50 protein-coding genes (2 of these 50 running past the window's edge) are annotated in these 57,671 nt (G+C 42.9%); 18 read left to right on the plus strand and 32 right to left on the minus strand.

The window, feature by feature from the left end; genetic code table 11:
* The 7 genes from C8N29_RS07920 to C8N29_RS07950 all read right to left on the minus strand — a co-directional run.
* A protein-coding gene (locus tag C8N29_RS07920) for a M48 family metallopeptidase (protein ID WP_204509301.1) crosses the window boundary here: on the minus strand, positions 1–36 show its start. It extends 654 nt beyond the left edge of the window; the window shows 36 of its 690 coding nt (coding positions 1–36); the start codon lies at positions 34–36; its stop codon lies beyond the left edge, outside the window.
* A 110-nt stretch (positions 37–146) separates the two neighbouring features.
* Positions 147–1,025, minus strand: a complete 879-nt coding sequence (gene rluB / locus C8N29_RS07925; RefSeq protein WP_107865522.1) for a 23S rRNA pseudouridine(2605) synthase RluB — start codon at positions 1,023–1,025, stop codon at positions 147–149.
* Between the two features lie 338 nt (positions 1,026–1,363).
* Positions 1,364–1,957 carry an SMC-Scp complex subunit ScpB gene (gene scpB / locus C8N29_RS07930; RefSeq protein ID WP_107865523.1) on the minus strand — a complete coding sequence of 198 codons (594 nt, stop codon included), beginning with the start codon at positions 1,955–1,957 and terminating at the stop codon, positions 1,364–1,366.
* Positions 1,954–2,793: a segregation and condensation protein A gene (locus C8N29_RS07935; protein WP_107865524.1), complete on the minus strand. Its 840-nt coding sequence runs from the start codon at positions 2,791–2,793 to the stop codon at positions 1,954–1,956. Before C8N29_RS07935 ends, scpB begins: the two co-directional genes overlap by 4 nt.
* Before the next feature lie 20 nt (positions 2,794–2,813).
* Positions 2,814–4,034 carry a tryptophan--tRNA ligase gene (locus C8N29_RS07940; protein WP_107865525.1) on the minus strand — a complete coding sequence of 407 codons (1,221 nt, stop codon included), beginning with the start codon at positions 4,032–4,034 and terminating at the stop codon, positions 2,814–2,816.
* 456 nt (positions 4,035–4,490) lie between these two features.
* The gene (locus tag C8N29_RS07945; RefSeq protein ID WP_107865526.1) at positions 4,491–5,114 is read right to left on the minus strand and encodes an L-threonylcarbamoyladenylate synthase; all 624 of its coding nucleotides are present in this window, start codon (positions 5,112–5,114) and stop codon (positions 4,491–4,493) included.
* Positions 5,115–5,198: 84 nt separating this feature from the next.
* Positions 5,199–6,056 carry a PHP domain-containing protein gene (locus C8N29_RS07950; protein ID WP_107865527.1) on the minus strand — a complete coding sequence of 286 codons (858 nt, stop codon included), beginning with the start codon at positions 6,054–6,056 and terminating at the stop codon, positions 5,199–5,201.
* Positions 6,057–6,119: 63 nt separating this feature from the next.
* On the opposite strand from C8N29_RS07950, the gene ispZ reads away from it, so the two are divergent.
* The 5 genes from ispZ (at position 6,120) to C8N29_RS07975 (ending at position 10,071) form a co-directional block, all read left to right on the plus strand.
* On the plus strand, positions 6,120–6,662 hold the full coding sequence (ispZ, locus tag C8N29_RS07955; protein WP_107865528.1) for a septation protein IspZ: 543 nt from the start codon (positions 6,120–6,122) through the stop codon (positions 6,660–6,662).
* 94 nt (positions 6,663–6,756) lie between these two features.
* On the plus strand, positions 6,757–7,056 hold the full coding sequence (locus C8N29_RS07960) for a YciI family protein (protein ID WP_107865529.1): 300 nt from the start codon (positions 6,757–6,759) through the stop codon (positions 7,054–7,056).
* Complete coding sequence (locus tag C8N29_RS07965; RefSeq protein WP_107865530.1) at positions 7,053–7,442, plus strand: SH3 domain-containing protein; 390 nt, start codon at positions 7,053–7,055, stop codon at positions 7,440–7,442. The genes C8N29_RS07960 and C8N29_RS07965 overlap by 4 nt, the downstream gene beginning before the upstream one ends.
* A 9-nt stretch (positions 7,443–7,451) precedes the next feature.
* Positions 7,452–9,434: a bifunctional tRNA (5-methylaminomethyl-2-thiouridine)(34)-methyltransferase MnmC2/FAD-dependent 5-carboxymethylaminomethyl-2-thiouridine(34) oxidoreductase MnmC1 gene (gene mnmC / locus C8N29_RS07970; RefSeq protein WP_107865531.1), complete on the plus strand. Its 1,983-nt coding sequence runs from the start codon at positions 7,452–7,454 to the stop codon at positions 9,432–9,434.
* Entirely contained in the window at positions 9,406–10,071 is a 666-nt protein-coding gene (locus C8N29_RS07975) for a YoaK family protein (protein ID WP_107865532.1), read from the plus strand. The genes mnmC and C8N29_RS07975 overlap by 29 nt, the downstream gene beginning before the upstream one ends.
* Here C8N29_RS07975 and C8N29_RS07980 read toward each other — a convergent pair.
* The 6 genes from C8N29_RS07980 to C8N29_RS08005 all read right to left on the minus strand — a co-directional run bounded on the left by C8N29_RS07980 (position 10,068) and on the right by C8N29_RS08005 (position 21,754).
* Positions 10,068–10,604: a hypothetical protein gene (locus tag C8N29_RS07980; protein ID WP_146164438.1), complete on the minus strand. Its 537-nt coding sequence runs from the start codon at positions 10,602–10,604 to the stop codon at positions 10,068–10,070. The two genes, C8N29_RS07975 and C8N29_RS07980, sit on opposite strands and share 4 nt — an antisense overlap.
* 104 nt (positions 10,605–10,708) lie before the next feature.
* The gene (ligA, locus tag C8N29_RS07985) at positions 10,709–12,733 is read right to left on the minus strand and encodes an NAD-dependent DNA ligase LigA (RefSeq protein WP_107865534.1); all 2,025 of its coding nucleotides are present in this window, start codon (positions 12,731–12,733) and stop codon (positions 10,709–10,711) included.
* Positions 12,734–13,030: 297 nt separating this feature from the next.
* On the minus strand, positions 13,031–13,876 hold the full coding sequence (gene zipA, locus C8N29_RS07990; protein WP_170106932.1) for a cell division protein ZipA: 846 nt from the start codon (positions 13,874–13,876) through the stop codon (positions 13,031–13,033).
* A gap of 62 nt (positions 13,877–13,938) precedes the next feature.
* On the minus strand, positions 13,939–17,418 hold the full coding sequence (gene smc, locus C8N29_RS07995) for a chromosome segregation protein SMC (RefSeq protein WP_107865536.1): 3,480 nt from the start codon (positions 17,416–17,418) through the stop codon (positions 13,939–13,941).
* Between the two features lie 391 nt (positions 17,419–17,809).
* The gene (locus tag C8N29_RS08000) at positions 17,810–18,505 is read right to left on the minus strand and encodes a GntR family transcriptional regulator (RefSeq protein WP_107865604.1); all 696 of its coding nucleotides are present in this window, start codon (positions 18,503–18,505) and stop codon (positions 17,810–17,812) included.
* A 147-nt stretch (positions 18,506–18,652) separates the two neighbouring features.
* Positions 18,653–21,754: a DUF748 domain-containing protein gene (locus C8N29_RS08005; protein WP_107865537.1), complete on the minus strand. Its 3,102-nt coding sequence runs from the start codon at positions 21,752–21,754 to the stop codon at positions 18,653–18,655.
* A 290-nt stretch (positions 21,755–22,044) separates the two neighbouring features.
* Here C8N29_RS08005 and C8N29_RS08010 point away from each other — a divergent pair, with 290 nt between their 5' ends.
* Together C8N29_RS08010 and C8N29_RS17300 are read left to right on the plus strand one after the other, a co-directional pair.
* Positions 22,045–23,697: a nitrite/sulfite reductase gene (locus tag C8N29_RS08010; protein WP_107865538.1), complete on the plus strand. Its 1,653-nt coding sequence runs from the start codon at positions 22,045–22,047 to the stop codon at positions 23,695–23,697.
* A complete protein-coding gene (locus C8N29_RS17300; protein WP_107865539.1) occupies positions 23,690–24,178 on the plus strand; it encodes a DUF934 domain-containing protein in 489 nt (162 codons plus the stop codon). The genes C8N29_RS08010 and C8N29_RS17300 overlap by 8 nt, the downstream gene beginning before the upstream one ends.
* Before the next feature lie 112 nt (positions 24,179–24,290).
* Here the strand turns inward: C8N29_RS17300 and C8N29_RS08020 are convergent, their stop codons facing one another.
* The 7 genes from C8N29_RS08020 to filA all read right to left on the minus strand — a co-directional run bounded on the left by C8N29_RS08020 (position 24,291) and on the right by filA (position 33,064).
* On the minus strand, positions 24,291–26,195 hold the full coding sequence (locus C8N29_RS08020; RefSeq protein ID WP_107865540.1) for a hypothetical protein: 1,905 nt from the start codon (positions 26,193–26,195) through the stop codon (positions 24,291–24,293).
* Entirely contained in the window at positions 26,192–27,097 is a 906-nt protein-coding gene (gene filE / locus C8N29_RS08025) for a putative pilus assembly protein FilE (RefSeq protein WP_107865541.1), read from the minus strand. The genes C8N29_RS08020 and filE overlap by 4 nt, the downstream gene beginning before the upstream one ends.
* Positions 27,098–27,100: 3 nt before the next feature.
* Positions 27,101–28,774, minus strand: coding sequence for a putative pilus system OmpP1/FadL family transporter FilD (gene filD / locus C8N29_RS08030; RefSeq protein ID WP_420836654.1), 1,674 nt, complete (start codon positions 28,772–28,774; stop codon positions 27,101–27,103).
* A 22-nt stretch (positions 28,775–28,796) separates the two neighbouring features.
* Positions 28,797–29,900 (minus strand): transporter, encoded by a 1,104-nt coding sequence (locus C8N29_RS08035; RefSeq protein ID WP_107865542.1) that lies wholly within the window; start codon positions 29,898–29,900, stop codon positions 28,797–28,799.
* Positions 29,901–29,941: 41 nt separating this feature from the next.
* Positions 29,942–30,775, minus strand: a complete 834-nt coding sequence (locus tag C8N29_RS08040; RefSeq protein ID WP_107865606.1) for a C39 family peptidase — start codon at positions 30,773–30,775, stop codon at positions 29,942–29,944.
* 169 nt (positions 30,776–30,944) lie between these two features.
* On the minus strand, positions 30,945–31,823 hold the full coding sequence (locus tag C8N29_RS08045; RefSeq protein WP_107865543.1) for a hypothetical protein: 879 nt from the start codon (positions 31,821–31,823) through the stop codon (positions 30,945–30,947).
* A 224-nt stretch (positions 31,824–32,047) separates the two neighbouring features.
* Positions 32,048–33,064, minus strand: coding sequence for a putative pilus system protein FilA (filA, locus tag C8N29_RS08050; protein ID WP_107865544.1), 1,017 nt, complete (start codon positions 33,062–33,064; stop codon positions 32,048–32,050).
* 534 nt (positions 33,065–33,598) lie between these two features.
* Here filA and pabB point away from each other — a divergent pair.
* Positions 33,599–34,972, plus strand: coding sequence for an aminodeoxychorismate synthase component I (gene pabB, locus C8N29_RS08055; protein ID WP_107865545.1), 1,374 nt, complete (start codon positions 33,599–33,601; stop codon positions 34,970–34,972).
* 21 nt (positions 34,973–34,993) lie between these two features.
* Here pabB and thrH read toward each other — a convergent pair whose 3' ends face one another.
* Together thrH and cysB are read right to left on the minus strand one after the other, a co-directional pair.
* The gene (gene thrH / locus C8N29_RS08060) at positions 34,994–35,611 is read right to left on the minus strand and encodes a bifunctional phosphoserine phosphatase/homoserine phosphotransferase ThrH (protein WP_107865546.1); all 618 of its coding nucleotides are present in this window, start codon (positions 35,609–35,611) and stop codon (positions 34,994–34,996) included.
* 141 nt (positions 35,612–35,752) lie between these two features.
* Positions 35,753–36,727 (minus strand): HTH-type transcriptional regulator CysB, encoded by a 975-nt coding sequence (cysB, locus tag C8N29_RS08065; protein ID WP_107865547.1) that lies wholly within the window; start codon positions 36,725–36,727, stop codon positions 35,753–35,755.
* Between the two features lie 130 nt (positions 36,728–36,857).
* Between cysB and C8N29_RS08070 the strand changes: the two genes are divergently transcribed.
* A complete protein-coding gene (locus C8N29_RS08070; protein WP_107865548.1) occupies positions 36,858–37,739 on the plus strand; it encodes a sulfite exporter TauE/SafE family protein in 882 nt (293 codons plus the stop codon).
* 12 nt (positions 37,740–37,751) lie between these two features.
* Entirely contained in the window at positions 37,752–38,087 is a 336-nt protein-coding gene (locus tag C8N29_RS08075; RefSeq protein WP_146164439.1) for a hypothetical protein, read from the plus strand.
* 29 nt (positions 38,088–38,116) lie between these two features.
* Here the strand turns inward: C8N29_RS08075 and nfuA are convergent, their stop codons facing one another.
* A complete protein-coding gene (gene nfuA / locus C8N29_RS08080) occupies positions 38,117–38,722 on the minus strand; it encodes a Fe-S biogenesis protein NfuA (RefSeq protein WP_107865550.1) in 606 nt (201 codons plus the stop codon).
* 149 nt (positions 38,723–38,871) lie between these two features.
* On the opposite strand from nfuA, the gene metH reads away from it, so the two are divergent.
* The 3 genes from metH (at position 38,872) to C8N29_RS08095 (ending at position 45,091) form a co-directional block, all read left to right on the plus strand.
* Positions 38,872–42,588, plus strand: coding sequence for a methionine synthase (gene metH / locus C8N29_RS08085; protein ID WP_107865551.1), 3,717 nt, complete (start codon positions 38,872–38,874; stop codon positions 42,586–42,588).
* A 107-nt stretch (positions 42,589–42,695) separates the two neighbouring features.
* Positions 42,696–43,271, plus strand: coding sequence for a Uma2 family endonuclease (locus C8N29_RS08090; protein WP_107865552.1), 576 nt, complete (start codon positions 42,696–42,698; stop codon positions 43,269–43,271).
* Positions 43,272–43,534: 263 nt separating this feature from the next.
* Positions 43,535–45,091: an alkaline phosphatase D family protein gene (locus C8N29_RS08095; RefSeq protein WP_107865553.1), complete on the plus strand. Its 1,557-nt coding sequence runs from the start codon at positions 43,535–43,537 to the stop codon at positions 45,089–45,091.
* Positions 45,092–45,122: 31 nt separating this feature from the next.
* Here C8N29_RS08095 and C8N29_RS08100 read toward each other — a convergent pair whose 3' ends face one another.
* Positions 45,123–45,911 carry a class I SAM-dependent methyltransferase gene (locus tag C8N29_RS08100; protein ID WP_107865554.1) on the minus strand — a complete coding sequence of 263 codons (789 nt, stop codon included), beginning with the start codon at positions 45,909–45,911 and terminating at the stop codon, positions 45,123–45,125.
* A gap of 154 nt (positions 45,912–46,065) precedes the next feature.
* Between C8N29_RS08100 and C8N29_RS08105 the strand changes: the two genes are divergently transcribed.
* Positions 46,066–46,482 (plus strand): guanosine-3',5'-bis(diphosphate) 3'-pyrophosphohydrolase, encoded by a 417-nt coding sequence (locus C8N29_RS08105; protein ID WP_239987005.1) that lies wholly within the window; start codon positions 46,066–46,068, stop codon positions 46,480–46,482.
* Positions 46,483–46,512: 30 nt separating this feature from the next.
* Here the strand turns inward: C8N29_RS08105 and C8N29_RS08110 are convergent, their stop codons facing one another.
* Entirely contained in the window at positions 46,513–47,766 is a 1,254-nt protein-coding gene (locus tag C8N29_RS08110; RefSeq protein ID WP_239987007.1) for a putative solute-binding protein, read from the minus strand.
* Positions 47,767–47,852: 86 nt separating this feature from the next.
* Positions 47,853–48,788: an alpha/beta fold hydrolase gene (locus tag C8N29_RS08115; protein ID WP_107865556.1), complete on the minus strand. Its 936-nt coding sequence runs from the start codon at positions 48,786–48,788 to the stop codon at positions 47,853–47,855.
* 104 nt (positions 48,789–48,892) lie between these two features.
* Between C8N29_RS08115 and C8N29_RS08120 the strand changes: the two genes are divergently transcribed.
* Together C8N29_RS08120 and C8N29_RS08125 are read left to right on the plus strand one after the other, a co-directional pair.
* Positions 48,893–49,354, plus strand: coding sequence for a GFA family protein (locus C8N29_RS08120; protein ID WP_107865557.1), 462 nt, complete (start codon positions 48,893–48,895; stop codon positions 49,352–49,354).
* A gap of 191 nt (positions 49,355–49,545) precedes the next feature.
* The gene (locus tag C8N29_RS08125; protein WP_107865558.1) at positions 49,546–50,784 is read left to right on the plus strand and encodes a DUF1615 domain-containing protein; all 1,239 of its coding nucleotides are present in this window, start codon (positions 49,546–49,548) and stop codon (positions 50,782–50,784) included.
* Here the strand turns inward: C8N29_RS08125 and C8N29_RS08130 are convergent.
* The gene (locus C8N29_RS08130) at positions 50,781–52,682 is read right to left on the minus strand and encodes an ATP-binding protein (protein WP_107865559.1); all 1,902 of its coding nucleotides are present in this window, start codon (positions 52,680–52,682) and stop codon (positions 50,781–50,783) included. The genes C8N29_RS08125 and C8N29_RS08130 overlap by 4 nt on opposite strands.
* Positions 52,683–52,937: 255 nt before the next feature.
* Positions 52,938–53,279: an FKBP-type peptidyl-prolyl cis-trans isomerase gene (locus C8N29_RS08135; RefSeq protein ID WP_107865560.1), complete on the minus strand. Its 342-nt coding sequence runs from the start codon at positions 53,277–53,279 to the stop codon at positions 52,938–52,940.
* A gap of 275 nt (positions 53,280–53,554) precedes the next feature.
* On the opposite strand from C8N29_RS08135, the gene thpR reads away from it, so the two are divergent.
* Positions 53,555–54,073, plus strand: coding sequence for an RNA 2',3'-cyclic phosphodiesterase (gene thpR / locus C8N29_RS08140; RefSeq protein WP_107865561.1), 519 nt, complete (start codon positions 53,555–53,557; stop codon positions 54,071–54,073).
* A 15-nt stretch (positions 54,074–54,088) separates the two neighbouring features.
* Here the strand turns inward: thpR and C8N29_RS08145 are convergent, their stop codons facing one another.
* A complete protein-coding gene (locus tag C8N29_RS08145; protein ID WP_107865562.1) occupies positions 54,089–54,628 on the minus strand; it encodes a hypothetical protein in 540 nt (179 codons plus the stop codon).
* Positions 54,629–54,750: 122 nt separating this feature from the next.
* Here C8N29_RS08145 and C8N29_RS08150 point away from each other — a divergent pair, with 122 nt between their 5' ends.
* Positions 54,751–55,278 (plus strand): redoxin domain-containing protein, encoded by a 528-nt coding sequence (locus tag C8N29_RS08150; RefSeq protein WP_107865563.1) that lies wholly within the window; start codon positions 54,751–54,753, stop codon positions 55,276–55,278.
* A gap of 45 nt (positions 55,279–55,323) precedes the next feature.
* Here C8N29_RS08150 and C8N29_RS08155 read toward each other — a convergent pair whose 3' ends face one another.
* The 3 genes from C8N29_RS08155 to C8N29_RS08165 form a co-directional block, all read right to left on the minus strand.
* Entirely contained in the window at positions 55,324–56,031 is a 708-nt protein-coding gene (locus C8N29_RS08155) for a BamJ family beta-barrel-assembly machinery protein (protein ID WP_107865564.1), read from the minus strand.
* Between the two features lie 186 nt (positions 56,032–56,217).
* The gene (locus tag C8N29_RS08160; RefSeq protein ID WP_107865565.1) at positions 56,218–57,267 is read right to left on the minus strand and encodes an AI-2E family transporter; all 1,050 of its coding nucleotides are present in this window, start codon (positions 57,265–57,267) and stop codon (positions 56,218–56,220) included.
* 172 nt (positions 57,268–57,439) lie between these two features.
* Positions 57,440–57,671, minus strand: the 3' end of a protein-coding gene (locus C8N29_RS08165) for a flavin-containing monooxygenase (RefSeq protein WP_107865566.1). 803 nt of this gene lie beyond the right edge of the window; the window shows 232 of its 1,035 coding nt (coding positions 804–1,035); the start codon falls outside the window, past its right edge; its stop codon occupies positions 57,440–57,442.

Genomic DNA, 57,671 nt, shown 5'->3' on the forward strand with positions numbered 1-57,671 from the left:
TATTTCTAAACCTTGCATGACGATGTTTTGAGACAAAATCACACTCCACAACAAATATGAGAGCAATAAAAAAAGGCAGCCATGCTGCCTCGTTTCGTCTTGTCACTGCTGACTTTAATAGTCTACGCAGTGACTAGCACATCAATTTAATATTCCGCTTTGCCACGCTTTTCGGGCACATCACGTTTTTGTTGACGCAAAAAGCCACCCCGACGTGCAGGCAATGGATTCTCTTGCATTTTTTCGGCACGGCGTTTTGCTAGGCCATATAATCCCGTACCGACACGTGGTTTGAGTTTAACCAAGGCGGCTAAACCGTCAATTTCATCTTTATCTAATTCTAACCAACGTCCCATACGTAAGTGACGTGGCAACGAAACAATACCATAACGAATACGCAGTAAACGGCTCACTTTGAGGCCTTGCGATTCAAATAAACGACGTACTTCGCGGTTACGCCCTTCTTTAACGACTACCTGATACCAACGATTAAACCCTTCACCACCAACTTCAGCAAAGGACTCAAATTTAGCGGGTCCGTCGTCTAACATGACGCCTTCTAACAATGCTTGACGAGCGCCTGCACTCACCTCGCCCATGACCCGTACGGCATACTCACGTTCTACTTCATTAGATGGGTGCATCAAACGATTGGCTAACTCGCCGTCATTCGTAAACAATAACAAACCGCTACTGTTGATATCCAAACGACCGACCATCACCCAACGCTCGCCTTTGAGTGGTGGCAAGTTATCAAATACGGTTGGACGACCTTCTGGGTCTTGGCGGGAGCAAATTTCGCTTTCTGGTTTGTAATAAATGAGTACACGGCGACGTGTTTCTTCTTCTAAGGTAAATGACACTCGGCGACCATCGACACGCAACTCGTCTGTGGCTTCGATACGTTGTCCAATTTCGGCTATTTTACCGTTTACACTGACACGTCCTTGCGCAATCGCCTCTTCCATATGACGACGAGACCCTAAGCCAACACGGGCTAGGACTTTTTGCAATTTTTCGCTCATGGTTTCCGACTACTCATTTCATGACTGTGGATATCTATCGCCTTTATGCTGCCGTATACCCACAGTATCGTTACTATTAACCAACAGTTAAGCATGATGCGTAGCGATGATAAACGCTACGTCTCTGCCTATTTACCTCTGACCGTAGTGGATGTTTAACCTGATACAGGCAATCCGATGTTGTTGTTATCCTACGGGTATTTTTGTGCCAAAACAGATTCTAACATACTAATTTCTTTTCGCATCGTCTTTAGTCAGGTTTCACCTATTTAGTCTGCCTAGAATATACTCTTTATACTGACTGACTCGCATTAACGTGTGTTTACAGGCACAAATGATTACTCTTGCACTTGTGCAGGTGTAGACTGAGCGCGTAAGGCTAGCTCTTGCTCAATCAACCCTAAGTCACGTACTTGGGCTAAAGGTGGTAAATCAGCAAGGCTTTTTAGGCTAAAGGCATCTAAAAACTCTCGTGTTGTCGCCAGTAATGCGGGGCGACCAGGCACATCACGATGCCCAACCACGGCAATCCAATCGCGGTCAAATAAGGCTTTGATAATTTGCGTACTCACCACCACCCCACGAATGGCTTCAATTTCTGCACGCGTCACAGGCTGTCTATACGCAATAATCGCTAAAGTTTCTAACATCGCGCGCGACAAACGCGGCGGCTTATCTTGCCACAGTTTACTAATCCACGGGCTGAATTGGGCGCGTACCTGAAAACGATAACCTGAAGCTATTTCGACTAACTCCAATGGGCGTTGATGGTAGTCTTGTTGAATTTCTTTAATCAGTGCAGACAGTTGGCTACGTGTTGGTCGCTCCTCCTCCACAAACAACACTGCCAAATCATCTAACGATAAGGGGGTGGAATGTGCAAAAATGGCCCCTTCGATAATTTGTTTAATCAACGCCGTTTGTAAGGTCATGCCTCACCTTCCAATAGGCGTTGACGCACATAAATGGCAGAAAATACAGCATCTTGGACAATTTCAATCATTTTTTGTTTAAGCAACTCTAAAATTGCCATAAACGTGACCACCACCCCCAAACGGCCTTCGTGGGCAGGAAATAACCGATGAAAAACAATACTCTCACCCGATTTAACTTGGCTTAAGATGTCTTTGAGCCGTTGCTCCAAACTCAAGCCCTCACTGGCAATGACATGACTTTGTTGCAACTCTGCCCGTTTTAAGACGTCATGCATGGCATCTAACAACAGAGAAAAATCACCAACAAACGGTTCGGTTGGCAACAAATAACGAATAGGCGGTTCGGCATGCGCGCTATAAATATCTCGGCCTTCTTGCGGCAACTCGTTTAAGTCTTCAGCTGCCTTTTTGAAACGCTCATATTCTTGTAAACGCCGAATCAGCTCTGCACGCGGGTCCTCTTCGTCATCTTCCGCTTGGCTAGGTTTAGGTAATAATAAACGTGATTTAATCTCTGCCAGCAAGGCGGCCATCAGTAAATACTCCGCAGCCAAATCAATATTTAGCGCCTGCATTAACTCAATATAACTAATGTACTGGCGGGTAATTTCGGCAACAGGAATATCCAATATATCAATATTTTGTTTACGAATGAGATATAACAGTAAATCTAATGGCCCTTCAAAGGCCTCTAAAATGACGGCTAAAGCATCAGGCGGAATATACAAATCGTCGGGTAATTTGGTATAGCTTTCGCCGTAGACCCGTGCATAAAACGGGTCATTAACGGCAACTATTGGAGAAGTGTCTGCGGGCGATGCTAATTCAGACATGATTGTCTTCTATGCAAAGTTTAGAGGCCACGATAATTTAAGCCCATCGCTTGGCGTACGTCTTTTAAGGTATCTTCGGCGATGTCGCGCGCTTTTTCTGCCCCTTCCGCCAACAAACTATAAATCAATTCGGGTTGTTCTTCATATTCACGCGCACGTTGACGCATGGGCTCTAATTCGGCATTAATTGCTTCAATGACGGGCTTTTTACATTCCAAACAACCAATACCTGCCGAACGACAACCTTGCTGTACCCATTGTTGCGTGCTTTGTTCGGAGTAAATTTCATGTAACTGCCAAACAGGACAGACATCAGGATTACCCGCATCGGTACGACGGATACGCGCAGGGTCTGTGGGCATACGACGAATTTTCTGTTCTACGTCTTCGGGGGCTTCACGCAAGGCAATGGTATTACCATAGGATTTGGACATTTTTTGCCCATCTAAACCTGGCATTTTTGAAGCGGGCGTTAATAACGGTTGAGGCTCGGGTAATATAATTTTACCTCCGCCCTCCAAAGAGCCTAATAAACGCTCTTTGTCACCAATCGTGATATTTTGTTGTGTTTGTACCAGTGCTTGTGCCGTCGCTAAGGCCTCTACATCACCTGATTCTTGGTATTTTTTACGTAAATCTATATACACTTTGCTCGCTTTTTTACCCATTTTTTGGATAGCGGCGGCCACTAATTCTTCAAAACCCACTTCTTTACCAAAAAGATGATTAAATCGACGCGCCACCTCTCGTGTTAATTCGATATGCGCAACTTGGTCAGCCCCGACAGGGACTAAGCCTGCACGATATAATAAAATATCAGCGCTTTGTAATAAGGGATAGCCCAAAAAGCCATAGGTCGCTAGGTCTTTCTCTTTAAGTTTTTCTTGTTGGTCTTTATAGGTTGGCACCCGTTCTAACCAAGGCAGAGGCGTCATCATGGATAATAATAAATGCAGTTCTGCATGCTGAGGCATCTGCGACTGCACAAAAATCGTCGCTGTTTTGGGGTTAACACCCGCAGCCAACCAATCCACCACCATCGTAAATACACTTTGGCGAATGATACGCGGGTCATCATAGGTTGTGGTTAAGGCATGCCAATCTGCAACAAAAAAATAGCAATCATGCTCATACTGCAAGTTTGCCCAATTTTTTAACACCCCGTGATAATGCCCTAAATGTAATTGACCTGTCGGTCGCATACCCGACAATACCCGTTGCGAAGAAGCGACTGCACTCACCAAACTACTCCTGAAGCAGATTTACCAATGGGGATGATTATAACGAGGCCAGACGACAAAATGTTACGGCTTTTTGGCTTTTTGTTGTATTCCTAAGCAATTAGGCCACAAGTGATGCACTATTATTGCTGGATTACCGCCGTATCTGCATGGCAAGAAAAGAAAAAGGCAGACCTGACGGTCTGCCCAAAAAAACAAAAACTATCATAAACATGGAGGGTAACACCTCGAAAGGTACAAAGGCGAACCAAATCCCAGTAAGGTTACCTTAGCAGTTTGATGTTAATCGGCTAAATTCGTGATAGCAACTATAATTTTCAATATTTCGTCATAATTATCGAGTATTTGTTGAAGATTTCACACTAAACTTCTTTTTTATATATTTTCTATCAATATACAAGTGTCTATTTATGAACACTGTTGTTACGCTATTTATTGTGCTATTGCCTATTTTTATTAACTAAATGGACTAATATCACCTGCACCAACTCTTAATATTTCTGCACCACTCTCTTGGCTTAAATCAACGACGGTTGTTGGTATTAACGTACCAAATCCACCATTGATGACTAAATCCAACTGCTTACCCAACTTTTCGACAATATCTTCGGGGTCATATAATGGCTCTGAGTCTGCTGGTAATTGTAACGTCGCCGTTAATAAGGGCTCATTTAACTCTGTTAATAAGGCCTGACAGATGGCGTGGTCTGGCACACGCAGACCAATCGTTTTGCGCTTCGGATGCATCAGGCGACGTGGCACTTCGCTACTGGCTGTCAAAATAAAGGTATAGGCGCCTGGTGTATGTGCTTTTAATAAGCGATAGGTTGGATTATCTACTTTGGCATACGTGGCAATTTCGGATAAATCTCGACATAACAATGTAAAATGATGTTTATCATCTAATTGCCGAATACGGATAATACGTTCTAAAGCCGCTTTATCACCTAAATGACAACCTAAGGCATAGGCAGAGTCGGTTGGGTAGGCAATAACTGCCCCATTTTTAATCATTTGTACCGCTTGTTTTATCAGTCGCGGCTGGGGATTATCGGGGTGAATATGAAAATACTGGCTCATAATAGTAAAATCTCGTATGAATCGTTTTATTGTAGCCTAATTTTTTAAGCTATTTGCTTTGCGGATAAAATTAAAACGCGACTTTTAATGTACAGGGCTGATATCAGTATTAAACAAATGCCAAACAGGTCGGCATTGCTCAGGTAACTCACTAAAACGGCCTAGTCGTAACCATGTCATCGTGTTGCCATGAAAATCACTGCCTTGCGAGGCATGCAAATTGAATCGCTGTGCTAAAGCAGCCAAATTTTGAATAATATTGGTTTTTTCATTGGCTGTACTGACCTCCATTGCTTGACCACCTACTGCGACAAAATCAGCCAATAATGCCCTTAACTTGGTTTGGGACAATCCATAACGTGCGGGATGTGCTAATACGGGCACGCCTCCCGCTTCTCTTATCCATTGTACCGCCGTCGATAAATCTATCCACGGCATAGGTACTGCCGCAGGTTTACCCGTAGCTAAATATTTATCAAAGGCTTTTTGTAGCTGATTCACATGCCCTTGTGCGAGCAAATACTGAGCAAAATGGGCACGGCCAATTCTATTGGCGTCACCGTCTGCCATCGCTAATACACTCGGCCAACTCTCTCCCAAACCCAATAATTGAAGTTTATCGGCAATTAATCGCGCGCGTTTAGCGCGTGCTTGCGCTTGTTGAGCCAAGCCTGCAACGAGTGTGGGATGTTGGGGATTGATATTCAAACCAATAATATGTACCAGTTGTTGTTGCCAAATGGCCGATAACTCCACCCCATTCACAAGGCAAATACCCTGTTGTTTAGCCGCCGCTTGTGCTTCGGCTAAGCCTGCCACCGAATCATGGTCAGTTAAGGCAAGCATTTCGACACCTGCAGCCGCTGCTTGTGCGACTAAATCGGAGGGGCTTTCTGTACCATCGGAGTACAAACTATGACTATGTAAATCTATGACAGGCATGACAGACCAACGAAAGAAAGATACTATTAGACACCGCCTCCAGTATACACAAGTAATGTTCTTATGAAGCAACTGCTCGATTTTATTCCCCTGTTTGCCTTTTTTGCGACCTTCAAAACCTTAGGTATTTTTCCTGCAACAGGTGTACTGATTGCTAGCTCCATTTTGGTGTATGGCGGCTTGTGGTTAAAAGACAAACATTTAGAGAATGGTCAAAAACTTACCTTAGTGGCAACTATTTTGTTTGGTGGGATTACCCTACTCTTACACGACGATACCTACTTAAAATGGAAAGCGCCTGTCATTAATTGGATTTTCGCACTCGCATTTTTAGCCAGTTTATATATTGGTAAAGAGCCATTGATTCAACGCATGATGGGTAAAGCCTTTGAGATGCCTGCGAGTATCTGGCGTAAATTAAATTGGGCATGGATTTTCTTTTTTATTGTGGCGGGCGCGAGTAATGCCTATGTCGCATTTTACTTTGAAAAATATTGGGTAGATTTTAAGGTATTTGGTAGTCTTGCGATGACCTTTATTTTTATTGTTGCACAATTTATCGTGTTATCGCGTTATGTGAAAACAGACGATATGGTGAACAAATAATTTTTGCTGACGCAGTGTCGACCTAAGTACATTACCTCCTCGCAAAAAGAGCACAGTTTTTTGATTTTTATATTGACTTAAAGAGATAATGATTATGTGGTACGCCATTATTGCCGAAGATAAACCCAACTCACTCGCACAGCGTTTAGCGGCACGCCCCGCACATCTTGCACGTTTACAACAACTACAGGCCGAAGGTCGTTTATTAGTTGCTGGCCCACATCCTGCTATTGATAGTGAAAACCCTGCTGACGCGGGCTTTACAGGCAGCTTAATTATTGCTGAATTTGCCAGTTTAGCAGCAGCAAATACATGGGCAGCAGCCGACCCTTATATCGTCGCTGACGTGTATCAAACCGTGACCGTCAAGCCTTTTAAGAAAGTATTGCCATGAAACAATGGGTCGTGCTCGTACTGTGTTTAGTCTGCTCATCGGGTTATAGTGCCGAAAAATCGACGAATCCAGCGATTGCTGCAAATGGCACGCCCCCATCCCCCTCAACTCCAGTATCCGCCCCCCTTAATGCGGAGCAAAGTGCCGAACAACGACAACAACAAGTCCTCATTGCCAATGCCGAACGCCTTGATAACCTCAATCGTGAGTTATTAACACAAAATCAAAGCCTGCAACTATATAACGAAAAGTTGGCTCAACAGGTTGAATTACTGAAACATGACCGCAGTGCCGAAGGCATGCGTAACGGCGCACTTGCCGTCATTGTGGGTGTGTTATTGGGCTGGTTGCTGGCAAGTAATAAACGCCGTCATGATAAATGGTAGCACTTTCTTATGGTGATAGAACCTGCAGACATTTGTTGGCGTAATGGCTTGCCATTTTCACAACGCTTTAATGATATTTATTTTTCGCTCGATAATGGTTTAGCTGAAACGGAGTATGTCTTTTTAGAAGGCAATCAATTGGCTGAGCGTTTTGCCAGCTTAAGCGCAGGGGATAATTTTACCATTGCCGAAACTGGCTTTGGAACAGGTTTAAATATCTTAGCTGCTTGGCGCTTATGGGAAAAAACTGCCCCTAAAACGGCATGGCTCCATATTATTTCAGTCGAAAAACACCCTCTAACACACGAGGATTTAAGCCGCGCTTTAGCGTTGTGGCCAGAGTTAGCCGCCTATGCCCAAACGCTACTCGCACAATATCCGCCACTCACTGCTGGCTGGCACAGATTGGTATTTGATGAGGCACGTATCAGTCTGACTCTCATTTTGGGCGATGCCAATGAACTATTACCCGAAGCCGAAGCACAAGTCGATGCATGGTTTTTAGATGGCTTTGCGCCCGACCGCAATCCTGAGTTATGGCAATTATCCTTATTGACACACGTGGCACGCCTCAGCAAAGCGCAGGCTACCTTAGCCACGTTTAGTGCAGCAGGTGCAGTCAGACGCCATTTAGAAGCCTTAGGTTTTGCCGTTTACAAACAGAAAGGTTTTGGCCGTAAACGCGAAATGATACGTGCCTGTTATGTCAGCCCTAGTCAACCCGCACAGGACTCTTGGCAAAGTCTGCCCTCGATACCCCACCAACACCGTAAACACGTGGCGATTATTGGTGCTGGAATTGCAGGCGTGAGTTGTGCTTACGCGTTGGCGATTCGTGGCTGGCAAGTGACGATTATTGACCAAGCGGCGGGCGCGCACACAGCCGCTTCAGGCAATCCTGCGGCCATTATCTATCCCAAACTTGCACCACCCGCACTCTCTACATGGCATTTTCAACAACAAGCCTATTTATGGCTACTTAACCGTTTACAACAAACCCCACATTTAGCCACAGACGCATGGCAACAAACGGGCTTACTTTGGTTATTAGCGGGCAATCAACAACGCGAAGGCGAAAAACTGAAACAGCACCCTTGGCCAGCGAGCTTGGTACAGGCTGTCAATGCCCAACAAGCCAGCCACATCGCAGGGCTGGATATGGATACAGATTGTTTATATTTCCCGCAGGCGGGCTATCTCAATCCCCATGCCTTAAGTCAGGCATGGCTGAATCATCCCAATATTCGTACTATCTGGCACTGTAAGGTGACTGAGCTTAAACGTGAGGGAGAAGATTGGCAAATTTATGATGAGCAAGCGCATTGTCGAGCCACGAGTCCCGTTGTGATTGTGGCAAACGCCTTAGCCGCTGAACAGCTGTCTGTGTGTTCAGGCTTAACACTAACGCCTGTTCGTGGCCAAATTGCCACTTTCTCTCCAACGACACCCGCACTGTCCGCGCTCAAGACAGTCTTATGTTATGGCGGCTACCTCACACCTGCGGTTAAACAACAACATTGTATTGGTGCGTCTTTTTGGCCTAACAATGCTAACACTGAGGTCACTCAGGACGACCATCAACATAACTATGCGCTGTTAGCCAAGGTATTACCTAAGACTGCACACGCTTTACCCCCTATGACGATATGGCAAGGGCGAGCAGCATTAAGAGCGCAAACCAACGACTATTTACCCTTAGTCGGGGCACTGGCTGACTATGACGATTTTATGCATCGCTTTGCGGGCTTAAAAGATGGCAAAAAAATCCTTCAAGCGCCAAAGTATCATACAGGCTTATACGTATCGCTGGGGCATGGTTCTAAAGGATTTTGTTATGCCCCCTTAGCAGCAGAAATCATTGCTGCCCAACTCAATAACGAGCCACTGCCTGTCGCTAGACGCGTCTTACAGGCTTTATTCGCGCATCGTTTTTGGGTTAAACACATCAAACGGCAGCGTCATCATGACCAAAAAATTGCCCGCGTGGATTGAAATTGGCGCTTTTGTACTAGCGTTTGTAGCTGGCATTATTAATGTCGTTGGTTTATTGGGCTTTCATCATCAGTCCGTTTCGCATTTAACGGGCAGTGCCTCCTTATTAAGCCTTAAAGTGGTACAAGGTGAATGGGATATTACGCTGCATCTTTTAGGAGTGTTATTCAGCTTCTTTTTAGGAGCAATGCTGGCAGGCGTAATTATTCAAAATGCGACGCTCCGTTTAGGCAAGCGTTACGGTATCGCGTTAATGCTAGAAAGCCTGATGTTGTGGATAGCACTGCAATGCTTAATAGCAGGCTCGCATGGGGGAGATTTTTGGGCATCCGCAGCCTGTGGACTACAAAATGCGATGGTCAGCACGTATAGCGGTGCGATGATTCGTACCACACATATCACAGGCACAGTGACAGACTTGGGTAGTTACTTAGGACAACGCCTACGCGGTATTCCTGTCGAAGCTCGCCGATTTTGGCTGTATTTGTTATTGATTGCAGGATTTATGTGTGGTGGGCTGGTAGGCGCAGCCAGTTTTATGCGCTGGCATTACCACAGTTTATATATTCCAATTGCCACCACTGGTGTACTTTCTGCCTTATATTGGGGGTATTGGTATCACACAAAGCGCCTTTAATTCTCATCACGGTTGACACGATAACTCACTCGCTCTTGGCAGCGTGTCAAGGCCGCAGCACGCTCTGCTTGGTAAACGGGCGTTTCATCATATCCCTGATAACTCGTGTCATAGGCTAAATTTTTTAACATATCGTAAATAGCAGGTGACTGAGCCGCGATTTGCTCTAAATTACTGATACGCGACAAAATATAATTTTGTGCTGAATTACGCTTTCTGCGCGTATCGGAATAGCGGTCATAGCTATCGTAATACCCATTATTATAATAACGAGGCATGGGTTTATTAGCGGCAACTTCTTTGTCTTTGGCTTTTAGCACCAACTGACATAACTTGAGAATATCGTTGGCAGACATGGGTATCGTAATTTTGAATGAGGCATCACCGTGTTTGTCTTTAATGATAGTCGCGTTTTCGCCACAAGGTTGCTGACTAAACTCTTTTTTACCGTTACGTTCACAGGTATAAATATCGGCCGCCTGTGCTTGTGTACAAGCAAGCGTCAGCATCGTCAGACTCAATAGTGTTTTCATTATTCCTTGACCTGCTCTTTTCTAAAAAGATAACACAATTATTAAATACCGCATCTTGCTACCATCGTACTGTCAACTATTTATATAACGTAGTGCAACCACATTTAGGATAACTCATGTGTCGCTAATAATTCGACTAACTGTTGCTCATTCCAAACAACGACGCCTAATTTCTGAGCATCTGCCAATTTTGAACCTGCCTCTGCACCAGCCACCACAACACTCGTCTTTTTCGAGACACTGCCACTGACTTTCGCGCCGAGCTGCTGTAACTTCGCTTTGGCTTGGTCACGCCCCATCGTACTTAAGGTGCCTGTTAAGACCCATGTTTGGCCTTCGAGCGGTTGTTCTGCGCGTTGCTCCATTCTTGGCCAAGTCACGCCCGCAAGTCGCATTTGAGCAATCCTATCTTGATGTATCGATTCGGCAAAATACGCGACAATCCATTGTGCAGAGACTTCACCTATATCGGGTACGGCCATTAGGCTATCAAGCGTAGCTTGCTGAATAGCATCTAAGTCGCCAAAATGCTGTGCTAAGGCCAATGCAGTACTCTCACCTACGCCACGAATCCCTAAGGCATAAATAAAGCGGGGTAAGGTAGTCTGTTTACTTTGCTCAATCGCCGTTAATAGCTTATCAGCTAAGCGCTCTCCCATGCCTTCGATGACAGTATTGAGTAGTTTGTCTTTGCTAAGAGAATAAATGTCCGCCACATGGTTAATCAGACCTAATTCTAAAAATTGCTCTAACCAACGCTCACCAAGTCCTTCAATATTCATGGCCTTGCGCGAGACAAAATGTGCTAAACGCCGTTGGACTTGTGCTTCACAATAAAAATCACCCGAACAACGGGCAATCACACCTTTTTCATCTTGAATAATGGCAGACTGACAAATAGGACAGTGCGTAGGTAAGGCAATTAACTGACGATGCTCTGCCCTCTGTAAACGCTGTGTGACTTTAGGAATCACATCGCCTGCACGACATACTTGTACCGTGTCGCCAATCGCCAAGTCTAAACGTCGTACTTCGTCCATATTGTGTAAGGTGATATTACTAATCGTCACCCCACCCACAAATACAGGCTTGACGCGAGCCACAGGGGTTAATGCGCCTGTACGCCCCACTTGAAAATCAACTGCCTCCAAAATCGTACTTGCCAACTCTGCAGGAAATTTATAAGCCACTGCCCAACGTGGCTCACGACTGACCACACCCAGTCGTTGTTGTTTCGCAATTTCATTGACCTTAATGACAACACCGTCTATTTCATACGCAAGTTGTGGGCGTCGCTGTTGAATCATGTCAAAAAACTGTTGTGCGAAGCCAACACCTTGACCGACCCGAATCTCATCACTCACGGTAAATCCGAGGCGTGCTAACCATTGCAGTACCTCATATTGTTGAGTAGCTAGGGTTTGTCCTTCGATATGTGCAACCGCATAAGCATAAAAAGCCAGTGGCCGTTTAGCGGCAATTTGCGGGTCTAATTGACGGACACTACCCGCAGCCGCGTTACGTGGATTAGCAAAGACTTTTTCACCTGTAGCCAAGGCTTCTGCATTTAATTTGTCAAACCCCGCTTTAGGCATGAGCACTTCGCCCCTTACCTCTAAAAAGGCAGGTGGTTGATGGGTATTCAGACTTAATGGCAAATTACGAATGGTACGCAAATTATGACTAATATCCTCACCTGTCACACCGTCACCACGAGTAGCACCATACTTAAATTGGCCATATTCATAAATTAAACTCACCGCTAAACCGTCTAATTTTAATTCAGCACAATATTCCAGTTCGTGATTATCCTCCAAACGGTCTTTTAATTTACGGTCAAAATCTGTTAACTCGGCTTGATTAAAAACATTCCCCAAAGACAACATCGGAATCCGATGGTTAACGGGAGAAAAGACACTGATTGCTTCGCCACCCACACGCTGGGTGGGTGAATCTGCGGATATTAACTCAGGATACTGCTGCTCTATTTTTTTTAAGGTTTGATATAATTGGTCATATTCTGCATCGCTGATTTCAGGATTATCTAACACATAATAACAGTGATTATGATGACGTAACTGCTGTGTGATTTCTCGTATTTGTGTCATTAATTCTGCTGTTATGGTCATTATTAAACACTCTGCACAATAAGGGCTGATGATGGCTGCGAAAGACGCCTCACTTCAACAGTCACAAAAATAATAAACGTCTGCTAATAGGGTTATATGCGCATGAATTGACATATTAACCACCTGACAATAGGGTCGTATTTTACAAAATCGTGCCATAATATAAAGCCTTGAGATGCTTGAACAGCACAGGACGGGATAAAACGACAAGATAAGACGACTTTAGATGATGAGCGGGCTTAAACCTTATGGCATAAGCCCGTTGAGCGGGAGAATGATGAAACAGAAATCGTGATGTTAGACCGCTTTGCTCATGAGTTTGTGACGGGTAAACTCCACAACTTGCTCGCGATAATGCTCAATTAACTGACGATTTAATGGATTTTGATTTTGGTCTAACACTTGACCACAGAATTCGTGTGCTAAACGCTTTGCCGTGTCAATCATCATATCATAGGCTAAGTAAGGTTGTTGATTAGGCAAGGCCATAAATAAGGTCACTGCAGTGATGAATTCAGCACCCATGGCTTCTAAATCGAAAGCACCGACTTCATCAACACGTGCCATACTAAACAAGACTTGGCCGTGACCATTTGGATGCTCATGGCGATGAAACATGCCCATTTCACCAAAACGCAAGCCATAATTAGAGACCGACTTTAATAAACGCTCGCCATCAAACGGTACACGCCCCGATGTCACATAGACAATAATATAATCTTGTGCTTCAACGACTTTGCTTTGTGAAGCAGACATGGCAAGCGTATCAACGAAATCATCATCGACGCTGATTGTTTCATCGGCAACGATATCCACTTTGTCTTCTTTGCTGGCGCTAATGTTGACGACATTGCTTGTGGTAACAGGCTCTTCGATGGCTTGCGCAGTAAAACGCACAGTCTCCATTTCTTCGTTAGCCGCAAAATGCTCGGAAGCATCGTTAGCACTAAAACTAGGTTCTACAGCCACTTGTGGCAAATGACGACGTTGTGCACGTGGTACTACAGGCATACCGTTTACGCTTGCATAGTCATCTGCTGCCAGTTCGCTACTATCTTGTTGTTTGGCTTGATACATATCGCGTAGTACTTTTGCCAATACGATGAGGGCAACCGCAACTGCACCCCAAATCATTGTTTCCATAATCATCACTCTCAATTTAGTTAAGTATATGAACTCAAACTATGTCATTAGCTAAGTTCTGCTTATGCAGCGGCTAAGGCCGCTGCTTGTTCTACATCGACTGACACCAAGCGCGAGACACCGGGTTCGTGCATGGTGACACCCATCAATTGTTTTGCCATCGACATCGCAATTTTATTATGCGTGATATAAATAAATTGTACCTGTTGTGCCATTTCTTCTACTAAGCGACAAAAGCGACTGACATTCGCATCATCTAATGGTGCATCCACTTCGTCTAATAAACAAAATGGTGCAGGATTAAGTTGGAAAATAGCAAAAACTAGCGCTAATGCTGTGAGCGCCTTCTCACCACCAGATAATAAATGGATTGTCGCATTTTTTTTACCAGGTGGCCGTGCGGTAATACTCACTCCGCTCGTTAAAGTATCCTCTCCCACTAAATGTAAAGCGGCCATACCGCCACCAAACACTTTTGGAAATAAATGCTGTAGGCCATCATTTACTTGATTAAACGTATCCATAAATAAGGTACGTGTTTCTTTATCAATATGTTTAATCGCCGTTTCTAATTTCGTCAGTGCTTCTTCTAAATCTTGCGCTTGATTATCTAAATAGATTTTACGCTCTGCCTGCTGTTGATATTCTTCAATAGCCGCCAAGTTAATCGCACCCAATCGGCCAATTTTGGTGGCCACACTGTCTAAACGCTGTTGTAAATCCGCTTCATTCAATGCCTGAGTGAAGCCATCTATCATTTCTGGCGTCGTATTTAACGCTTGTAACTGCTCGACGAGATGCTCTTGACGAGCAGAAACGCCCTGCCACGTTAAACGGTCTTGTTCTAAGCCCTGACGCAACGGCTCAATACTGGCATTCAGTTGCGCCCGTTGCTGCTCTAAGTGACGATATTCGCTCGCCAAGGCTTGTAACTGTACCTGTGATGCTTGTAGTGCCTCTTCAGCAACCAATTTTTCGGCCAGATAGTCTTCTAACAACAGGGTTAATTCGGCATTCGGCTCAGTCAAGGCCAAGAGAGAACTTGCCAAATCTTGCTGTTGTGTTGCCAAACTAGCCAAGTAGTGTTGTTGACGTTGTTGACTCTGTGCCAACGCTGCTTGTCGGGTATGCAAACCTTGTACCGTTAACGCCAACTGATGGCTTTGCTGACTCAATTGTTGTTGTGTTTGTCGTAATTGGACAAGTGACAATCGACTTTGTTCGCGCTCAGTTTGCAAGTGTTCATAGGCTGTTTGATAGTGTTGCAGTGACTCTAAATAGTCTTCTAGTTGCAAACGAGCCTCTGCCAGTAACTCTGTATCAATTGTTGTTTGTTGGGCTAATTCATCTAACTCACGGGCAATACGCTGAGCCTGTAGTTGTGTCTGTGTCAACTGTGCTTGCAGTTTGCCTAACTTCGCCTGTTGGACACCGCGTTCTTGTAGATGCTGTGACAATTGACGCTGCAACTGTAAACGTTGCTGCTCCCATTGTTGTTGCTGTTGCACAAGGTGTTGTTGCTGTTGCTGACAGACCACAATCTCATTTGCAATTTGCGTCAAACTCTGTTGTAACTGCGTTAAGCGTTGTTGCCGTGCCAAAACACTGTCTTGTTGTGCTGCATTCAGTACTTTTAACCAATGACGCCCTACCCAATAACCATCGGCACAAATAAAAGACTGACCCACAGCTAATTGACTACGTGCAGCTAAGGCCTGTTGTACCGTACCTATATAACGAACATGGGTTAATAACTCATTCCCTATATGACTATCAACATAGGCTAATAAGGCATCTGGGGGATAATCGGCAGGTATCGATTGCCGCTCTAAGAGCATAACTGCAGGGCACGCGGTTAAATCAATGTGTGCTAAGTCATCAACCAAAATAGCACTAATTGCCTCGCCTAATACTTTTTCTACCCATGGCTCAAAACCCGTTTTCACTTGCAGCACTTCCGCTAAACGCGGTTGTTGAGCCAACTGTTGCTGTTCTAACCACTGTGCTTGTTGATGATTATCACGGCCTAAGGCGGCTTGTTGTAGCGCCAACAAAGCCGATTGTTCGCCCTGCGCTTGTTGCTGCTGACTTTGCAAATCATGTAAGTGTTGGTGTAAATGCTGTAATTGATTGGCCGTCGCGGTAAGTTGCTCGCTAATTTGTTCTTGCTGCACCTGTTCTTGATGCAAACAACTATCCAATTCTGCTAATAGAGTTTGCTGAATTGCCACCTCTTCCAGCAAATCATCGGTTGCAAACTGCCCCATTTCTTGCTGTAAGCGGTGTTGACGGTCTTTAGCACGCAACAGACCTTGCTCTAAGGTTTGTACTTTATTTTGCCACAACTGCACCTGTGTCGTGGTTTGCGCTGCCGACTGTTGCTTGGCCTCATAGTCTTGTTGTTGCGTCAGTAATTGCTGTTCAGCTTGTTCAACACGCCACAGTTGTTCGTCTAAGCGCGCTGCTAACTCGTCCTGCTGCGGCAATAGCTGAATTAACTGCTGAGCCAACTCAGCTAACTCGTATTCATCTTGTTCTGCCTCGGCTAAGGCTTGTTGCTGCCGTGCACTTAAAGAGGCTGCCTGCTGTTTCAACTGCTGACGACGCTGTTCATGGTGCTGTAACTGCTGTTCCGTTTGACTAATACTATTTTTAATACCAAATACACGGTTCTGGGCGGCGTGCACTGCCTGATGCGCGTTATCTTCTTGATGACGAGCTTGAGCAATAGCTGACTCAAAATGCTGTTGCGCATTTAAGGATTCTGCCAGTTGGCTGGCTTTAAGCTGAATTTGTTGTTGATAATGGGCAAGCTCTTGCTGCAACGATTGCCAGCGCCAGCCATATAACTGGATTTTGGTTTGGCGTTCTTCGTTTTTTAACGCCCGATACTTTTCGGCGGCATCGGCTTGTTTTTGTAAATGGGCTAACTGACGGGCTAACTCATCACGAATATCATTTAATCGGGCAAGATTATCTCGGGTATTGTTAAGTCGCGTTTCTGTTTCTTTACGGCGTTCTTTATAACGCGAAATACCCGCTGCTTCTTCAATATAAACGCGTAACTCTTCAGGTCTGGCTTCGATTAAACGCGAAATCATCCCCTGCTCAATAATAGCGTATGAGCGCGGGCCTAAACCTGTCCCTAAAAAAATATCGGTAATATCTTTACGACGGCATCGGCTACCATTTAGAAAATAATCGGATTTCCCATCCCGATTTACTTGGCGACGTACACCGATTTCTTGGTATTTGGCATATTCTCCGCCCAAAGTACCATCGGTATTATCAAAAATCAGCTCAATACTGGCTTGTCCAACGGGTTTGCGACCACTTGAGCCATTAAAAATGACATCAGCCATCGACTCACCACGCAAATAGCGGGCAGACGACTCCCCCATTACCCAACGAACGGCGTCAATAATATTGGACTTACCACAACCATTTGGCCCCACAATCGCAGAGAGATTCTGTGGAAAAGGCACCGTTGTCGCATCCACAAATGACTTAAAGCCCGCCAGCTTAATACTTTTAAGGCGCATAATCGTCTAGTGTATGGAGATTTTAAGAGATGAGTCCTTAGCCTAGTTTGTCATATTTTTTTGGGAATTATATTTGCAAAAAATAGATATTATGCTTATACAAATAATAGCGGCATTGAGATACGCTAAGTGATTGATAGCAAAAACAAGTTCTAATTTTGGCAAAAATTCCTATATATACAAACACCAAAGTCCATTAGGATTTTTTTGAAATTCTATCGGAAAAAATAGACAGACTAGCGGCAAATTGCAACAAAATATTAATAAAAACCGACAAAATGCAGCTTTTTTATACATTTGTTTTGTCGTAGGCATTTTATTTCACGCTTTGCGCTTAAACAAAATGCCTTTATCACCACAGAAAGGATATTTAATTGATATCCCTTCACTATTAACGACGAGAGCGTTGCGCCCACGCTAATTCAATTTGTTTCATTCGCGCTAAAGAGTCGAGAACCAAATTACGCAAATGACGACAAAAATCATCAACCAACAAGGCAGCCTGTTCTCCTTTACGCATTAAAATAGCTTCCAAAATTCCCTTAAAAAACCCATGCGCTTCTTGTAATTCACGCTTATTGGTATGTAAAGCTAAATAATAACTTCGTTGCAACGCTGGCTGTAAATCTTCGAGCATTTCTTCAATATAGGGATTCATGGCAAAACGGTAAGCCATTCTAAAAAAAGAAAATGAGCCTTCATAAAAGCCCTCAATATCCCCTTCACGCGCTAATGCCTGCATGTGTTCCACTAAAGAAGTAAAACTTTCTACATCACTTTGCCGCCAATTATCCGCAGCACGGCGGGCAATCAAGGTTAATAACAGGGTAATGACTTCAAATAGACTTTTGATTTGTTGTGCCGACATTTCGGCGACCACCGCACCACGACGCGGATAAATATTGATTAAGTGGCGACGCTCTAAAATCAGCAAGGCTTCGCGGACAGAACCTCGACTGACATTAAGCTCTTTGGCGATTCTAAGCTCTTGAATACGCTCTCCTTCTACCAAATCGCCTGTCACAATTTGCCTGCCAACATGACGAGCAATTTGCTCCGCTAGACTTTCTGCCGCTTTAAAGGTCATAGCACACCCGTTGATAAAACCCATATCCGTTTTTTGTTCTGCACGCATGCTAACATGGGCTACGAGCGCTGCATAGAATAAATTGTCAAACAATCAGACCTTTTATTGCCCTACGAGGCAAGGAAACAGACCAAGTAGTCCCCATACTTAATGGGCACTGACATTAACTTTAGTAATCACATATTCTGAGATAGCGGCACTACTTTCAGGTTCTAACACAAAAACTTGTTGTTCGGGAATTTGGTGTTTTTCGATTAAACTGGCTCTAATACTTCGCGCTCTATCTAAAGCCAATTGGCGTAAATCGCCTTCGCTGACCGCATAATGCTGTTTAATTTGTGTGGATAATGCCAATAAATAGCTTTCCATCGCTAAACTTAGCTCTTGGCTCGTATTGGGTTTAAGATTTAAGACTTTTTGTTGCGTCAATGCCTCCACACCATAGAGTTCTTTATACCAATTTTCTAATACCATTTGTTTATTTGGATTATTCTGTAGTTTCGTCGTCAATATCTGTTGAAACTTACTTTGTTGTATGGCTTGACTATCCAGTAGCGGGTCAAATGTCCCGCGAACTTCCACACTTAACTGGGGTCGTTTTAGCAAGGCTTGGCCAATTTGTTGAATTTTTTGTTGACTCTCTGTGGTTAACTGACTGCTATTGGCGGCAAAGGCTAGACTATCCATATCCTCTCCGCCACCAACCAAATTGGCGATAAAACGAAAAGGTGCTGTTGCCACTTTGGTTAATACATTAACAATGGCTTGCCAAACAATAGGACCAACCCTAAATTTGGGGTCATCTAAACTGCCTGTAATAGGAATATCTAAATCAATCACACCGTCACTGTCTTTAAGCAAGGCAATCGCTAAGCGTAGCGGTAGACTCACCGCATCAGGACTATCTACCTTTTCACCTAAGGTCAATTGATTTAAGACAATCTTATTGGTGGCATTTAACTGCCGCTCGTGAATTTTATAATTCAAATCTAAAGACAATTTGCCTTTATCAATACGATAACCTGCAAATTTAGCTGAATACGGCGTTAAAGTGGTTAGCTCTACATTTTGGAAAGAAACCAACATTGCTGTATTTTCATCGGGATTAAAGGGATTTAACGCGCCTTTAATAAACGCTTTACCATATTGGTCAACGCGCCCTTGTAAATTAACACGGGCATGGCTACTGGCTTGGGTTGATATATCGCGAATATCTCCCGTTAATTGTTGAATACCTGTGGCAAATTGAGGCGTTAAAGATAAATCCGCAAATAACATCGCCCCATTACGGACATTCACTTGGGCAATCGTCATCGCTAAGGGCGCGGCGGTTGAGGATTTTTGAGTTGTATCGGGTGTATCGGCAATGACTTGCTGCAAATTGATGGTTTTATCAGGCGCAATAATCAAACGGGTAAAGGGCTGCTCAACATCAATACGTTTAATCGCCAAACGTTGGGGGCTTAATTGCCAATCTAAACCTGCGATATTCAGACCTCGCCATGCCAAAAAACGCTGGTTGAGTTTCATATCATTAGCAGCAAACTGATTTAACCCCACACTGCCCTTAAAACTTGCCTGTAAACTCTTGTCTTGCTGCACAGACAATTGCCCTTTCACACTTAATTGACCACTCTCCAACTTTAAGCGTGCCATATCCTGAACATACGGAGCAAAGGGGACTAAGGCCAGTTGTTTAATCTCCAGTTCGGTTTGAACCTTGAGTGGACTCTCCTGAAAGAGTCCTGACAAACGAATATCTCCCCCAGACTTTAGGGTTAAACTACCTTCCCATTCATGGGGTCTAGCTAAGTCTAATTCGGGCTTAATGACTACCTGATGTATATGGACTTGGTTAGCAATGGCAGGCTGTTGCGTATCGTCTTTAATATTGAGTAATAGTTTATTGAGAGACAATTCCCCTAACGCATAACGCCATGTAGGGCTTGGCTGGGATGTAGATGTAGATGTAGATGTAGATGTAGATGTAGATGTAGATGCTATACGTTTTTCTAAGTCTGTGACAAAACGCTGCCAATTGAGCGTGCCATCTTGCCGACGCTCACATGCTATCTCTCCTCCCTCGATAACAATTGCACCCGTGTCAATATATTGTTTTTTGGGGTTAATTTTTAGACGTTGAATATAAAGTTGTGGTAAAGCTAATAAGGGTTTATCTTGACCAATCAACAGCTTATTGAGACTAATCGTTGCCAAACTGGCATTATCTTGTTCAGGCTGCCACTGTCCATCGGTCAATACAAGTTGTTCATAGGCCAAAGGTTGTGTTTGGTTTGAAGTATCTTGCACGTTAAAATCCGTCACCGATAAACGCGCAAAACGGCTATTGAGATGTGGCCAATCACTTGCCAAGTTTTCAATCCTAAACGCATCAAAGGCAAGTGCAAAAGGACGTTTGCTATCTGTCAGATACCCCGCTTTTATCTCTACATTGGCATTAGACACACGAAGCAAGGGTTGCTCATTTTTTTCTTCTAACTGATAAGAGAAATCTATACCTAACTCGCCTTTCTGTAAGACAAATGGCATCTCATCTAACAAATTATTGACGGTTTTAGCTTGAATATGCTGCATGCTGACTTGCCCAGAAGACATCAATGGACTTAGGCCTATCACACCTTGCCACTTCAACTTTTCACCTAGGCTAGTTTCTGCTTGTAATTGATAACTGCCTTTATCCCCTTTGAGCGAGCTTAAATTATAGAGGTCGAGGTTAATATCTTCTAGGGTTGCAACAAAGGGCTTAGAACGGCTATCGTCTTTAATATCCACGTGTGCTTGATGTAAATTAAACACCGCCAATTGCCACGGCAGAGGCTCAGTTTTGGGGTTGTCATCAGCAGGTATCAGTTGTAATAAATTTAATTTCCCTTGAGCGTTAATGTGAGCATTTACCACGGGTTTAATAATATCCAGCTCTTCAACATAAATACGACGTTGCCATAGAGAGAGTAATAAACTTTGGTTTAGATAAATACTGTTAGCCGCTATTAACGGTTTATTTTGCGTGTCATAAATAGCGAGTCCATTGAGTTTAATCGCCAGCTTAAGCGGATTCACTTCAATTGTTTGAATCGCTAACACTAAACCTAACTCTTTGGACACATAATCTTGCGCTGCCTGTTTGATGAGCGTTGGTAAGACGGTAAACCCTAATACCGTATAAAATGCTACGGCAGTGCCTATGCCAAACAAGGGCTTTTTATGTGTTTTGACTAAATTCATCATTATGTGTGCCCAATCAATATTACAACGTATGTCGCGCAAATCGTTAAAACTATAGCCGATGTCTTTATCACTAAAACCTAAGATTCATATAGAGAAAAAGCATTTTAGTTATATAGCAAGTCTTGGTATCCTTAGCAGTAAGAGTTTATCTGTAGCCATTTGGCCGTCACAACTCATTTTTGAGCTAAATACGCCGTTATTTACAGAGACAAAAACAAAGTCTTTAGAATAACGGCGTGTTTTAAAATCCACAGCCCCTATATTTTCTGTTATAACAAAGTGCAAGGCTTATGTATCAATACGACGCATACGATCAAAAAATCGTCGATCAACGCGTAGCGCAGTACCGTGATCAAACCCAGCGCTATTTAGCAGGCGAACTGAGCGAAGATGAATTTCGCCCATTCCGCTTACAAAATGGCTTATATATTCAACGCTATGCTCCGATGCTACGCGTTGCTATTCCGTATGGCATGTTATCTAGCCAGCAAGTACGCACCCTCGCTACGATTGCTCGCCAGTATGACCGTGGCTATGCGCACATCAGTACCCGTCAAAACATTCAGTATAACTGGCCACCCTTGGCACAAGTTCCTGATATTTTAGCCGATTTAGCTAAAGTACAAATGCACGCCATTCAAACCAGTGGTAACTGTATCCGCAATACCACGACTGACCAATTTGCAGGGGTGGTTGCTGGCGAAGTGATTGACCCTCGCCCCACTTGCGAATTAATTCGCCAATGGTCAACCTTTCACCCTGAATTTGCCTTTTTACCACGTAAATTCAAAATTGCCGTTAATGCTCATCCCGATATAGACCGTGCCGCAACTGCTGTGCATGACATTGGTGTTTATATCGTGAAAAACGATGCAGGCGACATTGGCTATAAAATTTTAGTCGGCGGTGGCTTAGGCCGTACCCCGATTATTGGCGTTGTGATTCGTGAGTTTTTGCCTCAAAATGAATTGATTGCTTATTTAGAAGCGATTTTGCGCGTCTATAACTTATATGGTCGTCGTGATAATAAATACAAAGCACGCATCAAAATTTTGGTAAAAGCACTGACACCTCAAGTGTTTGCGGAAAAAGTAGAGGCTGAATTTGCACACACCAAAACCGAAAATCTTTTAGTACCTGAGGCCGAATTTACCCGTTTAGCCAGCTTTTTTACCGAGCCTGCTTATCAGGATTTAAGCGATAATCCAGCCGAACTCAGCCAAGCCTTGACCGATGATAAAGCCTTTGCGCTTTGGTTTAACCATAACACCCATGCTCATAAAAAGGCGGGTTATCGGATTGTAACTTTGTCGCTGAAACGCACAGGCGTTGCACCGGGTGATATTACCACCGAGCAACTTTTTGCGGTGGCCGACCTTGCAGACCAGTATAGTTTTGGCGAAGTACGTACCACACACGAACAAAACATCGTCTTAGCCGATGTACGTCAAGACCAGCTTTTTGCACTCTGGCAGCGTTTAAGTGCGCTAGGTTTTGCTACCGCCAATATTGGTTTCTTAACCAATATTATTTGCTGTCCTGGCGGTGATTTTTGTTCATTGGCGAATGCCAAGTCCATTCCCATTGCCGAACAGATTCAACGTCGCTTCAGTGACCTCGATGAAGTCTATGATATTGGTGCCTTAGATATCAATATTTCGGGCTGCATGAACGCCTGTGGGCATCATCACGTTGGCCATATTGGTATTTTAGGCGTAGACAAAAAAGGTGAAGAATACTATCAAGTGTCTTTAGGTGGTAATGCTGGCCATGACGCTAGCTTAGGTGACATTTTAGGCCCTTCTTTTTATGCCGAAGACATGGCGCATGTGATTGAAGAAGTATTAAATGTGTATCTCGACCATCGCCATGACAACGAGCGTTTCTTAGAGACTTATCGCCGTATTGGTATTGAAAAATTTAAGGAGCGCGTCTATGCCTAATATTATTAAAGACGGCGTGATTATTGCCGACTCCTTTGTCTGGTTAAGCGAGATTAACGAACTGCCCGCACAAGCGATTGTGGTGACACTGGCACTCTGGCAAGCGCACCGCGAGTTAATTAGCGCACATCCTTATGCTAAGGCGATCGTTTTGAAACCTGACCAACATCCAGAACAAATCCGTGACGACTTGGCACATTTTGCCATGATAGCTTTAGACTTCCCTGCTTTTGCAGACGGTCGGGGTTATTCTTATGCAGTGTTATTGCGCCAACGCTACGGCTTTACAGGTGAATTACGCGCCACAGGTGACGTGTTTAAGGATAATTTGTTTTACTTAAAACGCTGTGGCTTTAATAGCTTTGCTGTACGTGCCGATAAAAATATAGATGTTGCTCTGGCAGGACTTCATGACTTTACCGAAAGTTATCAAGCCAGTGTTGACCAAGATATGCCGTTGTATAGACGTCGTCTCGCCTAGAAGGCTTAACTGACACCTACTTGTTTGGGTTTACCCCCAAACAAGCACAGTCTGTATATAAGCACCATAAAAAAGCCGACTCATGGGTCGGCTTTTTTATAATTATGTCTAATTATGATTTAGGTTGTGGGTTATAACAGCTCTGTGTACTAATTGCCGTTACTTTGCCCTGAGTAGAGCCTACCTGTATCGTTCTAGGCTCGTCTGCTTTTTTATGAATAAACTGTAAGGTTTTGACATAACTAAACCAACGGGCAACGTCTACAGAATTCTCAGACTCATTATCACCAATCAGTACCGCTTTAGTATTGGCTGTACTTGTGACATCAATACGCACCTTACGACCACCCACAAAACTGATAACGCCTATTTGCACACCATAGAAGTTCTGCCAAACATCATCTGTCGGCAAGTTTTTTACCCAATCCCCAACCAAAATAATTGGGCTGATATAATAACGATTATTTAGGGCTAGAGTTGCTGAGACTGTCCCAATACGATATTCCTGTGTTCCTAATTGGTCTTTTAAGTCAGCATCTAAGGTCGTGTTACAATTATTATCTCTATCGCTGATAATGTTACCATTCGCTAAAATACTAATCCCCATATCACCAACCAAACAACCATCACTTTCACCCTGACAGCTATTACCATCTTTGAGACGTAGTTTTAAATGTAATGGGAATGTGGGCTTTTCACCAACTTCTATATTATCTACTGTTCGCCAAATGTCTTCGTTCAGATAGGTGGATACATCGCGAGTACGGTTCATATTCACCGTACCACTAAAAGTCATATTACCGTTTTGGTCACGTCTTTCCCATTTTCCCAGAACATTATCATCTACAGGCTCTGATACAGCCAAACCATAAACATTACGAAAAAAAGGTACACTGCCAGACATATTACTTTTTGACATTACACCTTGTGTAATATGCACAAAACCGCCACTTTGATTGTCAACAAACTTAAAATTTGCTTTAACTTTACCATCAAACTCAAAACCTAAATTTTGACTGATTGGACTTAAAAATTTAGGTTCTTGGTCGATGATAAAACTTTGCACAAATTGACTAGGTACATCGTTCAGTTCTGAGCCATTGGATAAGTCTGAATCTGCGGCATTCCCCTTCCACTCGGCGGCAATACCAATACTTTTACCTTCGCGGTCGAGTAAAAAAACCATGCTTTCTAAGAGCTTTTCATTTGAGGTACTCGATGGGGGCAAACCTAACATACCTGTATAAGCCTTCTCTCCTGTGGTAAAAGTTTGAGCTATCGCAAAAGGAATCACTTCATAAAAGCCTGCTTGTAGAACTTCAAACGATTTTTCAAAACGACTAATGGCAATGTTATTTGCAGGTAAGGTTTTATTTAATGCTGTTAAATACGGTGCTAGTGACTCCTCTAAGGTTTCAGTTTGTGCAAACTGAGTAACAGAGATGTCAGCTTTCAATGCACTGAGTTTTTCTTTAACGGCTTCCGTTAAAACAATGCGATTTAATACTCTATTATTTTCTGAATAGCCATCTGTATCCAAGGTCTGTAGTAAACGTAGTACATTGATGGTTTGCGTACCTGTAGATGTCTCTGTGGTCAAGGTATCACTGGTATAGCCAAACAAATCACGGGGGGTAATTTTTTGTACCACATTTAATTTACTACCACTAAGCAAACCTATCGGTGCTAAACGGTATTTACCTAAATCAATACGGCGCTCACCATTTTTAGCTTTTATATAAAAGCTAACAAATGAATTATCAGGGCAGTAAAAGAAACCTTCGGCATCTGTCACGTCCTTGACTGTATCGCAGTCATAATTTAATCCAGCGACAGGTTCATCAATAAACTGGCCTGTTGAGCACCGATTAGTCGTATCAGCAATACAGGTCGTTAAGGCGTCAGTTGATGTTTGTGTTGGATCTTTTAAGCTATTACTTCCTTCGCCGCACCCGCCTAATTGAGTTAGCAAAGCAACTAAAGCTGGCAAGAGCAATAAACGAGCAGAACTTTTCATGGTAACCTCTTGGAATAAACATCCATCGTAAATGCCCCTGTTTTGTACATCACGGGTAGCGTTGTTTTTAGCTCATTGACAGGGCGATAAAATAAAACATAAGTGGTATTTTCTGGGAGCTGGACTAAGCCATCAACACTTGCATATTGACTGTTTGTTGCTGGACTGGCTTGACTCCAATAATTCCATACACCAGACAACACACATCCCTGCTTGTCGGCAAACATAATAAAAGGCACATAAAACTTTGGACGCTTATGAGTTGTAGCGAACGAAGCAAAACGTGTGTCTATTGTCATTTTAGACAGTTGTTCAGAAACTAATAGTACTTTTTCTGGTGTTGAAATATGCTCACCTACTAGAGGTGGTTTAATCCAAATACTGTTTTTTTCTAAAAATGGTTTCTGCCGTTGATTAAGATATGTTAAATCAAAGCATTCGCTGGGTAACTGATACCAAGACTGTATTATTTGTTTATCCACAATCTGATACGTAGGTGCACGGAAAGTTTCTTTCAGAGGCGTACTTATCACTGGTGGTGCAACAATAGATGTCACACCATTATCACTTTCAATCACTCGCGAACCAACACTTCCATCAGGCAAATAATAAAATCGCTTTTTGCCTTCCGGAGCAAATTGTCGTTTCTCCAGAACTTCACTTTCAATGTAGATTTCGTTATCAAGCTCTAATACAGGCTTAGATGAATTGGTTAGGGACGTGTTTTCTGAGTTTACACCAGACTTAGCTGCATCGGATGGAGAATCCTCTAATTTTTTACTTGTAGAAGACTGGTTATTTTTGATAATTTGTACGCGTCCCTGCGCATCTACTGTTGGGTAAAAACGGTCCTCTGCCTGAATGGTAACTGGCAAAAATAACAGAATCAAAATGAAGCGCATATCTTACCAACGTGTGCGATAGACTAAACCCATAATATTGACCGTCGCACTCGTTTTAGCATCCAAACCCGCATAAGGGTTATATACCAAATTGGTTATCCCTGTTTGGTTTAATAAACTACTGGTATTTGCGGGCACAGTATCACGACTACGCAAGTGCATCAGTGTCAGGTCAATATCAGTATCACGGTCAAATCGGTAGCCAATCCCTGCACCATACATTTTAGCCGTGTTAATGGGTGCTAGAATGTTACGCTTGTTATCAGGAACAGCACTATCACGCGGCTCATAACCCAAACGAAATTTTAAACGACTTGTATGTGAATATTCTAAGCCTACACCCCAGTTCCAACGTGTATTAAACTCAAGAGGGAAACTCAATGAGCGATTTGTGGTTCCAGGTACTAATATTTTTGCAATCCTGAGCACTTGCACATCGCGGTCAAATTCAAAATTAAACGCGTTCCATACCCCAAAATCTGTCCAACCTACGTCAAAATTAATTTGTAACTGCGGTAATAATTTATACTTAATGCCTGTTTGGAAGTGAGCTGGAAACTCAATATCCATTGATAGCAAGCCCTCTTCTTTGGCTGGCATATAACTGGGTAGACCTAAAATAGCACCTAAGATTTGACCTGTAATCGAACTTTGTAGCCCTTGGTTAATTAAAGAACGCGCACCTTTTTCGTACTGGATTTTATACTTACCCTTCAGACGCATATTACTACCGCTTTGGTAAACAGCTCCCCATGCAAAACGGTCGTTTGGCTCCCATAAAATACCAAGGTTATAGGTCGGTGACAGCGTTTGCTGTAACGAAACATCTAAGTTTGCCATTTTTTTGAAGGGGCCTAGGCTTTCTTCGGCATTACAAAGTCCTAGCAACAGCAAGTCAGTCACAATGTTTGCACTCTCCTTAAAAGGACCACAAACATCTTCGTCAAACATACGAAATACACCAATTAATTCATTGGGAGCACGAAAGTCGGTATTTAAGGCAACTGCTTGATATGACATCCCTACGGACAAACCCACAGACAGCTCATCATTAACTTGATATGCTACTGAAGGAGATAAATAAGTAATCCGTTCTAAAGCAACCATTTTACCCATATATACGCCAGGGTCTTCGTCTTTACGGTAATAGCCCGCAATCATGGGCGCATAAAATGCAGTGGCGTAGGTATATTTAGAACCAGGTGGTTTATAGGCGATCCCTGCGGTTGGCGCTGCAATAGGACCTGGTGGTAGTTTAACCATTTTGTCCAAGACTGGAAGATATAAAGCTACCCCTTCTACACCAGAACTTGCCGTTTTGAATTGAGAGCATAAAGCTTGAGTATCTAATGGGTCATCCTCACAGACAAGCGGGTCATCAGAATAACCAAATACTCGATAGTTTGCAGGCGCAGATAATTCCGCTTCAATAGAGAAATCGGCCATCATTAACTGAATATCTAATTGCAAGCCTTGAATTTTAGTTAAACCCGCTGGATTGAAGTGAATGGCATTGATACCTGGCGGGTCGGCTGTCACTGCATTTCCTAAAGATAAGGAGCGCAAATCTACAGACATGTTTTGAGCCAACATAGCCTGTGCGCCTGAGCCATACATCGCCAACATTGCAATCGCTAATCGCGTTAGTTTATTAGGCTTGTTTGGAATAATAGTCATAAACGATACGCCTTAAATGCGATTATTCTGTCGCTAAACCTAAAAACTCTAGAGGCATTGAGAAGCCTAAATTGATGTCTGGAGAGTCCTCTGTCAAACCATAGCCTAAGCTCACATTAACAATACGTTTAGGACTGGTACGCAAGGACAAAGAAAAACTTAACGAACCTGATACTTGAGTTGCTGGCTCTACAACCTCTATTTCGGTACCCGTATCAAATGTAAAACGGCTATTTGTAGAAATACTATGCTGATAAGAGGCACTCATGGAAACGTCATAGTTGAGGGAATAAGCAAACCCTAGTGATGCCCCCAAACTCGTACCAGGGTCCATACTAGTCAAATTACGGGTACCACGTGACTGGTTTAAGTCACTGAGTTTATTACCTATCGAAAAACTAGCTGAACCAAATAAAACAATTGGGTCTGTGACTTTACTCATACTCAGACCCGCTGACAGACCATAATACCCCTTACCTGTCGACAAATCAGTCACCGAGTTGATTTCATAGGGACTATCGCCCGTTGCCAAGGACAGCGACGAGAACAATGTTGTTGTTGGCAGTCCTCTTTTTAAGGGCACAGGCTGCCAGCGCAAACCCACAGAAATATCCCCTAATCCTGTTGTTTCTTTACCTGCAAGGGTATCCATTTTATAAACTAAGGGTAAAGAGCCTGTTAGAGTCAAATTATCAAGCAAGCCATAAGAGACATCGATATTATTAGTAAAAGAATGCTGCGCATCTTCTTGAATACGCAAACGAGTGATTGTAGAGGTATCATCAGATATTGCAATATCTAAACGGGAGTCACGATAAAAGCTATAGTTCACATCATAGTTCATGGCAAATTTACCACGTTTAGATAATGAATAACTTTTTTCTGCTGCCTTGAAAACTTGCTCTAAATTCTTGTCCGAAGAAGCATCTGTCGATTTTTGTTTTAGTGCATCTCGTGCAACATCTGCACTGCTAGGTGCAGGTGTCGGTGCTGGCGTAGCCGCTGCTGTGGTATCAGTAGATGCCGCTGTATTTGCAGGCTGGGTTGTTTCATCGGCATGAGCGATAGAAAAACACAAGCAATTGAGTGCTACCAAAACATACGGAGTTTGACCCCAATTTCTCATTGTTATGATTCCTTATTTAATCTTGTCGATAAAAACAACGACTATTTACGTCGATAATATGACCGAAGTGGAACATCAATTATACTTTCAGCTTGACTTGCTTTTTCGTCTGCATTAAATACACGCTGTAAAGTGCCCGCACGGTCGGCATTTAATTCCATTTGTCTGTGATTTTCACTGACTTCCATAAAAGCCAAATAATTGATAGTTTTATCATCAATAAACCGCATATCAGCTTCGGTTAATTCTAAAGTTGGCTGCGGCTTAAAACCATTAGGGAAGACAACAAACATGACGTTACCATCCCAAATTTCCTCAAGTCTTGCTTCAGGAAAACTGATATTTCCAAGCGCAGGGTCAGCAATAAAAAAACGCCCTTCCTTATATTTTCTGACAATCACAAAATGTTTGAAATTAGCATAATGGATTGGAATAATGGCTGGGTGGTCAAGTTTTTTCAAATCATTAATACTGCCCTTATAACCTCCACTGGGATGCCCTAGCGCAGTGACCAAACGTTTCATATCCAACATGGAAAAACCACGACGCTGAACAATTTTTTCGTATTCTCCGAACTTTAACAAACCATCCATAATTTGTTTTTCGGTAAATTGGCGACCTAAGTAACCATTCAACAGCGTAGTTAAAGCGGCAGAACCGCAGCTATAGTCATAGGCTTGGCGAGAGATATTTCGGAATTGTTGTTCAGATAAAGGCGCAACCGTTTCTACAGGCTCATCCATGACAGCATAGGAATTGACGCGTACGTCAGTCGCATGACTATAATAGATTGAAGCAGGCTTTTTATCTGCCACTTCAAAAGCATCATTCGCAAACATAAAGATGATTGCAGAACCAATAGTCGTTAGAAACATAAGCGTTTTTCTAATTTTAGGTTTTAATAACCAGTTAATGATTTTTATTACACGCAAAATACTATTTTTTACCATAGTTTTCACGCGTTTTTCTGTAATTTGTTACAGGTTATTGCCTTAAAGGCTATTTTTCATACCAAACAATACCATTACGCATCGCGGGTGATGATTATTTTCCTGTAAGAATCAGCGAGTGCTGAGATAAGTTAAGGTCTCTCACCCCTATACTTCCCATTGTCACTCCAGACGTATTTGTCGTGATATTACTCATGGTAATATCTAGTCCTGTTAAACTAGGCGTTGAAAACGCAAGCCCTTCAGGCGTCATATCCAAGCCTGCGTTACTTAAATTGACGTCTGTCAATGTTAAACCAAAACGTAAGTTACGACCATTACCACCAAAACCTGTATCTACTTTATCAACCAAACGAATTTCACCCAAGTTAATGGTATTAAAACTGGTTGCACCAAAACTAATCATACGTCCCGACAACTCACCCCCCAACTGCAAGGTAAACAAGGTCGAGGTTGTTGGCAAAAAATCGATATAATCCCTATTGAGATAGGCGCTGGCCACTGTGGTATCACGGTTATTAAAATCTATCAATGTTGCTTCGTTTAAGCCCAAGCTATTTCTAATCGCAATTTTATCCATATAAACACGGACTTTTTGAGTAGCACCCGACAGGGTGGTTTGGATATTTAACATAGGCGAGCCATCGCCAATATTACCCACCGAATCGAGTATCAAGCGAAAACCGTGTGTACCAGCACTGGTACAATCACCACCAATCGAGTTTTGTACACAACCCCTGACTGCAATATCCTTAAACAATATATTCCCCGCATTAAACTCGTAACCTGGTTTAATGGTGGCTGGAATACCCGACTGGTCTGTCAACTGCATGGTATTAATAGTCCAACCATTGGTAGGCAATATAAAAGAAATATCCAAACCATCTTGGGCGACAGTTTGAGCAAGGTCTGCTTCTTCCAGCAACTCTAAAGCGTGACCCGAGGCCGATAACAACAGAGACACGATTAACATGCTAGGAGTTATTATTGTTTTCATTGTGGTAAGCCACCTAAGTCAACACGATTTATTGTTATGGGTATTGTTAGGGTCTATTTTAAGGTATTTATTTGCTTTGCGCTGTAATTTTTTGTTTTTTATTAGATTTGATAGGATTTATGCACCCAGTAAGGCATAAATAATTACGGCAGCCTAAGCTGCCGTAATTGCTTTAAGCGAGAACAGCGTCTCTCTTAAAATTAGTGACCACGGATAACCATGGTTGTACCAGAAACGTTCAAACCAAGGATTTGAACATCACCGATAATGTTGGTTGTACCAGTAGCACCAATTGCTACGTTATTTAAGGCTAAGTCAGCACCGTTAACTGCATCACCAAATTGGGAGATAGTTACATACAAACCTTCACCCAATGGGGCAGCAGCACCAAATGCATCAACACGGGCATTGACAGTTAAGTTAGCACCACCTGCGTTAGTCATAGACAAGCTGCTAGCTTGGATAGAACCACCACTGTTTGCATCAAACAGTTCGAAGTTATTGATTGTTAAACCACCGACTAATGTGGAGTTAGCAACAATCATTGCACCTTGAGCTTCGTTACCCAATTGGATGGTTGTTGTGCTGCCACCCATTTTGATTTCTAAGCCATTTAAGATACGAACGCGGTTATTGTGAGTAGAACCGTTGACTTCTGCATCTGTTGCATCGCCGTCACTGTTAGTATCACGACCTACTGCAACTTCGTCAGCCACTGCGTTAGAGTTAGCCACATAGATGTCGCCAGTTTTGATTAACAAATCTGGTGTTGTGATAGCGACGTTTAACATTGGGTCATCGGCAGTGGCATCACCGTTGGCGTTACCGACCATGTCGATAAGAACTTGGATAGCGGATGTGTCGTCAGCTAAAACAGCAGTAGAGTCAGCGGCTGTACCATCACCAATAACTAAGGCACCAGAATCGCCACGAGTGGCGATACCGTCATCGTCATGAACAACGATTTGGCTAATGGTTAAACCTTTTAATGTACCAGCGATACCACCAGCATCAAGCGCAGATACTTGACCAGCAGATACACCGTAAGTACCAGTTGCAGCAGCAGTCGTAATAGTGCCTGGAGAGATTAAAATGGTGATACCGTCTTGACCAGTTGCAGCAGCCATAGACTCATCGTCCATCGCTTCCATTGCAAATGCGCCAGCAGAAATCATAGAAACAGCAGAAACAAGGGCGAGCTTTTTCAAAGCTTTCATGGGATTTTCTCCTCGGGTTTATTTATAGTTTTTGTTACCGTTTTTTTATATTGGGTAACGTGCTATTCGGCAGACAAAAGTTACCACTGTTCAACTGCCTGAGCAAGTGATTTTCTCTAAAAAATTGTGAACTGTCCGACAAACGGCACGTTTTAGCGTGTGTACGTTAGGTAAGTGGCAAGCTGCTATTTTTAGGACTTTTGTAACGTTGCTCTTTATTCAGTATAGCTGAGTTTTTGATACTTTTGAAAGCAGGACATTTGTCTTTTTTATTTTTATCTAACATTTTAATTTTATGCAAATATATCATATCTGCACTCAGGCTAAGGGACATTTTTACGTTTTAGCTTGGTGGTTTGTTTTTTAGCTTGCTTCAGTCTTCAACATCGTGCTTATTAGGGTAGTGTCTAAATTCACGCTAAGGACAGACCGTTGGTTTGTTCATGGCATGTATGAATAGAGAGCAATTTTCTTTTTGTGTTTTCGTGTCATAATGCAGGGACTTAGATTGATTGTTTACTACAGGTTATTTCTTTGTTTGCTTTTTCTCTGCCAGCACATGTCTCTACTCACCTGCCCTTTTTAGCGTTTAGTCCTCTGCTGCAACAAGCCGCTTGGTGGCCTATGTGGTTAAAAGATGCAGACGCTTGGTGTTTGGCTGTGCTGCCTAAATGGTTGGTTGTTGAGCATGACGATGGCTGTTATCAATGGCTACGTCAGGCTGACTTGAGTTATCGCAAAGTAAAACTGGATACTGAGCTGGCTAGCCATGTCATTCGTTTATCTTCGCAAGAGGTACTTCCCACCATAACCCCCACCTGTACTGAGGGGTTTAGTGGCGGATTGATGGGTTGGCTAGGGTATGACTACCAACAACAACCAGCGGCACATCAGGAGTTGGTTTCGTTTCCTGTATTATGTTTTGGGTTTTACGATACGTTTATACGGCCTAATCATCACAATCAACCCACACTGTATAGTGCTGAGGCAAGGATAGGCCAAACCGTGTTAGCGATACTTTCGACACCCCCGCCTTCTGCCCATACCGACTTTAGACTCGACAGTGCTTTTGTGCCGTTAATGAGCCGAGCACAATATGAACACGCATTTGACAAGGTAGAAGGTTATTTACGCAGTGGTGATTGTTATCAGGTAAATTTGGCACAAGGCTTTAAGGCATCGTGTCAAGGGGTGGCTATTTCTGCGTTTGATGCGCTGTTAAAACTGAGCCAAGCGCCCTTTGCTTGTTACAGTCATAGCCCTTATGGGGAAATATTGAGTGTATCGCCTGAGTTGTTTTTGGCGTTTCAGGCTGATGGTACGGTATTGACTCGCCCCATTAAGGGAACACGGCCACGCCATGACACGCCCGAACTTGACGAGGCGCAACGTCACGATTTAGCCACGCACCCTAAGGATAAAGCCGAAAACTTAATGATTGTCGATTTGTTGCGTAATGATTTAGCAAAACATGCGCGCATTGGTTCGGTACAAGTGCCTACCTTATTTAAGGTGGAGTCTTTTCCACAAGTACACCATTTAATTAGTACGATTCGTTGTCAATTAGCGGAAGATACACACCCTTTAACGTTATTGTTTGATGCTTTTCCCGGTGGGTCGATTACGGGTGCACCCAAAAAACGAGCAATGGAGATTATTCAGGAATTAGAAAATTGTCAGCGTAGCATTTATTGCGGTTCGATAGGCTATTTAAGCACTGGGGGTCGCGGGCGGTGGAATATTGCTATTCGGACTTTATTAAGGGTAAATCATACGATATATGCGTGGGCTGGCGGTGGCATTGTCGCTGACTCGGTGTGTGAGTCTGAATACCAAGAGTGCTTTAATAAAATTGGCGCGATATTACGGTGCTTAGAAGATACGTTTTGGGTTAAGGACAAGCACTAGGCTTGTCCTTAATACACGCTTTTAGGCAGGAATATTACGTAAAGAGCCACTGATAATCTGGGCTTTTAATTCGGCATAAGTTTTGGTGACGGGGAATTGTGGAAATTCACGAATGACATTGTCTGGCGCATCAAACAAAATACCTTTATCGGCTTCTGCCAACATATTAGTGTCATTATATGAATCGCCAGCAGCAATAACACGGTAATTCAAACCATGTAAGGCCTTCACGGCTGCACGTTTTTGGTCAGGCTGACGTAGCTTGTAATCGACAATCATGCCTTTGTCGTCGGTCACTAATTTATGACAAAAAATCGTTGGGCGATTTAATTGTTTCATTAACGGGTCGGCAAACTCATAAAACGTATCAGATAAAATAATTAACTGAAAATGCTCACGAATCCAAGCGACAAAGTCATAAGCGCCTTCTAAAGGCCCCATCTCGGCAATGACCGCTTGAATATCAGGCAAGCCTAATTTGTGTTCTTGTAAAATAGCAAGGCGTTGCTTCATCAATACATCATAGTCTGGAATATCGCGTGTGGTCGCTTCTAAGGCTTTAATACCTGTTTTTTTGGCAAAGTTAATCCAAATCTCGGGCACTAATACGCCTTCTAAATCTAAACATACGATTTCCATCACAGACTCCAAACAACATAGAAAAATGGGGGCTAAACTAGGCGCGAACTCTACCGTTTAACACGCTGGCCTGCAATATTTTTACTGGCCTCCTGATGCTTTTTTAAGGTTGAATCCGTATTGCAACAAGGATACTGAACATTACAACACTGGCAAATTCACATCGGCAAAAATTTGTTCTACCTCGTCAGCCGTATCCGCCAAAATAGCACTCTCTACACGGGCACGAGTTAAATGCGGCGCAAAGGTTTGCATAAAATCAAACATAAAACTTCTCAACCACATGCCTCGTCTAAAGGCAATTTTGGTCGTGCTTGATGGAAATAAATGACTCACATCTAAGGCGACTAAATCATTGTCTATTGCAGGCTCGTAGGCCATATGTGCCACAATCCCAATCCCTAAACCTAATTTAACATAGGTTTTAATGACATCTGCATCGGTCGCTGTAAATACGACTTTAGGGCTTAATCCTTGTTGAGCAAAGGCTTGGTCTAATTGTGAACGTCCAGTAAAACCAAAGACATAGGTAACAATTGGGTAATCGGCGATATTTTCTAGGCTCAACGTTTTAATACGTGTTAGTGGGTGATTTTTAGGGACAACCACAGAACGGTTCCATTTATAGCAAGGGAGCAGAATCAAGTTAGTAAAATGCTCCATGGCTTCGGTGGCAATGGCAAAATCAACAACGCCAGTAGAGGCCATCTGTGCGATTTGTTGTGGCGTGCCTTGTTGCAAATGCAGACTGACATCGGGATAGAACTGTCTAAATTTTTCAATCACGGGTGGGAGTCTATAACGTGCTTGTGTATGCGTAGTCGCAATAGATAATTTGCCCAAACGCGGATTACTGTATTCTTCGCCTACCTGCTTAATATTCTCAACTTGTCTAAGCACTTCACGTGCAATCTGCAAAATTTCGTGCCCTGCGTTAGTGATTTGTGTTAAATGTTTACCATTACGGGTAAAAATTTCTATCCCTAACTCATCTTCAAATAATCGGATTTGTTTACTGACTCCAGGCTGAGAGGTGTATAAATTTTGGGCAGCGGTGGAAACATTTAGATTATTAGCAGCTACCTCACAAATATAACGCAGTTGTTGCAACTTCATTATTGTTACTCCCGTGTTTTTATCTCAATAATTATAACTATTAGTTATAATCATATAACAAAATCTTTATATAAAAACATAAAAAAACAGCTAAAGTAGCCCTCTTTTTTTGAACAATGATTGCTTTAGCATGTTGACAGATTTTTATTTCATTTTAGCTGGCTTAGTCGTTGGCTTTTGTGTTGGGGTGACTGGGGTGGGTGGTGGCTCATTGATGACGCCCATTTTAATCAGTTTTTTGAAAGTAGAACCGCATATTGCGATTGGTACAGATTTATTGTATGCCGCTATTTCTAAATTTTGTGGTTCTCTAGTACATGCCAAAAAACTAAATATTGTTTGGCCGATTGTATTTTGGCTGGCTGTAGGCTCAATTCCCGCGTCGCTTGCAACAACATGGGCACTCGAACATTTTATGGGAGGCGCTAAAGAATATAAAAAAGCACTCACCATTATTTTAGGTGGCATGTTGATATTAACAGGGGTATCGATTGTTTTTAGAAGTAAAATTGAGGGTTTTTTCAATCGTATAAAACATGACTCAGCAGGCGTACCGACACACCCGAATATTGACGCAAACGTCATTATTAAGCACAAGGCATGGGTGGTTTTTATGGGCGTGGTTTTAGGTTTTTTTGTCACTTTATCGTCAGTTGGTGCGGGCGCTTTTGGCATTATGGCCTTAGTGATTTTGTTTCCTAATTTACCGATGATTCGGATTATTGGCTCGGATGTGGCGCATGCGGTATTGTTAACCTTAGTGGCTGGTTTGGGTCACTTAAAAGCAGGTAATGTTGATACCCATTTACTCATGTTGTTATTAATGGGGTCTATTCCTGCAATTATTGTAGGGACGCTCTTAAGTTCTCATCTTCCAGATAGAGCGATTCGCCGCGTGTTAGGCGTAACATTAATGCTGTTAGGGACAAATTTTATTATAAACCCTGTTAAAGCCAAAGCTGCACCCGTGACACCACCGCCTGCTACCGTGGTTGTACCTAGTAGGCAATAAGTTAAGCGACTCATGATTGAGTACCCAAAGAAGCCATTATATGATGGCTTTTTTTTATGTTTCATTGCTAAGATTAGAGATGAAATTATCCTGCATAGAGCAAAACAGATGGCTATTTTTAGAATGATTTTAGGTATCTTTTTAGTCTTAATGGCTCCTGCCCTGATTTATATAGGTTTAGATGCACAGGAAAGTGGGATTGATTTAGGTGAGCCCAATGGGACTCGTGGTGCTGCTCTATTTGATTTAGTGGGTATGTGGGGAATGGCGCTAATTTCATTTGGCGTAGGTATTTCGGAAATTTTAACAGGCAAAAAATTGTTGCAAGAAGGAAATGACGACAAATGAAGGGCAACCACAAGGGTTGCCCCAACAGCTTATTTAAAATAAGCGTTATCACGTTGACTGTGGTCGGTACTATCAGTCACACGTTGCAATTCTGGAATATTCGCTTTTAAGGTCGTTTCTACACCTTGTTTTAAGGTCATATCAACGGCTGAACACCCCTGACAACCACCACCAAATTTTAATACAGCGGTTAAACCATGCTCGGTGTCTTCATACACTTCTAATAAGCTAACATTACCATTGTGTGCGGCTAAGCTAGGATTGATTTCGCTAAACAACACATGGTTAATACGCTCTTCGAGTGAACTATTTTCACCCAATAAAGGTACTTTAGATTTGGGTGCTTTAAAGGTTAATTGACCACCAAAACGGTCTTTGTTGTAGTCAATCACGGCATCTTCTAAATAAGGCGAGCTTTTGAATTCAATAAACGCCGAAAACCCCTCCATTGGCAAACGAATATCATCAATTTGCTCTTCGCCTTGGGTGCAATAAGCCATACAGCACTCCGCTTTGGGAGTGCCTGCATGCTCAACAAAAATACGCACCCCAATACCTTCACTATTTTGCTTCGCTAATAACTCGCGTAAATAGGCTTGGGCGGATTCGGTAATGGTAATGTTTAGATTGCTCATAAGGTTCTCTTTGACAGAAAATTTTGCCCGATTATACCTGATTTTTAATAACCTAGTAATTAGCTCAGGTTTAATAATTGTTTTATACCTAATGATGACATTTTTGCTAAAATGCCCGCCCTTGCTTTACAGACTGATAGATATACACCATGACAGCTTCTCGTTCTGACTTATTAAAAAACGCTTTACAACAACGCATTTTGATTATTGATGGTGCGATGGGAACAATGATTCAGCGTTATAAATTGCAAGAAGCGGATTATCGTGGCACCCGTTTTGCCGATTGGCCACATGATGTCAAAGGTAATAACGATTTATTAGTCTTAACCAAGCCGAATGTCATTGCCGAAATTCATGATGCTTATTGTGCGGCAGGTGCAGACATTTTAGAAACCAACTCGTTTAACTCTACTCAAGTTTCACAAGCTGACTACCATATGGAAGCGTTGGTTTATGAGTTAAATGTGGAAGCGGCACGTTTGGCCAAACAAGTCGCCTTAGCGTGGAGTGCAAAAACGCCCGAAAAACCACGTTTTGTAGCGGGTGTACTTGGCCCAACGTCACGTACCTGCTCTATTTCGCCTGATGTCAATAATCCTGCTTATCGTAATGTCACCTTTGATGAGTTAGTCGAAAACTATGTTGAAGCAACTAAAGGCTTAGTCGATGGTGGCGCAGATATTTTGTTAATTGAAACCGTTTTTGACACCCTAAACTGTAAAGCGGCCTTGTTTGCCGTACAAAAATATTTTGATGACACAGGCACTATTTTACCTGTGATGATTTCTGGCACGATTACCGATGCGTCTGGCCGTACTTTATCTGGTCAAACGGCTGAAGCTTTTTGGAACTCCGTGCGTCATGGGGATTTATTAAGTATTGGTTTTAACTGTGCGTTGGGTGCAGATGCAATGCGCCCTTACATTAAAGAATTAAGCGAAAAAGCCGATATTTTCGTTTCTGCGCACCCTAATGCGGGCTTGCCTAATGCCTTTGGTGAATATGACGAAACCCCTGCTGAAACTGCGGCAATGGTTGGTGAGTTTGCCCAAAGTGGTTTAGTCAACATTGTTGGGGGGTGTTGTGGTACTACACCCGACCATATTTCGGCTATTTATAATGCGGTTAAAGACCTTGCCCCTCGCGTTATTCCAGAGATTGAACCCGCTTGTCGTTTATCAGGTTTAGAAGCCTATAACATCACCAAAGACTCGTTATTTGTTAACGTCGGTGAACGTACCAACGTGACAGGCTCAAAAAAGTTTGCGCGTTTAATTCGTGAACAAAACTATGCCGAAGCCTTAGATGTGGCACGACAACAAGTGGAAAGTGGCGCGCAAATTATCGACATCAACATGGACGAAGGCATGTTGGATTCACAAGCGGCAATGGTTACGTTTTTGAATTTGATTGCCTCTGAGCCTGATATTTCGCGTGTGCCGATTATGATTGACTCGTCAAAGTGGGAAATCATTGAGGCAGGTTTAAAGTGCGTACAAGGCAAACCGATTGTTAACTCCATTTCGTTGAAAGAAGGCCACGAAGAGTTTGTGCAAAAAGCCAAATTGTGCCGCCGTTATGGTGCAGCCATTATTGTCATGGCCTTTGATGAAGTTGGTCAGGCAGATACCGCTGCACGTAAACGTGAAATTTGCGAGCGTTCTTATCGTGTCTTGGTTGATGAAGTTGGCTTTCCAGCAGAAGATATTATTTTTGACCCGAACATTTTTGCCGTTGCCACAGGTATTGAAGAACACAACAACTATGCGGTGGACTTTATTGAAGCGACTGGTTGGATTAAACAAAACCTACCCCATGCAATGATTTCGGGTGGTGTTTCTAACGTATCGTTCTCTTTCCGTGGTAACGAGCCAGTCCGCGAAGCGATTCATGCGGTGTTTTTATATCACTGTATTAAGCAAGGCATGACCATGGGTATTGTTAACGCGGGACAACTCGCGATTTATGACGATATTCCTGCTGAGTTAAAAGATGCCGTTGAAGACGTGATTCTTAACCGTAATCAAGGTGAAAGCGGTAATGAAGCCACCGAAAAACTGTTAGCCATTGCTGATAAATACCGTGAACATGGCAAAACCAACGACAATGCTGCCCCTGAAACCCTTGAGTGGCGCAATCAATCGGTTGAAAAACGCTTGGAATATGCACTGGTAAAAGGTATTACCACGTTTATTAACGAAGACACCGAAGAAGCTCGTTTACAAAGCAAACGCCCCTTAGACGTGATTGAAGGGCCTTTAATGGCTGGCATGAATGTGGTGGGTGATTTGTTTGGCGCAGGTAAAATGTTTTTGCCACAAGTGGTGAAATCGGCACGGGTGATGAAACAAGCGGTGGCATGGCTCAACCCCTACATTGAAGCCGAAAAAGTCGTTGGCCAATCCAAAGGTAAAATCTTAATGGCCACGGTTAAAGGCGATGTTCACGATATTGGCAAAAATATTGTTGGTGTGGTCTTGGGGTGTAATGGTTATGACATTGTTGATTTAGGGGTGATGGTGCCTTGCGAAAAAATCCTTGATGTCGCCATTAAAGAAAAAGTCGATATTATTGGCTTGTCGGGTTTGATTACTCCTAGCTTAGACGAGATGGTGTATGTTGCGCGTGAAATGCAGCGTCAAGGCTTTAACATTCCACTGATGATCGGTGGTGCAACCACCTCGAAAGCCCATACTGCAGTAAAAATTGACCCGCAATATCATAATGATGGCGTGATTTATGTCACCGATGCGTCACGCGCTGTGGGTGTGGCGACTTCCCTACTCTCGCCAGAAATGAAACCAGTTTTTGTCGCTGAACGTCGTGCTGAATATGCTGAAGTGCGTGAGCGCCATGCCAACCGTCAACCTAAAGCTGCCAAACTCAGTTACGCACAATCTATTGCCGAAAAATATCAACACGATTGGGCTAACTACACACCACCCAAACCCCAAAAATTAGGTGTGACTGTGTTAAAAGATGTGCCTTTAGCCGATGTTCGTCCTTATATTGACTGGACACCGTTTTTTATTACATGGAGTTTAGCGGGCAAATTCCCAGCGATTTTAAAAGATGACGTAGTCGGTGTTGAAGCAACGCGTTTATACAACGATGCCCAAGCCTTGTTAGATAAATTAATTGGTGAAAAACTATTAACCGCCAATGGTGTGATTGGTTTTTGGCCTGCCGCACAGGTCAATGATGATGATATTGAAGTGTATGCTGATGAATCACGCCAAACAGTGATTCACACCTTGCATCATTTACGTCAACAAAGTGACAAAGTCAGTGGCAAACCCAATTATTCTTTAGCCGATTTTATTGCGCCTAAAGCGAGCCAAACACCTGATTATATTGGTGCATTTGCTGTGACTGCTGGTTTAGGTGCTGAAGAACAAGCAAGAGCCTACCGAGATGCGGGTGATGACTATAATGCCATTATGGTACAAGCCCTTGCTGACCGTTTAGCCGAAGCCTTTGCGGAATATTTACATGAGCGAGTGCGTAAGCAATATTGGGGTTATCAAGCCGATGAAAGCCTCAGCAATGAAGAGTTAATTAAAGAAAAATATGTCGGTATTCGTCCTGCACCTGGTTATCCTGCCTGTCCAGAACATACCGAAAAAGCTACGTTATTTAAGTTATTAGATGCTGAAGTCAATGCGGGCATGAGTTTAACCGAACACTTTGCTATGTGGCCTGCCGCGTCGGTGAGTGGTTTTTATTATTCTTTACCACAAAGTACCTATTTTAATGTCGGTAAATTGGATAAAGACCAAGTAGAAAGTTATGCTGCGCGTAAAGGTTGGGATTTGCGTATGGCCGAAAAATGGTTAAGCCCGAATTTGGGGTATGAGCCTGAGTAAGTCGTATCCCAAAAGGCTTGCAGTGTATGACCCCTTTAGAGCAATATCAAACACTCCATGATAATGCTCAATTTATCTTGCGCATGAATTAGCTGTAGAGGTGTACAATGCCTATTGCCAAAAAAGTAAATTTTGTTAGCGAACAAGATTATCTGGAAGGCGAAAAAAATTCCGATATAAAACATGAATATATGGATGGTGATGTTTATGCAATGTCGGGAGCTCATGCCAATCATAATCGACTTGCAGGTAACTTCCATACTGCGCTAAATGTTCATCTCAAAGGCAAACCTTGCCAACCTTATATGTCGGATATGAAGGTTAAAATTGGCCGTAACTTTTTTTATCCTGATGTCTTGGTGGACTGTTCGGATGTGGACGGTTATTTTACCGAAACACCGACTTTAATTATCGAAGTGTTATCTAAATCAACTCGAAAAATGGATGAAACCACTAAACGGCTGTTGTATTTGCAAATTCCTACGTTGCTTGAGTATATTTTGGTTGAGCAAGATATTGTGCGGATTGAAGTCGCGCGGCGTAGTGAGGGTTGGCAGCCCATGCGCTATTTTTTAGGTGATGAGATTGTGCTTGAGTCGGTAGGTTTGACGCTGCAAGTTGAAGATATTTATGAGCGTGTAAATAATGAAGATATGAGGGAGTGGTTAGCCGCTAAATTGTAGGGTGGGTTGACATAGTAAACCCACCTTTTGGGGATAATGGGTTTTGTGCCTTTAGCCATCTTACGCTCGATGGGCTAGTCATCCTCTGTCATTGTTAGCCACAAACATAGATTAAGACTCACACATCTTCGCAGCCTTTGCTATGCTATTTATGTCTATCTATTTCTTCACATCAATGCCATTTTTAGATGATTACACCTCAACTATGACATTAGGCTGTTGTAAGACTTTTATTTACACATGTATGCAGAAGGATCTATACCATGCACTTTAAATCTGATGACTTACTTATTGGCCCTATTTTGGGTTATGAAGGCAGTGATAATTCAGGTACATTACACTACACAGTGTGTGTATTAGTCAAAACAGAACCGTTATCCATCAAACTTACCGCTAAATGGCGTTCACAAGGTCAACCACCTGAGCCTCTGTTGCGAGCTAAAGAAAAAACCATAAGCGGTACATTCTATCGTTTTGAACTCTCTGTAAAACAACCGATAGGGACACAAGGCGAAGTCATTGACTATGTACTCCATATTGATAATTTAGACATTACGCCTTCACTATATGCCAACATGGGTGGCAATAGCTTTTGCTTTTATGTGCCGGCTAAGCAAGAAAATCCGAAAATTGCCTATGGTTCATGTAATGGTTTTGAACCAAAGAGTAAAGACACCAGTACCCCCATTTGGAATAAACTTTATCAACATCAAATCACCGCTTTATACAGTGATACGACACCTTTCTCTTTGTTACTAATGGGAGGGGATCAAGTATATGCCGACAGTTTATTTAATCCATACCTAAAAGATACTGACCCTTTATTCGCATTACAAACATGGCTAAACAAAGAGCCTACCCTCAAACCTAAGCCTCAATTAGCACCCGCCTTAGATAAAGCCTATATTGATATTTATCAGCGTGCATGGGGGAATACTGCCGTTAGACGTGTACTCGCATGTATTCCTTCATTAATGATGTGGGACGACCATGATATTTTTGACGGATGGGGCTCTTATGAAGAGGGTTGGTGCGACTCGGAGATTGGCCAATTAATTTTTACTGCTGCTAGTAAAGCCTTTTGTTGCTTTCAATTACGCCTAGGTCAACATAATCGCACTTTGTTGAATTCTCAACCACCAAACAGAGAACAAGATTTTTCTTGGCGAGTGAATCTGAATAATATTGATATTGTTGCCCTAGATAATCGCAGCCAACGTACCCTGCGGCAAATCATGTCCAAAGAACAATGGCAGCGTGCGATTCAAGCATTCCAACCAAGTCCAGAAGCAAAACTGATGTATGTGATGGTCGGAGTCCCACCCGTCTATCAGCGCTTTGAACATAGTCTAGAAAAGGTTTTGCTTTTAGAGGCCAATAATCCTAAAAATGGCAACCTAGATGATCTAAGAGACCATTGGAATGCAAGCCATCATGAAGCTGAACGTGATCGCTTATTTTATAGTCTGGATGCGATTAATGCACAAATCGAAAAAGTCGTGATTCTTTCAGGCGATGTGCATGTTGGCGGATTTGGACAAGTAAAAGGCAAACGCACTGTCTATCAGTTGATTTCGTCGGCACTCCAATACACTGCACCTTCGCTGCCTTTCTGGTTAGGATTACGAGCGATTAGTAGTACCCAACCACTGAGTATCCATGAAGATCGATTGCAAATACACATTGTGCCAGTGCCTGTTGCAAATGCCAATGAATACCTCAGAATGCGCAATTTTGCATGGCTACAATTAGGCACAGATAATTATTTGTGGTTTAACTGGGTTGCTGAAGATGGCATTCAACGTTATTTGGCTCGTTAAAATCTTGGTAGATAGGCTGCTTTAGGCTGACCTATCTATCCCAAAAAAAACCTTTGATGGCATTTGCCCTCCCCTTACAAACGACTTCGCCATTATCATTAATATGTAAACGCTTGCGAACTGCTTCCTTAAAAGTCAATAAATCATCCGTAGGCATTGCCGCTAATGTTGCGCCTAAACTGGGGGCAACCATGACAATTGACCAATATTCGTCAAAGCTGCTAAAGGTACGCTCGACAATAATTTCTTTTTGTTCAATGTGTTGTAAGCCTGCTTGTGTCCATAGTTGATACAAACTTTCTTGGCTACTGGCATCAGGGCTTGGCGGTAAAGGTGCGCTAATGTTGCGGATTTTTAGCTCTTGGCGTAACACCTCATAAGGAAAACCGCCACCCATTAAATCCCAACCATAGGCGGTGACTGTGCCACCCGACTTAACCACTCTCACCATTTCTGCCACGCCTTGTGCTGGGTTGGGCACAAAAAAGAGGACTAATGGCATAACGGCAATATCAAAGTTGTTGTTTTGATAGGGTAAGTTCATGGCATCGCCTTGTTGAAAGGTGGCGTTGCTTAGTTTGGGTACGCTACGGGCATAAGCAAGTTGTGCTTCGGCAGGGTCTATACCGTCTATGCTGTTAGGGGCGCAACGGTCAACTATCATTTGGGTAAATGCGCCATTGCCACAACCCACATCAAGCCATTGTTGATTAGGCTTTGGGGCTAACCAATCTAAAAAGGCATTACCTGCCAGTTGACTCCATACGCCCATATAACGCTCGTAGGCAGTACCGTCTGTGAATTGGATTTGGTTGGTCATTTATTTTCCTTTATTTGAGTGTTTGGCTTTCCTTCCTCAATGCAAATTACCATAATTTTTATCTACTATCATTATCGATATTCTACACTTTGTCACGTTGCTAAACGCATCACGCCTTATCGCGTACCTCCATCAAGTCTTCAGAGTCGATATCATGTTAATTAGTACTGCACTTCAAATTGCACTGCATGCTTATGCCAATAAAGTAGATAAAGCAGGCGTGGAATATATCAAACACCCTTTACGGGTGATGGCCAAAATGCATAGCGATGAAGCGATGGCCGTTGCCTTGTTACATGACGTCATTGAAGATTCTGATATTAATGCTCAAGACTTATTAGCCGCAGGCTTACCGAAGGACATTGTGGATGCAGTCTGTTGTTTGACTAAACAGCAAGACGAGGATTATTTTGCTTTTATAAGACGAGTAAAAACTAATCGGCTGGCCACACAAGTGAAAATCGCGGACATAGAAGACAATATCAACGTATTACGTTTAAGTACCTTAAGCGATGCAGATTTAATGCGGGTTCAGAAATATCATCGGGCGTGGCAACTGTTACAAACATAGAGCGTTTACCCATCCTTGGGTCGTCGTTATTTATTCATCATTCAAAGCACATTCATAATTACTCGGCTCAAGTTTACAACGCACATTTTTTAACAACCGCATCATTTGTTTATCGTAATGACCTTCTTTGGTCATTTGAATCCGCGCGGTGCGCATCATCGCGACGTAACCTGGTTTATCGGCTTCGGGCACATCCATCCAATATTTGACGGGAATTTCGTTTTCTGTTTCTAAAACAAATTGATAGGCAGGTGCTAATTGCGTTGACACAAACTCCCGAATTAACGAGCCTAAACCATCAGGAAATCTGTTTTGATGCATCATCAAGACACCCGTCACTTGTAATAACGGGAATTTGATAATGGCTCCACGGGCATTACCTTGAGCATCGGTCATACCGCGATACAACTCTAAGGGCTCAAAAGCCAACGCAGGAGCAGCCATAATTTCTACTTGGCCATTATTGAACTTGCCACCGACATTCGAAAAGTCAACCGATACAGGTTGTGCGCCTATATTTTGTACCATTTTGGCTTGTGATTTATCAAAGTCAAACACCGCAACTTTTTTGCCTGCGGCCTTAGAAATGGTATTAATTTTACGGTCATTGACCATAATATAAGCAGCACCCATTGGGATAATACCGACAATCTCAAAGTTTTGACTGACCATGTATTTGTTCATTTCGGGTTTAGCCAAAATTCCAATCACTTCGTTGAGTTGCTTATAAGATAAAATCGCACCAATCGCATCTAAACTGCCAACAAAAGAATTATATTGACGTGCGCGCAAGTTGCTCATGGCAATGCCATCACACTGACCTACCTTAAAGTCTTCAGACGCCACTCGCTCATCATTATAAATATTAAATTTAACTTCTGTACTGGCTTTACGTTTGAGTTTGTGTGAGGCGATGTCGATACGCATGCTGGTTGGGGAAATCATGGCGACATTAAAGTCGATACCAATATCTTTTGCTAAATTCGAATATTTGGTGAGTTCCGAAATATTATTACGCACATATTGAAAGGTTTTACCCTGTATGCCGCCCGGTGCAAACATACATAAGGTGACATTTTTAGGAATTTTGTCCCATGTCGCAGGCTTATCTAAGAAGGCTTTAGCACGCGCAATAATCGAGCCTTTAGGTGGTTCAAAGGTGGCTGGTGCTGCGACGGCCACACTAGATACCATGAGTGCGGCACCTGCTAAGGCATATTTGATTTTGTTGTACATATTATTGTCCCCCATTAAGACGTTACAGGATTGAATTGCATTAGACATCAATCCAACATAAGTCCACTGTAATCGGAGACATGGCGGTTTGATAGTGACAATCATCACATGATATTTGTCACTATTTGGCTGTTTTATAAGGCTAAAAAGTCGATGACCGCTTTTACAGTTTGTTGAGGGTCTTCTTCGTGTGGCACATGGCCTAAACCGTCTAACACCAACAACTGACTACCTTGTATATCTTGATGAAATTTATTTGCTAACTCTACAGGAATCAATTGGTCCTGTTTCCCCCAAAGGATTAAGGTAGGTTGACTGATGGTTTTAATAGCATCGCTATTATCGGCACTGACTTGCTTAAACCGTTCCACTAATGCGCGTCTATTGCCTTCACGCAGGGTCAAATCGTAATAACGGTCAACCAAATCTGTACTAACTTTGTTGGGGTCGGCATACACATTACGGACACTGGCATCTACCATATGACGCGGTAAGGTATACTCCATGACTTTATTCAATACGGGGATTTGCGCAATTCTAAAGCCTATTGGGATAGATTTTGGGGTAAATGGATAACCTGCGGCATCGACTAAAATCAATTTTTTCACCTGTTGCGGTGATGCTAAAGCAACGTGCCATGCAATGTGCCCTCCCAATGAGTTACCCGCTAAAACATATTCCTTGATACCTAAATGCGTGGTCACTTGTTGGACAAACTGTGTATAGTGCTCAATACGATAGTCGTTATCAGGAAAAGGGCCTGTTAAGCCAAAGGCGGGCAAGTCAAAACTAATCACTCGCCGTTGTGTTTTTAAGTGAGAAACCCATCCCTCCCATGTATGTAAACTGGCTGACGTGCCATGCAACAAGACGATAGGTTGAGGGTCATCACGCACACCTTCATCACGCAAATGTACCTGCATACCTTCGATAGTAATAAATTGCGAAGGAGAAGCCGCCCAGCGTGGGCTAAGCGCAGCCACTGTTTTATCAGGCACATAAGCTACACTCCCCGCACCGACACATAACAGCAGACTCATCACCAGCAAGACGATTTTTTTCTGAGGCATAACCACGTGTTTTCTCCGATGATTCTTGATGACATAACAAAACAGACTATCAAAATCGTGTACTATGTTCCAGCAAATCAAACAGCCGATAACAGGTAACAATAATGACTTCACAATATCATACAGGGGCGTGTTTATGTGGTGCTGTGCGCTTTGAGACGCTGGGTGAACCAGTGGCAGCTTATGTGTGTCATTGTCAGTATTGTAAACGCGCATCGGGCAGCAGCATGCAAATTGCGGTCTTTTTTAAGCCGACACAAGTACAAATTAGCGGCGAGTTAAGTCATTATGATTATATCTCTCCAATACATGGCCGTACTATTCAGAGTCAATTTTGTCCTCGCTGTGGAACTAAAATTGCCTCACGCATTTCACGCGTGCCTAAAGTCATTTTAATATCTGGCGGTGCATTTGATGACCCTAATTGGTTTACAATTAGCTGTCACTTATTTACTCAGCATAAACTCACATGGATGCCTTTGCCCTCAGATACGCCCTGTTATCTCGAACACTTTTTAACGGAAGCAGGTGAAGCCGTTGCTCCCCTAAAGCCCGTAGCCACATAATCATACTGCGCGCTCTTTTTTGCTTAACGCTAGTACGTACGACGTTCAGCCCCTATGTATTTGTCGATAATGAATGGCTTAAGTATCCACTTTTACTTGAGCCGCTTTGGGATTCGGCTCAAAATAGCCCCCTTTCTGACCGCAATGAGGTAAATACGGTGACACCATCAAACAGGGGACTGGCTGCGTTAATGCTTAGTTTTTTGTCTGGCTGTGCGACGACTGTCCACGTACCACAGCCCGCCCCTCAGTTGTCCAGCCCGCCGACACCAACGACTGTCATTGAACATGTTAGCTCAGTGAGCACTGCGGCTACGCCAGATAACGTTATCAGTGAACCCCCACCGACTGTCACGCCACCTGTGATTATTAGCCCACCGACTGTTACAGAAGCCCCTAAACGGGTAGATGAAGGGCAAGCCAAAACCCTGCTATTCCAATTATTACCGTCTGATATTAAAGACCGACAAGGCTGGCGTGATGATATATTTACCGCCTTTAGTCATCTTAAAATTCCTTTAGAGGCCAGCTATTTTTGTGCTGCCATTGCCATTATAGAGCAAGAATCGAGCTGGCAAAGTGACCCCATTGTTCCGAATTTAGATAACATTGTGTGGAAAGAAATTGAGAAAAAAGCGGATAACTATCATATTCCTATGCTCGCCATTAAAACAGCGTTCTTAAAAACATCCCCCAACGGCAAAAGCTATAAATACCGTATCGACCATTTACGCACCGAAAAACAAATGAATGACTTATTTGAAGACATGGCCAGCGAAGCCAAACAATTAGGTTTGCCATTAGGTATTAAAAACCCTATTCGTACAGGTGGGCCAATGCAAGTGAGCATTGAATTTGCAGAAGGCCATATTCGGGTATGGCCTTATCCTTATCGTTATAAAGGCAGTATTCGCAGTGAAGTCTTTAGTCGCCGTGGCGGCTTATATTTTGGCATTGCTAACCTATTACAATACCGTGTTAACTATCCTGTCATGGCCTATCGTTTTGCTGACTTTAATGCAGGCCGTTACAGTAGCCGTAATGCGGCGTTTCAAGCAGCACTGGCAAAACTCAGTGCCGAAAAAATCACCTTAGATGGTGACCTTTTAATGTATAAAACCGATGCCATGAGTGAGACACTACAGACTCTTTTGGCACTCAGTAAGCGTTTGGGACTGTCACGTAGTCAGATTGAGCGTGATTTGAAACTCGAAAAAACCGAAGGTTTTAGCCAAACGATGCTGTATAAACGGGTATTTGAGCTGGCACAACAGCAGACAGGTCGTGTTTTAGCGCAACAAGTGATGCCACAAATCAAGCTATCTAGTCCTAAAATCACACGAAAGCTCACCACAGAATGGTTTGCAAATCGGGTAAATGGGCGTTTTAAGCAATGTATGGCACGTGCTCCAGATAGTACGCCTCTTTAATCAGGTAGCCATTTACGCAACATCGCCTGTAGACCTGCTAACTCCACAGGCTTGAGTAATAAGTCATTCATGCCTAGACTCAGACATTTTTCGGCCTCACTAGGCAACGCACTGGCGGTAAAAGCAATAATGGGTAATGGTTGTTGTGCATATTGCTGTTCGTGATGGCGTATTTGAGTTGCAAGGGTATAACCATCCATTTCGGGCATGTGGCAATCTGTGAGTAATAATGCGGGACGATACTCTGCCAATAATGTCAATGCCTGTACGCCGTTTTCCGCCAAAATACAGCGATAACCTAGCCATGCCAATTGTTGCTGAATGAGTTTACGGTTAATTGGGTTATCTTCGGCCACTAAAATCAATTTATCTGTTGCTTGCGTTGGGCTAAGGTTTGGCGCTTGTCGTGATGCAAGGGGATTGGTCGAGACTAACTCCACAGACGAAATATAAGCTAACTTTAATAAACAGCTAAACTCACTGCCTTGATTGACAACGCTTTTTACCTGCAAACATCCTCCCATCAAGGCGACCAACTCTTGGCAAATCGCTAGCCCTAAACCTGTCCCACCATAACGACGTGTAATCGAATTTTCTGCCTGTCTGAATGGCTGGAAAATACGGCCTAATGCCTCAGGTTCAATACCAATGCCGTTGTCAGCCACCACGAATAATACACTCACATCATTCACATTGAGTACATCAACCACTACGCGCAACGTCACTGTTGCTTGCTCTTGAGAATGACCCGCACTAAATTTAATGCCATTACTGACTAAATTTAAGAGGATTTGTTTTATGCGTAGCGGGTCGCCAATCACCTTTTTGGGTAAACGGCTATCCATCTGAAAATCTAATTTTACGTTCTTCGCTTTGGCAATCGGTGCAAGCACTGCTATCGTTTCGGTGAGCATCGCGGGCATATCGAAGGGTATTTTCTCCAAATGCAAACGGCCTGCATCAATTTTTGAAAAATCCAAGACATCGTTTAATAAAGCCAATAAAGAGTGTGCAGACTGATGGGCAACTGCGACTAGTTCACGCTCCTTTAGGGGCTGTACTTGTTGCCCTAATAGTTCCAAAGTGCCTATCATGCCATTAAGTGGAGTACGAATCTCATGACTGATATTGGCCATAAATTGCGCTCTGGCGGTGTTAGCTCCCTCTGCGGCCTGTTTGGCAAGTTCGAGTTGCTTATTTTTATCCGCTAACTCTGATAGACTTTGCTCTAACCTCTCTGCATAACCTTTTGTTCTTAATAACAAATACCTTAAAATAAAAGCAAAATTTAAAATCGCTAAAATAATTGCGCCCGTTTGTAACATGCGAATGAATTTTACTCGTTGATAACTCGCTGTTTCGACCTGAGAGGTCAGCTCATTCATCAAAAGTAATAAACTTAAATTATGCTGCTGACTCAAACGAAAGGCTTGCGCCAGTAATACAGGATTATCTTTGTGTTGTGCGGCTAGAGTGAGCGTACTCGCCAAGGGTTGCCATAAATGCTGAGTTTGTTTTAATAACTGCTGGGCTTGTGCCCCTTGAATCGGCGCTAAGGTCACACGTTTGCCGTCACCATTCGTCACTCCCCCCCCCACCATTAGGGCATTGAGTGTGCTATCAAATAATTGTTGGCTGTCTTGCAGACTTGGCCATAATTGTTCCATCGCTAATGGGGTAGGATTTAATTGTAAATTGAGTAAATCTTTGGCAATACGCTGACACAACATGCGCTGACGGCCAACCAAATTAATTTGTTGCGCACTACTTGCGAGTTGGCTGGCCAAACTAAAATTCAGCACCAAAACCGTCAAATCAAGCAATAAAAAAAAGGCAGCCGCCAGTAATACACTGCGGTACATTGATTCGGCGTTGTTTGTTGGTTTTATAAGCGCCATGTGTGCTCCAGTCTATCTCCTCTTTGGTGATTTGACACCAGAGAACGCTTTGCACAATTGATGAGCAAAACTTATACCATATCAAAGACCTGTCTATTTCAGGTCTTTAGCTGTTATGGCATAGAAAATACCTCCTGATTTAGATGAAAAATCTACGAGATAATCGTACATAATCCAGTTTTTTACTTGAAGAAACATCGCTAGTTTATTGATATATGGCCAGAAAATTTCTCTAGCCATTTAGAGTGCTGTTATCTACTCATCTCGAGTGAGCACTTCTAATAATTCGATTTCAAACACTAAATTGGAATTGGGTTTAATGATTGCACCAACTTGACGCTCGCCATACGCTAAATGGGCAGGAACATGTAATCGCCGCTTACCGCCTACTTTCATACCCATTAACCCTATATCCCAGCCTTGAATGACACGACGTGTACCAATCACACATTGAAAAGGTTGACCACGGTCATAGGAGGAATCAAATTTTGTACCATCTGCTAACCATCCTGTATATTGCGTGGTAATTAATGCCCCTTTAACCGCCGCTTTCCCTTCTCCCAATATCAAATCAATTATTTCTAGTTCGTTAGACATGTTTATCTCGCTATTTGCTTAGGGTCTGTTGATGTTTTGATTGTGGTTACGTGCTGGTTCACTACGGTGAACCTTGATATACCAACTTAGCACATTACCTATGTCTTACGCATGTATAGGCCACAAACGTATCCATTTTAATGATACGCGGCCATCAGATGTACAGCATCAGATAAAAACATGTGAGCGTGTGCATTGACTGGCTATTTCCGTCTTATACCAAAGCGCCTATAATGACTAATCCTTCTGCTTGGTCATAGGCTTTGGCATTGATTATGCGTCTATTTTTTGCACTTTGGCCAGATAACTCCACTCAGCAACAATGGGCATTCACCACAGAGCCTTTTGTCCAACGCTTAGTAGGCAAAGCCAGTCCCACACAAAATTTGCATTTGACACTACAGTTTTTAGGTGACGTCGAAGGAACACGCATCCGTCGTTTACACGAGATTGCCCAGCGCGCGGTAGACCGACCGATTGACTTTCGTTTTGACCGTATTGAATGCTGGCGCGATGCACAACTGGCTTGCTTACGACCTGACCACGAACCAAGTTCTTTAGTTCAACTGGTAAACCAACTGCAACACGGTCTAGCGATGGAAGGTTTTAAGGTTGAGCGCAAAAAATTCAAAGCGCATATTACACTTGCCAGACATCTGCAACATTATGAGGCCGCTTTACCTTTATGGCCTGCATTGACATGGCGAGCGTCGACACTGGCCTTGGTACGCTCGCGGTTAAGCGCACAAGGCAGTTTGTATGCGCCCGTAGGCTTATGGCCATTAGCCGACTAAAGGGCGTCACATTCGTCATAGTGCGAGTACGATTAAGGTCAACACTGCGCCTATACCGTAAACACATGTCAATCCAATAGCACACAGCAATAATAATAAACTGATTGGGTTTGCAATAAATAAGGTATGTGTCAATACGGTACGAATAGCATCTATCCCTTGGACTAAACTCCATAACTCTTTGAGGAGTGTAGGTAGCTTTTTGGTTTGCTCCCGTGGACGCTCGATGACAGGTGTTTTTTCGAGTGCTAATTTAGGTTCTGTCGGTTTAACGAAACCTTGTTTGAACTCGTCTAAGACCTCGGGCAACTCAACTAAATCCAGTAACATCAAATACCAAATGGCTAATATGACGACAGGCAATAAACTCAACGCTATCGGGATTAAGTACCAAAAACTCCATGCCCATTCATGAACAATCAGCCACCAGACTACCGCTAAAGCACTGAGCGCTATGACTAATAATTTGCCAATTTTCGTGAGTAACCACGACGCAATTTGGGTAATAGGTTGAATCAATTGCTCAATACGTGCTAATTGTTGTTCGGTAATCACACAATTTCTCCATTCAATCATTTAAATGTGTAACAACTTGGTACGCTAGTACTCTAATCAAGAGGATGATATAGGCACCTTGTGTGTGAAGGAATCATTTATTTACCTTATGGGAATACATTATGCGTCTAACAACAGGTCAACTCGCCCCTCAATTTGTTCACAACGACCTCTATGATGTCACACTGGATAGTCGCAGCTTGCGTGGCAAGAAGATTTTATTATCTTTCTACCGCTATGCGTCGTGTCCTTTTTGTAATTTACGTTTTCATGCTTTAACGCAAAAACAAAGTCAATGGCAAGCACGTGGCTTAGAGACAGTCGCTATTTTCCAGTCTCCCAAAGACAGTATTTTAGAATATGCAGGTAGCGAACCAAGTGTCATTCGCATCTTGCCTGACCCTGAACGTACACTCTATCAACGCTATGGTGTAGAGGGGTCATGGGCAGGTTTTGTGAAAGGTGCCTTACAATTAGGTACATTCGCCCAAGCACTCAAATCTGGACATTTACCAGGCAAAGTAGAAGGTGAGATGAATATGATTCCTGCCGATTTTGTCATTGATGAACAGGGCACCATACGTTTGGCTTACTACGGCAAGGATATTAGCGACCACGTCGCTATTGAAGACATAGAGCGTCTGCTCTAAGCAAAGACACCCGCTGTCACACAGCGGGCATCTGTCGAATGTCACTTACTGAGCTTTCGTAATTTCTAATAATTCGACTTCAAACGTTAACACGGAGTTGGGTGGAATCTGGCCACCGCCCTGCTCACCATAAGCCAAGTTTGCTGGAATCACAAAACGGTATTTAGAGCCAACGGTCATTAATTGTAAGCCTTCCGTCCAACCTGCAATCACTTGATTTAAGGGGAAAGAGACAGGCTCACCACGTTTGATAGAACTGTCAAAGACCGTGCCATCTACTAATTTACCTTCGTAATGGACTTTAACAGTATCCGTAGCCACAGGTTTAGCACCTGTGCCTTCTTTAATCACTTCATACTGTAAACCCGAAGCGGTTGTCTTTACGCCAGCTTTTTTCGCATTTTCTGCTAAATACGTCGCGCCTTTAGTGACAGCTTCTGCGGCGGCTTTCTCTTGGCGTTCTGTGGCCTCTTTACGCACTTTCGCTTCAAACGCGGTTAAGGCTTTTTTCATTTCTTCTTCGTTAATTTGACCTGCTTTTTTGGCATACGCATCCTTAAAGCCCGCCACGTAACTGTCGACATTAAAGTTAGGGACTTGTTTTTCCATCGACTGAGCGGTCATATAGCCTATACTATACGCAGCTTTAGCATCATCATTGTCTAATTTGACGGTTTTTTCTTCTTTATTACAGGCAGTGATGGCACTGACTAAGAGCAGTAATGCACTACCCAAGACGACTTGACGTTTCATGCGAAATACCATTTTGATTAAAAATACCCATTATTGATAGGCATGCACAATAAGCACAGAGATTGAGACACTGATTTATCCGATTTATGCGCGCAGACACGATATACGCTTAAATCACCTTGCTATGACTATCAATACTTTCTTAGAGGCGCTGAAATTACACTATTGCGTACACCGACACTAGCCTTATGTTTGGTTTAAGTGTGTTTTTTCGTGTTGCACCTGATCCCAACGTTGCCATTCTTGCTTGAGCCATGCATAAAATACGGGAGCAGCAACGACCCCTATCAAACCAAAACAGCGCTCCATAATGAGCATAGATAATAAAATTTCCCATGCTTTGGCATTGATTTGAGTCCCTACAATACGTGCATTGATAAAATATTCTAATTTATGCACCACAATTAAAAAACCTAATGCAGCCACCGCCACCCCAAAAGAATGGCTCAAACTAATCACGGTAATCACGGTATTAGAAATTAAATTACCGACGACGGGCAATAACCCCGCAATAAAAGTGACGGCAATTAATGTTTTAATTAAAGGTAATTGTACGCCAAATAAAGGCAGGACAATGGCTAAATAGGTTGCGGTGAGCGTGGTATTGAGTGCCGATATTTTGACTTGTGCAATGGCGACACGCCAAAAAGCGTCTTTTAGGGAGGCTAATTGTTGCAATAAACGGGTACTGACAGGGCCATGCAGTTGATGATGCGTGGTCTCACTGACCGCAATCAGTGCGCCTAATAAAACCCCCAATAATGCCAAACCAATGCCTTTAAGCGCACCTAAACCAAACGTACCAATATCAGCCGCATGTGTACGTAACCACTCGCTAATTTTGGTGAGCAAGTCATTTTGTTGCGGGATGGACTGTCTAATACTTTCAGGGAGCCACGAACGTGCCGAATTTAAGATATCACTCATACGCAACATCAGGTCATGCACATCGGTGGTTGTTTTTAATAACATGTGAATACCCGCACCCGCGCCGACCAACACGACCACCACTAATACCGTGACTAAGGTTGTGGCTATCCATTTAGAGCGAATGCTGCGTATACGTTCATCGACAATCGTTTCAGAAAAATGGGTGACCAAACCAAAAGCCAACAAGCCTGTATAAACAGGCACTAATAAACCCAACTTAACAAATAATAAAAAGACAAATGCAACAACAATAAAGGCTACAAAACGCTGATGACGTGCGCCTGACCAAATAACTGACGACAGCATACTCAAGTCCTTGATTCTTGAATTATTTATAGAGAGTTGACACAAAATCCCGTGTATTTAGATGTACTGAGTCATCCCTGATACATATACAAAATACTATTTCATATCAATATGCTATGGTCAATTTGTGACAAGTTACGGAAAAATAGACCATCCCGTCACTATTTTACTTTTAGGCAATCACTTTTCTACGCTGGAGCATATTTTTCATGTGTTTTGCCCCTACACAGTCATAATCACCCGCAGAGAAAAACGCCGTACGTAAACGATATTCCCACGAGAAGCCTGGCCATAAGGTTGAGTTTTTACCGTCAGCCGTTAAATACCAACTCCGACATCCCGTTGTCCAAATGGTATATTTCATACGCGACTGAATCATGTCATTAAAATTATCTTGTGTTTGT

Origin of the sequence: Agitococcus lubricus (assembly GCF_003051055.1) — a bacterium.
In the GTDB taxonomy this organism is placed as follows: domain Bacteria; phylum Pseudomonadota; class Gammaproteobacteria; order Pseudomonadales; family Moraxellaceae; genus Agitococcus; species Agitococcus lubricus.

Excerpts from the sequence above, each read along its gene's own strand:
- rluB (WP_107865522.1), bottom strand. The coding sequence starts at position 1,025 with ATGAGCGAAAAATTGCAAAAAGTCCTAGCCCGTGTTGGCTTAGGGTCT.
- scpB (WP_107865523.1), bottom strand. The coding sequence starts at position 1,957 with ATGACCTTACAAACGGCGTTGATTAAACAAATTATCGAAGGGGCCATT.
- C8N29_RS07935 (WP_107865524.1), bottom strand. The coding sequence starts at position 2,793 with ATGTCTGAATTAGCATCGCCCGCAGACACTTCTCCAATAGTTGCCGTT.
- C8N29_RS07945 (WP_107865526.1), bottom strand. The coding sequence starts at position 5,114 with ATGAGCCAGTATTTTCATATTCACCCCGATAATCCCCAGCCGCGACTG.
- C8N29_RS07950 (WP_107865527.1), bottom strand. The coding sequence starts at position 6,056 with ATGCCTGTCATAGATTTACATAGTCATAGTTTGTACTCCGATGGTACA.
- ispZ (WP_107865528.1), top strand. The coding sequence starts at position 6,120 with ATGAAGCAACTGCTCGATTTTATTCCCCTGTTTGCCTTTTTTGCGACC.
- C8N29_RS07960 (WP_107865529.1), top strand. The coding sequence starts at position 6,757 with ATGTGGTACGCCATTATTGCCGAAGATAAACCCAACTCACTCGCACAG.
- C8N29_RS07965 (WP_107865530.1), top strand. The coding sequence starts at position 7,053 with ATGAAACAATGGGTCGTGCTCGTACTGTGTTTAGTCTGCTCATCGGGT.
- mnmC (WP_107865531.1), top strand. The coding sequence starts at position 7,452 with ATGGTGATAGAACCTGCAGACATTTGTTGGCGTAATGGCTTGCCATTT.
- C8N29_RS07975 (WP_107865532.1), top strand. The coding sequence starts at position 9,406 with ATGACCAAAAAATTGCCCGCGTGGATTGAAATTGGCGCTTTTGTACTA.
- C8N29_RS07980 (WP_146164438.1), bottom strand. The coding sequence starts at position 10,604 with ATGAAAACACTATTGAGTCTGACGATGCTGACGCTTGCTTGTACACAA.
- ligA (WP_107865534.1), bottom strand. The coding sequence starts at position 12,733 with ATGACCATAACAGCAGAATTAATGACACAAATACGAGAAATCACACAG.
- zipA (WP_170106932.1), bottom strand. The coding sequence starts at position 13,876 with ATGGAAACAATGATTTGGGGTGCAGTTGCGGTTGCCCTCATCGTATTG.
- smc (WP_107865536.1), bottom strand. The coding sequence starts at position 17,418 with ATGCGCCTTAAAAGTATTAAGCTGGCGGGCTTTAAGTCATTTGTGGAT.
- C8N29_RS08000 (WP_107865604.1), bottom strand. The coding sequence starts at position 18,505 with ATGACCTTTAAAGCGGCAGAAAGTCTAGCGGAGCAAATTGCTCGTCAT.
- C8N29_RS08005 (WP_107865537.1), bottom strand. The coding sequence starts at position 21,754 with ATGATGAATTTAGTCAAAACACATAAAAAGCCCTTGTTTGGCATAGGC.
- C8N29_RS08010 (WP_107865538.1), top strand. The coding sequence starts at position 22,045 with ATGTATCAATACGACGCATACGATCAAAAAATCGTCGATCAACGCGTA.
- C8N29_RS17300 (WP_107865539.1), top strand. The coding sequence starts at position 23,690 with ATGCCTAATATTATTAAAGACGGCGTGATTATTGCCGACTCCTTTGTC.
- C8N29_RS08020 (WP_107865540.1), bottom strand. The coding sequence starts at position 26,195 with ATGAAAAGTTCTGCTCGTTTATTGCTCTTGCCAGCTTTAGTTGCTTTG.
- filE (WP_107865541.1), bottom strand. The coding sequence starts at position 27,097 with ATGCGCTTCATTTTGATTCTGTTATTTTTGCCAGTTACCATTCAGGCA.
- filD (WP_420836654.1), bottom strand. The coding sequence starts at position 28,774 with ATGACTATTATTCCAAACAAGCCTAATAAACTAACGCGATTAGCGATT.
- C8N29_RS08035 (WP_107865542.1), bottom strand. The coding sequence starts at position 29,900 with ATGAGAAATTGGGGTCAAACTCCGTATGTTTTGGTAGCACTCAATTGC.
- C8N29_RS08040 (WP_107865606.1), bottom strand. The coding sequence starts at position 30,775 with ATGTTTCTAACGACTATTGGTTCTGCAATCATCTTTATGTTTGCGAAT.
- C8N29_RS08045 (WP_107865543.1), bottom strand. The coding sequence starts at position 31,823 with ATGTTAATCGTGTCTCTGTTGTTATCGGCCTCGGGTCACGCTTTAGAG.
- filA (WP_107865544.1), bottom strand. The coding sequence starts at position 33,064 with ATGAAAGCTTTGAAAAAGCTCGCCCTTGTTTCTGCTGTTTCTATGATT.
- thrH (WP_107865546.1), bottom strand. The coding sequence starts at position 35,611 with ATGGAAATCGTATGTTTAGATTTAGAAGGCGTATTAGTGCCCGAGATT.
- cysB (WP_107865547.1), bottom strand. The coding sequence starts at position 36,727 with ATGAAGTTGCAACAACTGCGTTATATTTGTGAGGTAGCTGCTAATAAT.
- C8N29_RS08070 (WP_107865548.1), top strand. The coding sequence starts at position 36,858 with ATGTTGACAGATTTTTATTTCATTTTAGCTGGCTTAGTCGTTGGCTTT.
- C8N29_RS08075 (WP_146164439.1), top strand. The coding sequence starts at position 37,752 with ATGATTGAGTACCCAAAGAAGCCATTATATGATGGCTTTTTTTTATGT.
- nfuA (WP_107865550.1), bottom strand. The coding sequence starts at position 38,722 with ATGAGCAATCTAAACATTACCATTACCGAATCCGCCCAAGCCTATTTA.
- metH (WP_107865551.1), top strand. The coding sequence starts at position 38,872 with ATGACAGCTTCTCGTTCTGACTTATTAAAAAACGCTTTACAACAACGC.
- C8N29_RS08090 (WP_107865552.1), top strand. The coding sequence starts at position 42,696 with ATGCCTATTGCCAAAAAAGTAAATTTTGTTAGCGAACAAGATTATCTG.
- C8N29_RS08095 (WP_107865553.1), top strand. The coding sequence starts at position 43,535 with ATGCACTTTAAATCTGATGACTTACTTATTGGCCCTATTTTGGGTTAT.
- C8N29_RS08100 (WP_107865554.1), bottom strand. The coding sequence starts at position 45,911 with ATGACCAACCAAATCCAATTCACAGACGGTACTGCCTACGAGCGTTAT.
- C8N29_RS08105 (WP_239987005.1), top strand. The coding sequence starts at position 46,066 with ATGTTAATTAGTACTGCACTTCAAATTGCACTGCATGCTTATGCCAAT.
- C8N29_RS08110 (WP_239987007.1), bottom strand. The coding sequence starts at position 47,766 with ATGTCTAATGCAATTCAATCCTGTAACGTCTTAATGGGGGACAATAAT.
- C8N29_RS08115 (WP_107865556.1), bottom strand. The coding sequence starts at position 48,788 with ATGCCTCAGAAAAAAATCGTCTTGCTGGTGATGAGTCTGCTGTTATGT.
- C8N29_RS08120 (WP_107865557.1), top strand. The coding sequence starts at position 48,893 with ATGACTTCACAATATCATACAGGGGCGTGTTTATGTGGTGCTGTGCGC.
- C8N29_RS08125 (WP_107865558.1), top strand. The coding sequence starts at position 49,546 with ATGCTTAGTTTTTTGTCTGGCTGTGCGACGACTGTCCACGTACCACAG.
- C8N29_RS08130 (WP_107865559.1), bottom strand. The coding sequence starts at position 52,682 with ATGGCGCTTATAAAACCAACAAACAACGCCGAATCAATGTACCGCAGT.
- C8N29_RS08135 (WP_107865560.1), bottom strand. The coding sequence starts at position 53,279 with ATGTCTAACGAACTAGAAATAATTGATTTGATATTGGGAGAAGGGAAA.
- thpR (WP_107865561.1), top strand. The coding sequence starts at position 53,555 with ATGCGTCTATTTTTTGCACTTTGGCCAGATAACTCCACTCAGCAACAA.
- C8N29_RS08150 (WP_107865563.1), top strand. The coding sequence starts at position 54,751 with ATGCGTCTAACAACAGGTCAACTCGCCCCTCAATTTGTTCACAACGAC.
- C8N29_RS08155 (WP_107865564.1), bottom strand. The coding sequence starts at position 56,031 with ATGAAACGTCAAGTCGTCTTGGGTAGTGCATTACTGCTCTTAGTCAGT.
- C8N29_RS08160 (WP_107865565.1), bottom strand. The coding sequence starts at position 57,267 with ATGCTGTCGTCAGTTATTTGGTCAGGCGCACGTCATCAGCGTTTTGTA.